The sequence below is a fragment of the Nonomuraea sp. NPDC051298 genome (assembly GCF_055586305.1).
Window position 1 is genome coordinate 1 of the sequence record NZ_JBVJIM010000036.1, and the last position, 54,790, is coordinate 54,790.

The following is a 54,790-nucleotide window of genomic DNA, read 5'->3' on the forward strand; positions in this document are numbered from 1 at the left end:
CGCGGCGTGGTGGGCTGGGCTGCTGTCAACCAGCCGAACGCGGCCTGACACCTGACCTCCAGTCAGGACGAGGAGCTGCAAGCTCGGGCCTTCAGTTTCAGGCCCGAGTCGTTGACTCGAGGACGTGCTCGGTGGCGCGCGCGTAGCGGGCGCGGATGGCGGGCACCGCCGCCCCCTCGTACGTCTCCACGTCGGCAGAACGCCACTCGGGCCGGGTCACCAGCGTCGCCGCCTGGTACGCGGCGCCGTCGGCGACGTACTCGGCGGGCGGCGGCACCGTGACCGGCCCGCCGAAGACGGTGGGCGCGATCCGCCGGACCGCCTCGGAGCGGGCCGCCCCACCGATCAGCAGCACCCGCTCCGGCCGCAGGGCCAGCGCGTCGAGCGCGTCGGCCAGGCCGCACAGCATGCCCTCGACGGCCGCCCGCGCCAGGTGGGCCGGGGTCGAGGTGGCCGGCGTCAGCCCGTGCACGGAACCGGTGGCCGTGGGCCGGTTGGGAGTGCGCTCACCCTCCAGGTACGGCACCAGCGTCAGCCCGTCGGCCCCCGCGGGCGCCCGCAGGGCCAGGGTGCTCAGCTCGTCGAGCCCCACCCCGGCGATGCGGGCGGCGGCGTCGAGGACCCGGGCGGCGTTGAGCGTGCACACCAGCGGCAGGAAGCGCCCCGTGGCGTCGGCGAAGCCCGCGACGGCGCCCGTGGGATCGGCAGTGGGCGCCTCCGCGACCGCGAACACCGTGCCGGACGTCCCCAGCGACACCACGACGTCACCGGACCTGGCGCCCACGCCCAGCGCGGCGGCCATGTTGTCGCCGGTGCCCGGCCCGATCAGCACCGGGCCCTCGGTGGCGGGCTCGGCGGGCCCGAGCACCCTGGGCAGCAGCGGAACCGCGCCGAAGGCCGCCTTGAGCAGGTCTGTACGGTATGCGCCGGTGGCCGGCGACCAGTAGCCGGTGCCGGAGGCGTCGCCCCGGTCGGTGGTCAGCAGGGACAGCGGCGGCAGCGGCGCGCTCTCCCAGGCCGCCACGTCGAAGGGGAGGCCGGAGCCGAGCGCGCCCGACAGCCGCCACGTGAGCCAGTCGTGCGGCAGGCACACGGCGGCCGTGCGGCGCGCGTTGCCTGGCTCGTGCTCGGCCAGCCAGCGCAGCTTGGTCACCGTGAACGAGGCGACCGGCACCAGCCCCACGCCCTCCGCCCACGCCCTGGGCCCGCCCAGCTCGGCGATCAGGTCGGTGGCGGCCTGGGCGGAGCGGGTGTCGTTCCACAGCAGGGCGTCGCGGACGACGGCTCCCGACTCGTCGAGGCAGACCATGCCGTGCTGCTGCCCGGCGACGCTGACGGCGGAGACGCCGTCGAGCCCGCCGGCCTCGTCGAGGGCCCGCAGCAGCGCGGTCCACCAGTGGGAGGGGTGCACCTCGGTGCCCGCCGGATGCGCGGCCCTGCCCTGCCGCACCAGCTCGCCCGTCCGCGCGTCACGAATGACGACCTTGCAACTCTGCGTGGAGGAATCGACCCCAGCGACCAGCGTCACCCGTGAACTCCTGACACGTGCTCCAGCGCGAGCTGGGGGGAATGGGGGAAACCGACCGTCCACGACCCACGTGTGGATCGATCGTCAGGGGTTGGCGCGCACATGGCTCGATGCTCCCCTGACGACCGGAGGTCCACAAGCGGTCGTTTCACAACCCCGAGGGGTCACGCCCCACGCTGATCTCCTCGGCGATCTTCCTGATCTCCGTCACCTCGAGGCCGGGAGCCTTGGGCAGGTGGCGCAGCAAAGCGTCCATCACCACGGGGACGGGCTGGCCGGCGAACCGCCCCGCGATCCCGTGAACAGCCCTGAACAGCGCCTCTTCGGTGTCGTGCATCGGCCTCTCCTCGGTCGGGTACCGGGGAGAACGCTACGGCCTGCGAACGACACTTTTCTCGCTACCCCTCCAACGTGTCCCTGACGTCCGCGCAAATCTCGGCCAACCACCGCACCCGCTCAGGAGTGAGGCGGAGGGCGTCCAGTCATCGGGTCACCGACTCAATTTAGTTAAACGCTCATATACTTAACCTCGAACTCTGCCGAAAGGGGCGAACCATGCCGGTCCAGCGGCTCAACCACGCGGTCCTCTACGTCCGCGACGTGGAGCGCAGTGTCGCCTTCTACCGGGAGGCCCTCGGGTTCGAGGTCGTCATGGGCATGCAGGGCGCCGCATTCCTGCAGGCCCCCGGCTCGTCGAACGACCACGACCTCGGCCTGTTCCAGATCGGCGAGCACGCGGCCCCCTCGCCCGCTGGGCGCACCTCCGTCGGGCTCTACCACCTGGCCTGGGAGGTCGACACCCTGGCGGAGCTGGAGCGTGTGCAGGCCAAGCTGGCCGAGCTGGGCGCGCTGGCGGGCTCGTCCGACCACAGCACGACGAAGGCGCTCTACGCCCGCGACCCCGACGGGCTGGAGTTCGAGGTGTCGTGGCTGGTGCCGGCCGCGCTGCTCACCGAGGAGATCATCGCCGGCCGCGCCACCATCCGCCCCCTCGACCTGAACGCCGACAAGCAGCGCTACGGCGCACAGACCCGAGGCGGCGTGGGCGTGTCGACCCCCGCCTGACGTACCGTGGAAGTGTCGGCCCTCCCCCTGTGGAGGGCCCCGGCTGACTTCCACAGACCGCACGGAGAACGGCCATGCCAAGCGATCCTGATCACGTGGTCGACGCGATCGACGGCGTCGTCGACGAGTGGGAGACGCTGAGCGCGGACGCCATGCGCTGGGCGCCTCCAGAGGCCAAGGACACCGACCTCATGACCGAGGTGAGCGAGATCTTCGGCCCGTTGGTCAACGCCTTCTCGCAGGCGCTGCGGCCGCTCAGCGATGCCTTCGAACGCGTCCTGGACTCCCTGGAGGACCCTGACGGCCCCCGCGACGACTGACCTGTCCCGGGGGCTCAGGTGGCCCGGCGGCGGCGGGTGCGGCGCGGGTACGCCTTGGCCGTCTCGGCCAGCCGGGCCGCGTGCTCGGCCTGCTTGCGCCAGTGCCCGTAGGCGTCGCCCCGCTGGGCCAGCCGGTCGAGTTCGCTCATCGTGGACAGCGGGATGAAGGCCGGCTCCGCGTCGCGCCACGGCGTGCCCGGCAGCGGCATGAACGTGTGGGTGTGGATGCGGGCGCCGAGGTCGGCCAGGTCGGCGGCGAGGCGGAGCGACTGCTCCTGATCCTCCTGCGACTCCCCCGGCATCCCGAAGATGAAGTCGACGTTGGGCCGGAAGCCGTGCTCGGCCGCGATCCTGACGGCATCGCGTACGGGTGAGGTGTCGTGCCCCCGCCCCGACGCGGCCAGCACCCGGTCCGACCCCGACTGCGCCCCGATGATCGGGTTGTCGTTGGCGACGTACCGTTTGAGCAGCCGCATCGCCTCGACCGTGACGTGCTCGGGGCGCACCTCGGAGGGAAAGCTGCCGAAGAAGATCCGCCCGTGCGGCGGCAGCTCCTCCTCGACCCCCGCCAGCAGCTCCTCCACCGCGTCGAGGTCGGGATCGGGGCCGGGCGAGCCGTACGAGAGCGAGGTGGGCGTGATGAACCGCACGTCACGCATCCCCCGGTCGGCCATCTCGCGCACGTGCGCGCGTACGCTCGCCACCGACCGGTGCCGGAACTGCCCGCCGAACATGAACGGCGTCTGGCAGAAGCGGCACGTGTACCGGCAGCCCCGGGTGATCTCGATCGGCCCGTTCCTGCCCGCGAAGGAGGGGAACGCGTCGAGCGGGAGCTGCGGCGCGGGCCTGGTGCGCAGGGCGACGCCGTCGGCGTCCTTGACCGCCAGCCCCGGCACGGAGGTGAGCGGCTCGTCCCGCCGCAGCGCCCGGACGAGGGAGATGATCGTGGACTCGCCCTCGCCGATGCCCGCCAGGTCCCAGCCCGCGTCGATGACCTGCTGGGGTTCGGCGGTGGCGTGCACGCCTCCGGCGATGTGCAGCCCGCGCCCGCCGCTGAGCGACCTGACCGCGGCCAGCTCGGCGGCCATGGCCTCGGCGTCGGGCGAGTAGAACGACCAGAGCGTCAGCACCCGGTCGGCGCCGGTGACCGCGATGTGCCCGGCGGTCTCCTCGGGGGTGGTGCCGAGCCGCAGCTCGTGCTCGACCCCCGCGGTCTCCAGGGCGGCGAGCAGCGCGTGCACGCCGTACGTCACCGCCTTGCGGTATCGGACCACCACACATACTGCCTGCGCCACGTCCGGCAGCGTAGCCCAGGCCGGAGCGTGCCCGAGCGGCCGAGCACGGGCGTGCGCCCGTCTTTTTCCCGAGTGCGCCGAAGGCGTTCCCCGCCTAGAATCCTCGGCATGACCTGGCGACATTGATCCATAACCAGGGGCCGGCGCGGGGCGCGCGGGCCTCCGAGGCGACGAGCACTCGGAGTCCCCGTTCGTCTCTCCCCTGGAAGGCCCCATGCTCATCGCATCGTTGTACGCCTACGCGTTCCTCGGTGAATTCATCCTGATCTACCCGGTGTACGCGCTGCTGTTCACCGATACCGGGCTCTCCGTCGCCGAGGCGTCGTCCCTGTTCGTCATCTGGTCGGTCACGGGCACGCTGCTGGAGATCCCCTCCGGCGCCTGGGCCGACACCGTGTCCCGACGGCTGCTGCTGTGCCTCGGCCCGCTGCTGGCCGCTCTTGGCTTCGCGTTGTGGGTGCTCTTCCCCTCCTACTGGGTCTTCGCGGCCGGGTTCGTGCTGTGGGGCGCGCAGGGCGCGCTGGTGTCCGGCGCCTACGAGGCGCTGGCGTACGAGGAGCTGGAACGGCGCGGCCAGGCCGGAAGATACGCGACGGTCATGGGCCGGGCGGGCTCTCTCGGTCTCGTCGCGAACGCGGCGGCGATCGGCCTGGCCGTGCCCGTCTTCGCGACCGGCGGCTATCCCGCGGTGGCCACGGCCAGCGTGCTGGCCTGCGTCCTGGGCGCGGCGACGGCCCTGACACTCCCCGAGCACCGGACGCCCACCGCCTCCGGCGATCGGCGTTACCTGTCGGTTCTGAAGGAGGGGGTCACACAGGCGCGCGCCGACCGGGGCGTCACCCACGCGGTGCTGCTGGTCGCGTTCGTGACGGCGATCTGGGGGGCGCTGGAGGAGTACGTCCCGTTCCTGGGGGCCGAGACGGGCGTGGCGCAGACGCTCATCCCGCTGCTCATCCTGCTCGTCTGGGTCGGCGCCACCGGGGGCGGCCTGCTGGCGGGGGCCGCCGAGCGCCTGCCCGCCCGCGCGTACGCCCTGATGCTGGGGCTGGCGGCGCTCGCCATGGCCGCGGGGGCGATCAGCGGTCACCCGGCCGGGTTCGTGCTGATCACCCTGGCCTTCGGGGCGTTCCAGTTGGCCGGGGTGCTGGCCGGCGCACGCCTCCAGGAACGCATCACCGGGCCGGCGCGGGCCACCGTGACCTCGGTCGCCGGGCTGGGCACCAACGTGGTGACGCTCGGGGTCTACGCCGCCTACGGGGCGGCCTCGCCGTACGCCTCGCACGGGGTGACGTTCGCGCTGCTGACGCTGCCGTACGTGCTGATCGCCCTGCTGACGGCCCGGACCCGGCCGTTGCGGCGGAGCACCGGCTGACTCCCGCCTCCGCCCATCAGCGCGTCCGCTTTTACGGCGGCCCATTACTCGTCCTGATTTAAGACCGAAAGGCACCCATAACACCGAAATAGAGCCCGATTGGTATCTAAGCAGGATCCCTACCAGCCGTTAACTTGACAGCACCCCCACCCGAGGAGTGCACATGTTGAGTAAACGCGCTGCGGTGGTAGGCGGCGTCATCCTCGCCGCCTGCCTGGCCACCCCCCTGAGCTCGGCGGCAGCAGCGGTTGACCCGGCACCTCAGTCCGCCTCCCCAGCACCCCCCTCCATGATCGACGCGATGGAGCGCGACCTCGGCCTCACCGAGGCCCAGGCCGTCGCCCGCCTGGCCAACGAGGAGCGCGCCGCGACCGTCGAGTCGAACCTGACCACCGCACTGGGCGGTTCGTTCGGCGGCGCCTGGCTGAACGCGGACGCGTCCAAGCTCTCGGTCGCCACCACGGACCCGGCGACCACCAAGGCCATCGAGGCGCAGGGCGCGCAGCCCGTGGTCGTGCCGCGTTCGCTGGCCCAGCTCAACGGCATCATGCAGCAGCTCGACCAGGCCCCGAAGAAGGCCAAGTCCGGCGCCGCCCTCTGGTACGCCGACGTGACCACCAACACCGTCTCCGTCCAGGCACCCACGGTCGAGGCCGCCGAGGCCCTCGTCGCGGCCGCCGGCGTCGACAGGAACGCGATCACCGTGGCGGCGACGGCCGAGCGGCCGACGACGTTCATCAACATCATCGGCGGGGCCGCGTACTACATCGGCTCCTCCCGGTGCAGCGTCGGCTTCTCCGTGACCAGGGGCAGCACTCCCGGCTTCGTCACCGCGGGCCACTGCGGCCGGGCCGGCTCCGGTACGACCAGCCCGACAGGCACCTTCCAGGGCTCGTCGTTCCCCGGTAACGACTACGCCTGGGTCGCCGCTCCCGGCAACACCGTCACGCCGTACGTGCGCGGCTCGGGCGGCGCGAACGTGACCGTACGCGGCTCCACGCAGGCCGCGGTCGGCTCGTCCATCTGCCGCTCCGGTTCGACCACCGGCTGGCGCTGCGGCACCATCCAGCAGCACAACGCCAGCGTCACCTACCCGCAGGGCACCGTCAGCGGCCTGACCAGGACGAGCGCGTGCGCGCAGCCGGGCGACTCCGGCGGCTCGTTCATCTCCGGCAGCCAGGCCCAGGGCGTGACCTCCGGCGGCTCGGGCAACTGCACCGTCGGCGGCACCACGTACCACCAGCCGGTCAACGAGATCCTGAGCGTGTACGGGCTCACGCTCACCACCGGCTGACCTTCCGCAGTGACGGCGCGGCGTGCCCTTTCCCCCGGGGCGCGCCGCGCTCGCTTTTGCCCCGGTCCGATGAGTTTTCGCCGGAGGGCGGGTCTGCACATCGACGAGAGAAAGGATTTCGCGATGAAACGACCCGTCCTGGGCAGCCTGCTGCTGTCCAGCACCGACCCCCGGCGGCTGCGCACCTGGTACGTCTCCGCGCTCGACCCGCAGGAGGACGCCGATGTCAACGGGTACCGGGTGCTCAAGTTCGGGGAGTTCTTCCTGTTCATCGACACGCGGGCGGACGTGGCCGACAAGAACCCGGAGCCCGGCAGGGTAATACTGAACTTCGACGTCGAGGACGCGCGGGCCGTCGCCACCCGGATGGACCAGGCGGGCACGCGGTGGCTGGCCCCGCTGGAGGACCGCGACGGCAGCCTGTTCGCGACCGCGATCGACCCGGACGGGAACTACGTACAGATCATTCAGCTCAGCGAGCGACACCGCGGGGGGATGTAGCGATGCTCGGCACGGCGAAGGCGTTCAGTGGGTTCTCGGTGAACGACACCGGGGCCGCGAAGCGGTTCTACGGCGAGACCCTGGGCATCCGGGTCACGGAGGAGCACGGGCTGCTGACGCTGCACCTCGGCGGCGGCACGGAGGTCCTGGCCTACCCCAAGGGCGACGGCCATGTCCCGGCCACCTTCACGATACTCAACTTCCCCGTGGAGGACATCGACCGGGCCGTGGACGACCTGGCGGCACGAGGGGTGCGCTTCCTGCGCTACGAGGGCTTCGAGCAGGACGAACGGGGCGTGGCCAGGGGCGAAGGCGGCCCGCCCATCGCCTGGTTCACCGACCCGTCGGGCAACATCCTCTCGGTCCTGCAGCCGTAGACGCGACCCGGCCCCTCTTCGTCGCGAACCTCGGAGAATCTTCGTCGCGAACCTCGGAGAAGAGGGGCCGATCAGCGCCCCTGTCACCGCCAGGTGCCGAACGGCCCGACGGGCCGATCCATGAACTTCTTGAGCTGCTCGACCCGGTCGACGCAGTCGGAGCAGACGTACGCCTCGACCGCTCTGGCGGCGGCCTCCGGCGTCGGCTCGCGAAGCATCCCCGACACCGTCACGCCCAGCGGCAGATTGGTCTCGGGGTCCATCATGACCGTCATGGTCGTCATGGCCTTCGCGGGCGTGAGGCCGAAGGTCCGCTGGCACAAGTGACATTTGTGGATGCTCGTGATCTGCTCATCCGCCATTTCGCCACCCGCCTTCCTCCCTCCACCGCACCGTACAACGTGCGACCGGCCATCAACGCCCGTGATCGGACGTGAACCGCACGGCCGCCACCCGTGCGGACACCTGACGGAACACGACGAGCGCCGGACGCGCCAGCAGATACGCCCCGGCGCCCAGCCCGAAGACCAGGTAGGCCAGTTGGGCCGCGTCCATGGTGGGCGGCTCGACGAACGGGTACCACAGCGCGCTGAACTCCGGGGTGTAGTAGCACAGCGGCGCCTCGTACCTGGGCCCGTCGACCAGGCAACCGGCCGACGTCGCCGCGCTGTCACCGAACACGGCCCCGCTCACCCCCACCCAGACCGACAGCGCGAGCGCCGCCAGGGTGAGCACGTTGGGAAGAAGGGACTCGTAGGGCCGGTGCATCCGGACCGCCAGCACCAGGCAGGCGGGAAGGGCGGCGAACAGAAGATAGCGCGGCCCCCAGAAATGCGCCCCCGTCCAGGCCCAGTAGTGCGCGTAAAGCAGGAGCAGCCCCACGGTGAAGGCCATCCACATGCCGTAGAGCGCGCCCAGATCGGCACCGGCGCGCAACTCCTTCAACCTCTCGCGCACCGGCAGGAAGAAGGCGGGCGCGAAGAAGACGAGCCCCTTTCCGAACGACAGCAGCAGCGACAGCAAACCGAAGAGCAGCGGATAGCTGAACCCTTCACCTCCCGAATACGGCATGACCGTGTAGTGGTCCTGGTTGCCGCTCTCGTATCCCGTGCGAAACGGACTGCCGCGCCGTATCCACGCCTCGGCCAGCACGACGGCGCCCGCCGCGAAGACCACCAGCAGACACCATGCCCGCCGGGTGTCCCACGCCCGCCGCAGAGCCAGCAACCCCAGGCCGACCAGCGCGGCAGGCGTATTGGCCACACCCGTGACGACCGCCGCCCACCCGCCGCGACGCCCGGTGACCACCGCGACGGTCCCGACCGCGACCAGAACGGCCGTGAACACCTCACCGTAGTAAAGGGTGACGTGCTTGGCGAACATCGAGGCGAAGACGAGCAACAACAGGAACGTACGCAGCACCTCGCGAGGCATCCTGTCGCGCAGCATCCAATAGAAGGCCAGCAGACCCAGCGCGAGAACCACGCCGTTGTAGTGCGCGACCCACGCCTCCCGCGCGCCCGCCAACTGACCGGCCAACCACATCGGGGCCGAAAACAACGGACCGATCAGCGAATACTTGCCGTCAGACACCTCACCGGTCGTCAACAACTCGGTGAGATTGAGATACCGAACCCCGCCGTCCCCCCACAACCCGTGCGGCCGAAGAACCGCGATCGCGAGCAGCCCCGCCACGATCAGCCCGATCTCTAATCGAGCGATTCCCTTTCCCATGTCCACCCACTCCTGTCGATCGAACGTTGATCGACAGTCCTACCGCAAAGAACCCCGTTCGCCCCAGAGCCCGCCGCTGGAAGGGGCGACCTCAAAGACGCCGTTCGCACCAGAACGATCCGCGCCGATCATTCGATCACTCGATTGTGCAGAGTGCGCCCTCGGCCAGCACGTGCGCCGCCTTGATGCCGTCGGGCACCCCCGGAGCCTCCAGCCACTCCGGCCTCAGGCGGCCCTCCCAGCCGATGATCTCGGAGGCGAGGGCCAGCGCCCGCTCGTCGCGCCCGTGTACGAGTTCCACGGCGAGCCTCAGATACGCCCCCTGCTGCGTGCCGTCGAGTTCGGCGGCCAACGCGGCGATCCGGTCGGCGGCTCGTACGCCGTGCCCGGGATGCTGCGCGGCGAGGACGGCGAGCACGAACCGGATCCCCGGCGGCTCGGCCTCCCACCGGTCCAGCAGCACCGGGACCTGGTCACCGACGGTCCTGAACACCTCCTCGGTCCACGCCCCCGTCCGGAGCGGCTCCTCCTCGTCCAGCGCGAGGTCCGCGAACGCGACCAGCTTGTCGTTGCGGCGGCCACCGGCGACCACCAGCCACAGGTAGAGCTCCCTGCGCCGCCGTGCGGGCACCACGTCGGCGACGATCAACTCGGTGAGAAACGGCAGCGCGGGGGCGGTGGCCTCGTAGCAGTCGCCCTGGTGGAGCAGGTTGTCGCCGAACAACTCGTCGAGGACCTCGTCCCACTCCTCCGTGCCGTCCGCCAGCTCACGCAGCAGGCCGGGGACGTCAGCGGCGGACCCGTGCGCGTGCCCCAACTCCCCCCACGGCACGTCGTCGAGACCGGCCGGTTCCACGGTCCCCGGGGTGGCGAGATCCGGTGTGAGCGCCGGCTGTCGCCGAGGTGGTGCGGGAACGACGGTGACCTCAGGAACCGGCGGACGCGCCTTCGTCCCCCTCACCTCGACAGGGGCCGTCCATCTGCGATGCTCGGCCGCCTGGCTGACGTCGAACTGGCTGCCGCCACTGGGCCGGCCACCGTACGTCCGCGCGATCGCCAAGGCTTCCCTGCGCACCGCCGCGATCTGCCGGTGTCCTACGGTGTCGACCGGGTAGGGCCCCGCGTCGAGCGCCATCACCAGCCAGCCACCGTCCGGATGCGGACGGGCCAGAACCCGGGGAAACCCATGGTCCGCGAGTCGCCCGGCGAGCGCCCGCGCCACCGCCTCGTCGGCCACGACGAAGTCGTGCGTACCCGCCATCGCGCTCCACCCGGCCATGCGCCCGTCTCCGCCCTGCCGCTTCTCCTGCTCCGCGTCCACCCTGCCAGATCAACCGCATCGCGATCCCGCTGGGACTGCCGGCAGACTCCCGCCATGACCACGGACACCCTCACCATCGACCGAACCGACGCCGAGCGGATGGGTCAGCCACGCATGTCGAGCGGCAGGTGCAGCGTGAGGTGCGCGGACAGGGCGCGCAGGAAGTCGGGGGCGTCGAAGATCGCGCCCGCGGAGGCGACGCCGGTGGTCCTGGTCCTGCCGGTGAGGACGCGGTCGACGGCCTCGACCGCGAGCGGCGCGCTGATGGCGTAGATGTCCTGGCCGGAGGCGGCGACACGGCGCTCGGTGTCGCCCGACCGCACCAGGACGTCGACCACGAAGGTCTGCTCGGAACGGCCCCGCTCGTCGACCGCGGTCGGCGCCGAGGGGTCGGGGGCGAACAGGTCCGCGGCCGCCTTGGCGGTCATGTAGGTGCGCACCTCAGGGACCGCCAGGTGGCTGGGAACGGTGACGACGTCGGCCATGGAGAACTCGCCGATGACGCTCTGCGGGCCCAGCGGAGCCGGGAAGGGCCACTCCAGCGTCGGCAGAGCGTCGTCGTGGTACTCCAGTTGCCCGCCGGAGTAGCGGACCCGGCGGCCGCCCCGCCGCTGGGAGGAGACCGTGCCCGAGGCGAGCGTCCCCGCGGTGGGGTGCCAACTGCTCAGGCCGTAGGCGACGTGTACCTCGTCGGCCGCCGTCCAGTCGCCCATGGCGGTGGTGACCAGCAGGTCGCCGAGGCCGCCGTAGAAGGCCATCGCAGGCACCACCGCGACGCCCGCGGCGGCGGCGCGCTCGGCGAAGTGCGCGAACGTGTCGACGTTCGCCTCGATCTCGGCCGCCACGTCCACGTACGGGATTCCGGCCCGCAGCGCCGCCTCGACCAGCGGGCCGGCGGTCGAGGCGAACGGCCCGGCGGTGTTGATCACGGCATCGGCGCCCTTCAGCGCGCGGTCGAGCGCGGCCGGGTCGTCGGCCGACACCTGCCACGTCTCGAGCCCCGGCTGGCCCTGCGCCAGCGCCGCCAGCTTGCCCTGGTCACGGCCGAGCAGCAGCGGAACGTACCCACGCTCACGCAGCTCCGCGACCACGAACCGCCCGGTGTGCCCATAGGCCCCGAACACCGCCACGTTCCGACCCGATCCCATAACCCTGCTCCCGCCCGCTCGAAGTGACCTTATGGGGGAAATCCTGTCCCGGGCGGCGCGACGGTACCAGCGTCCGGAACGACACGACCCGCACAATTCCCGACACGAAGCCCCGTCCCACACTCCGTCACCCACGGGTGCCGCACTTCGAACTGACCCTGGCCTACGAGGTCTTCGGCTCCACCCCCGACGCCCCGCGTACGACATCACGGTGTGCGGCACGCACGCCATCCGGGTCGCCCGGTCCCCGCCGAAGCCCGACCACCGGCTCGACATCTACTTCTGCCCCACCTCGCGAGGGGTTGAGCGCTCTCGCGCCCTTGCCCGCGACCAGGCCGCACCCGATCGATTGGCTTGTTGAGGCGACAGTCCACACGGTGGCATCATCGCTGCCTGGCGGACCTCTTAGCCGTATTCATCCACATCAAGCTCGGCTCCGGTCGAGATCAAGAACCGCACCACTCGGCCGTCCAAGTGCCAGCCCAGCAGTTGATGCTGCCCCGGTAGCTTCTCCAAGGCCGGGTCCAGCGAACGCAGGTCCTCCGCCTCGCCCTCCTCCTCGTCGAAGTAGCGAACGACCTGCAAAACAGCACATGAACCGCTGTGACCACGGTGCAACTCCTCCACAAGCCCGCCGATGGCCTCACTGCACGGCTCCAGCCGGTCGACCACACGAGAGATCATTTCATCGACGGTCAGCCCCGGGTCACGGCACGCGATCTTCCAGGCATGCACGGCCGGATGAGGCGGCTGCATGCTCCCGCTCCCTCGGACCATGACTTCGTCCGGCTCCAAGCCGATCCGCGCCGACATCTCCACGGCCGTGAGGGTTTCGCTTCTCATTTCGAAGTAGACGTACTGACGGACGCGCACACGACGACCCTAACGATCCACAGGCTGATCGCACTTGACACAGGAGCGTCAGGCCTCCACCTCAGCCCTCTACGGCGCTCGGGACTGTACGGCGATCACCCCAGAGCCGGAGCGGACCCGCCGGGGCAGGATTACTGCCTCGACCTGCAGAACGCCTCGCTGGGATACCGGCGGCACGAGGCGGTGCCTGCGACGCATCAGCAGCTCGGGAAGCTCGCCGATCCAGACGGAACCCACTCGTACGGCGGTGAACTGCAGCCCGAACTGCAACCAGGAGGCAACGACCGCCACACGTGAAGATGACCGAAGAGGTGGCCATGTTCGGAGGGTGTAGCTGAGATCAGCAGCCAAGCGAGTCAGTTCCTCCCCGGCTTCGAGGACGAAGACAGACCTGGCGGACCAAGCCGTGTCATCCAAGCCAAGTCCGGGAGCCCACAAAGTCACCCCCAGGGACACGTGACCGCGCCCATCATGCCGAGCATCAAGCGCAAGCTTGCGCTCCAAGGACGTCCAGGTACGGACACCGTTCCAACCTCGCCACTCGACCACGAGCCCCTCCATGAAGCGGGACAGGGTGCAAACCAGGTCGGCATGGAGTCCGTCGATCTCGGCGACCGTCGACGCAAACCATCGTCATGCAGCTCCGTCGCGACGGTGTACACGTAGCCGTCACCGTACGGATCCTGTGGAGGATGGACGACCCACCGCAGGTCGCCTGAGGCGTGCAGGACGAATGGTTCACGCATGATGGCTCACAGTATGCACATGCCGCGAACCGCAACCGACAGGCGCAAGCCGAGAGTGCCGGATTGGAAGCGGATCGTCCTTCGGCGAACCAAGGACGTGCTGACCTGTGCGTGATCGCCCGGCCCCTCTCAACTGTGGCCCGGCCATTCCGCGCATCTTCCGGATCTTGTTCTGGATGACGTCCAGGAGCGATGACCGTTTCGCGGTGGACGCTGACTCAGTAGCGGCGGTCAGGCCAGTGGGGGTCCTCCCAACGGGCGGGGCCGGCGAGGCCGAGCAGCCGTATCCGATGGAGCAGTTCTACGGGCGCGTTCCGGGCACGGAGCCGGGCAGGGGCGTTACGGATCAGCCAGGCCGTCAACTCGACACGCGTCTCTTCCTCGTCCTCCCAGGCATCCCAGGGGAGTTGGTCTCCCAGCAGGTCGTACTCCCAGTGCGCCACCGCTTTGGCCAGGTGCTGGTCGGCCACGCTGAACGTCTGCGCTTCCCAGACGTCCAGCCAGGGGCCGAGTGTGGCGGAAGCTTCGTTGCACAGTGCCAGGACTTCGTGCGCGGGCACAGCGGGATTCGGATCGATGAGAGTGTGGGCCCACCAGGCGTTCAGGAATTCCCGGACCGCTGCGACCTGCTCGTCAGGCCACTGCTGCCACTTGCCGCGAGCGAATGAACGTCCGACCTCCTCCATACCGAAGAGCGGCTCGACGAGGCCGTCGACGAGAGCCCTCGACAACTGGGGCAGAACACGGCGCAACACGGACGCGTGGTCGGTCCAGTCGGTGGGCTGCCAAGCGCGACGCAGGAGATCAAGGTCCAACTTCACGCCCGGCGCCTTCAACTGCGCGAGCTCTTCCGCGCTTCCCCAGTGGCACTCACAGTTGTGCTCATCAGAACGGGCGGTCATGCCATGGAAGGTGACAGACACACGGTTCAACGCGGCGTCGAGACGGAGTTGCGCAGACGACTGGTCGAGGTTCGTCATGGGGGTTCGCCTTCAAAGACTCCGGAGACTTGCGCCATCCGAAGATTGCCACCCTAGCAAACTCCGCGCTCCTGGGCTTACGGCAAAGGAAACAGCGGCGGCGTCGTCAGCTTGGGAACTGCAGGGATCTTGGCCGTAGAGGCATCGACGCGCGGCTGAGGCCGGTCGTGAGTGCCCGCAGTCGCCCCCCGTCGCCCCTCCCAACGGCACGGTAGTGGCATGATGATCAGACCCTTGACCTGCTGCTCCACCGCTGCTTTCCCTTCCCCCAGGCGCTGCTCCTCCATCGCGATGAAAGAGTCGTGGATGCCCCTGCCGGAGGCGTGGAGTTTCGTTACCTTGAGCTGTTTTCATCCTCGGCAGGCGCCTGCCGGGGACAGCAGGGCGTCCACATCCGGATCGTCCAGGAGATCCTCGGCCACACTCGCGTCACGACCACAGAGCGCAAAACCCACGTGGCCACGCTCCAGACGAAGGACGCCGGCAACCGCAACCCTGACGTCCACAGAGATCAAAGGGCCCTCTACCGAAGTTCGGTAGAGGGCCTTTCACCTGCGGAGGATCGGGGATTTGAACCCCGGATGGCCGGTAAGACCAAACCGCATTAGCAGTGCGGCGCCATAGACCTGACTAGGCGAATCCTCCCGGAGCCAGCGCGGCTCAGCACAGCGTACCGGCCTTCTGGCGAGGCGGCAAAGCGATTGCGTTCCCAGCCTTCACCAAGAGTTATCAACAGCCTGTGGGTAACTAGCTGTGGATGAAGCCCGCCCAGAGTTGGAGCGGGCTTCGGACCTGTGGATAACCCCGCAGTACGCCGGAGGGCCCCGTCGTACGGATGGCGAGATCGTTATGCGGCCGGGTTGGCCTCGCCCTCGATCTCGATCTTGACCTTCTTGCCCACCAGGACGCCGCCGGTCTCCAGCGCCTGGTTCCAGGTCAGGCCGAAGTCCTCGCGGTCGAACTCCGTGGTGATCGAGAAGCCCCAGACGACCTGGCCCCACGGGTTGGTGCCGGCGCCGCCGTACTCGACCGTGAGCTCGACCTCCTTGGTCACGTCGCGGATGGTGAGGTCGCCGACGACGGTGAACTCGTCGCCCGAGTGCCCCACTACGCGGGTGCTCTTGAAGGTGATCTGCGGGAACTTCTCGGCGGACAGGAAGTCGTCGCTGCGCAGGTGACCGTCGCGGTCAGGGGCGCCGGTGGTGATCGACTCGGTCTCGATCGTGAGCTGGGCACTGGACTCCAGCGGGTTCTCCGCGATCGTCACCGAGCCGTTGAACGTCTGGAAGCGACCGCGGACCTTGCTGACCATCATGTGCTTGACGACGAAACCGATGGTCGTGTGGGCGACGTCGAGGTTGTAGGCACCGGCGGCCGGGATGGTCAGGGACTCCCAGGTACGAGTGGTCATCGGGGTTCTCCTCAGTAAGGTTGCCATGCGGATGTCTGCGGCAACAAATTTCTACCTGAGGAATATTCCTCCCGTCAACTATCATCAGATAAGGTATGAATGTGATGAACTTTGACGACCCCCGGCTCACCGCCGTCGGGCTGCTGGCCGAGGTGCACTCCGGATTGATGGCCCGGCTGGCTCCTGTGCTGAACGACGCGGGGTTGTCGGAGATCGACTTCGAGACCGCCATCCGGTTGGCGCGTTCCCCTCACCAGCGGCTGCGGATGAGCGATCTCGCCGCCCAGATCGGGCTGTCCACGAGCGGGGTGACCAGGGTCGTCGATCGCCTCGAGCGCGAGGGGCTGGTCACGAGGGAGGCGTGCGCCACCGACCGGCGCGCGTCGTACGCCGCGCTCACCGCCGCCGGACGTGAGCGGCTGAAGAGCGTCCTGCCGCAGCACCTGCAGGACATCCAGGACAGCTTCACCGGGTTGCTGGCGGCCGACGAGTTGGAGGCGTTCCTCACCAGTCTGAGGAAGATCAGGAGCGTCGTACGGCCCTGCGCGACCGCCGGAGCCACCGAGACGCCGAACGGGCCGCTGAGCGAGCGGGCCGAGGTCAGCCGGGAAGTCCGGGAAGTCCCAGCGCCGTCCTGAGCTTGGCCATCGCCCGGGACACCGTGCTCTTCACCGTCCCCACGCTGATCCCGAGCGTCCTGGCGATCTCCGGCTCCGTCATGTCCTCGTAGTAACGCAGGACGATCGCCGTCCTCATACGCTCGGGCAACTCCCGCAGCGCCTGTTCCAGCGCCTCGTGAACCTCCGACACCACCGGCTCGCCACCGGCCGCCGCCTGCTCGGGCAGTTCGTCCGACGGGTACTCCTCCAGTCTGCGCCGCCGCCACTGCGAGATGTTGATGTTGACCATGGCCCGCCGCACGTATCCGTCCAGCGCCCTGCGGTCCTCGATGCGCTCCCACGCCAGGTACGTCTTCGTCAGCGCGCTCTGCAACAGGTCCTCCGCGTCCAGCGGATGCCCGGTGAGCTGGTGGGCGGTGCGCAGCAACGCGGGCCCGCGCGCCCTGACGTACTCGCGGAACTCGTCTTCCCATCCGGTGGTCTGCATCGTGGCCAGAATCGCAGGAAGATGCCCCTTTGCGCCTGAACCCCAATTCAGGTTTCGGCCCACCGAAGACAAAGGTCAGTCAAGGTCGGTGGCGGTTTGTACGACGCCGTAGGTGAAGGCACTTCCCCAGGGATGCGTATTTTGCTCTCCTACCGGCCTCCACGGTGTGACCGAACCTCCGACTCGTGTGAATCTGGTAACCGACGAGGGAGGGCGGATGGGCTATCCGAGGGTTGAGCGCCGCAGGGTGCTGGCCGCGGCCGCGCTCGGCCGAGAGGGAGGTGTTCCCGGCCCCGATCCCGGCGACGGGGGCCCGCTGCGGGCGGTCGCCGGCGAGGTGCTGGACGTCAGCCCGCACCTGATCATCATCGAGACCCCAGGAGGCGGCGAGGAACGCCTCGTGATCGCACCCTGGGCCACCGCCTGGCATGGCTCCGAGGTCACCCCCGCCGACGTGCCCACGGGCTCGATGGTGCTGATGCGGACCCTGCGCGAGGGACGCGTGGTCGAGCGCATCTGGGCCGACACCACCCGCATCACCGGGACGATCCTGTCCATAGAGGGCCGCAGAGACCTGACCGTCGAGCTCGACTGCGGCCCCCACCGCGGCCACCGTACGGCCGTCATCCCCTACCGGGCCTCCGGCCGCATCCAGGTGCGCCACCCCAAGTTCGAACCCGGCTACCTCTTCGACGCCATCGGCGTCCGGCAGGAGGGCGCGAGTCAGGCCCTGCTGCCCGCCACCTCGCAGCCCCCCTACCCGTCGCGGTCCGTGCCGCCTCCGCCCTCGGCGTACGCGGGCATCCAGTCACGCATCTCCGGCACCGCGACCTGGTCCGACACGTTCGACGAGGAGGAGCGCGGCGCGGCCTACCCCATGCTCGAACGCCCCGACACCGGCTGCCCCCAGACAGGCGTGTCGTGCGCCGGGCTGCCCTACCTCGCGATCGGGTCGTTGCTCCAGGTCAGAAACGTGTGCTCCAACCGTTCCGCCAACGTGCCGGTGGTGGCCTGCGGGTGCATGGCGGGGCGGTTCTGCGATCGTTGTGTCGAGTGCGACACCTCGCCGCGCGGGCGGGTCGCGGAGTTGTCGCCGTCCTCCTACGTGGAGCTGGGCGGCGAGCTGGTCAAAGGGTGCTTCAACGCGCAGATCGGATTGGGGTGATGCCCGTGCTGGAATCACAGCTCCCGCTCCTGATCGTCATCCTCGTGCTCGGCACGGTGGCGAAGGTGATCACTGTCAGCTCCGGGGGCGAGCCGGGGTCGCTGTCCAGGCTGGGGCCCGCGGTGCTGGTGCCCGGACGCCTGCAGGCTCCGGCGTTGCTGGTGTGCGCGGCCGGTGAGCTGGCGCTCGCCGTGGGCCTGCTGGTCACGACGCATCCGCTGTTCCGGTGGGGCACGGTCGCCTTCTTCGCGCTGTCCACGTACGTGCTGCTGGAGCTGCGCAGACGGCGGCCCGACGCGGGCTGCGGCTGCTTCGGCGAGGTGAGTTCGGCGCCGGTCGGGCTGCGTTCGATCGGCCGGACGGTGGCGCTGGCCGGGATGGCCGGGGTGTCGGTGTGGGCGCCGGTGACCGGCTGGACGGCCTTGGCCCACCCCACCTGGTACGCGGCCATCGGGTTGGCCGTGCTCGCGGCACTGTCGCCCGAGATCGAGGAGCTGATCGACCGCGCACGGTATCGCGCCCCCTGCGAGCAGCGCCGCGGCCCCGCCGAGTCGGTCACCCTGTCGCGGCTCCGGTCGAGCGGCACCTGGCGGGCCCACCAGGGCGAGCTGGCCGCGGACGAGCCGTACGACACGTGGCGCGAGCTGTGCTGGCGCTTCTTCGCCTTCCGCAACCACGACGAGGACGACGTGGTCTTCGCCGTCTACCTCAGCGGCAGGCGCCCGGTGGTGCGCATGGCGGTGGTCAGCGCGGAGGACAGCGGCTCTCTGCCGGAATATACGCCAGTATCGGCCTGACGCTAGAAAGCGGTAGATTCCGCTCGACAGGCACAGCGATATAGCTCTATTGGGCTGTCTAGCTTCCCCACTAGACAGCCCAATAGAGGTCTAGGGGCGCCACTCAGACCGGCTGAGCGCGCAGGAACTTCCCGAAGTGCGGCACCGTGAACGCGATCAGGCCGCGCTCGGCGCTGTAGATGAGCCCTTTCTTGATGAGACTGTCGCGGGCGGGCGAGAGGCTGGACGGCTTGCGCCCCAGGACGTCGGCGACCTCCGCGGTCGCGACCGGCTCGTCACCGATCTGCGCCATGGCGTGCATGTAGTCGCGCTCGGCCGGGGTGGCGCGCTCGTAGCGGCTGCCGAAGAACCCGACGGCCAGCTCCTCCTCCGCCTCCGGGGCGGAGACCTTGACGTCGTCGATGGTGATCGGGCTGCGCGGGGCGAGGTCCCAGGCGACCTTGCCGTACGCCTGCACGAAGTAGGGATAGCCGTCGGCCGCCTCGTAGAGGGCGTCGAGCGCCTCCCGGGTGAACTCCACCTCCTCCTCGCGGGCCGGCAGGATCAGCGCGAGGTCGGCCGCGTCTCGGTCGAGCTTGTCGATGCGCGCGTAGCGGAAGAGCCGTTCGGAATAGCTCTTGCTGGCCGACAGGACGCTCGGCAGGTGCGGCAGCCCCGCCCCCACCACGATCAGCGGCCCGCCCGACTGCGACAGCTCGTGGCAGGCGGCGCACAGCGCGGAGACGTCGGCGGGCTGCACGTCTTGCATCTCGTCGATGAACAGCGCGATGCCCACCGCCAGGTCGGTGGCCACGCTCGCGGCGTCGACGAACAACTCGGTGAGGTCGATCTCCAGGTCGCCGGAGTCGGCGCGCCCGCGGCTGGCGGGCACCTCGATGCCGGGCGACCAGTGCGAGGTGCCCTTGGCCGCGGACGGATCGCGCATGGCGAACGCCTTGAGCACCCCGAGGAACTCCTCGATGCGCTCGGGCGCCCGGTGGCGCGGGGCCAGCTCGCGGATGGCCATGTGCAGGGCGGCCGCCACCGGCCGCCTGATCGACTGGTCGGGCCGGGCCTCGATCTTGCCCGTGCCCCACAGCCGCTGCATGGCCATGGACTTGAACGTGTTGAGCAGGACGGTCTTGCCGACGCCCCGCAGGCCGGTGACGACCATGCTGCGCTCGGGACGGCCGCGGGCCACCCGCTCCAGCACGACCTCGAACTGTTGCAGCTCACGATCGCGCCCGGCGAGCTCCGGCGGACGCTGCCCGGCACCGGGAGCGTAGGGGTTTCGCACTGGGTCCACGCTCTCGGACTTTATTGCCGGATATAGCGGCCGTCTTAGATTTGGGAAGAAAGTGCTACGGCGTGTCCGAGCAGGGGCCGGCGCAAGCACCGTCATCGGACACACCCCCTCTCACCAGGCCGAACCTCTGTTCGATTGCGGTACACAGAACTGTAGCGCGGACTCGAACACCTATGCGATGGTTTCGAGTAAAGATCTTTGCAACTGCCCGCGGCCTCCTGCGCCTCCGGGAAAGCCGGCGTCCCGGACGACTCCGTACGGCGCGGCGCGCTCTCGGAGCCTTCGAGAATCGGAGCCTTCGGGGGTCGAAGCCTTCGGGAAGAAGTCGAACGCGCCAGGCCGGTCACCCAACTTGGCAGCCGTCGCGCCCGAGCAATAGCGTTCGGGCATGCGGACCTTCGCGAACGTTCAGGAGCTCAAGGCGGCCGTCGGCGAGAAGTTCGGCCCGACCGAGTGGCGCACGGTCACTCAGGACCAGGTCAACCTCTTCGCCGACGCCACCGACGATCACCAGTGGATCCACGTCGACACCGAGCGGGCCAAGGAAGGGCCGTTCGGCGGCACGATCGCCCACGGATACCTGACCCTGGCGTTGCTCCCGTCGTTCATGTTCTCCCTGCTCAAGGTCGAGGGCGTCGCGATGGGCGTCAACTTCGGCCTCAACAAGGTCCGCTTCCCCCGTCCCGTGCCGGTCGGCGCGCGCATCAGGGCCGTCGGCGAGCTCACCGACGTCAAGGGCACCCCCGCGGGCTATCTGTCCAGCCTGAAGATGACGGTCGAGATCGAGGGCGAGAAGCGCGCGGCCTGCGTCGCCGAGACCCTCAGCCTGTACGTTCCCGCCGAGTAGCCGCGGCCCGCGGGTCGGCCACGTCCCGACACCGCACCGCGGGTCCGCTCCCTCCCAACCCGAAAGTATGCGTTCGGCTCGTGAACCTGGACATCGTCGGGCAGGCGGCCGGACTGTTCGCCGTCACCAACATCGACGACATCGTGGTCCTGGCCCTGTTCTTCGCCCAGGGCGCCGGACGGCGCGGCACCGCCACCCGGATCGTGACCGGGCAGTACCTCGGGTTCATCGCGATCGTGGCCGTCGCGGCGGCGGGCGCGTTCGGCGCCACCTTCCTGCCCGCCCCGGTCATCCCCTACCTCGGCCTGCTTCCCCTCGCCCTGGGACTCAAGGCCGGCTGGCAGGCGTGGAAGAACCGCCGCGACGGCGGCGGGGACGACGACCCGTCCCGCGACCGCGCCAACGGACCCACGGCGTTGGAGGTGGCCGCGGTCACCTTCGCCAACGGCGGCGACAACATCGGCGTGTACGTGCCGGTCTTCGCCACCGCCGGTGCCGGCTCGACGAGTGTGCACGTCGTCGTGTTCCTGGCGCTGGTCGCCGTATGGTGCGCCGCCGGACGGTACTTCGCCACCCGCCCCGTCGTCGCCAAGGCCCTCAGCCGGTGGGGTCACGTCCTGCTGCCCCTGGTCCTGGTCGGCATCGGCCTGCTCATCCTCGTCGAGGGCGGCGCCTTCGGGCTCTGACGCCGCCTCCACTCCCCGAGACCCGGCCCTCTCGGGACGAACCCCCACGGAACCCCGCCACAGAGCCACGACCACAAGCCGCCCGAACAAACCAACAACCGACCGCCTACACGCCCTCAGAATAATAATCCGAATAGTAAATCGCCGCCTGCACCCGACTCTTCAATCCCAGTTTGTTCAGCACCCGGCTGACATGGGTCTTGGTCGTGGCCTCCGCCATGTCGAGCTCTCTCGCGATATCGGCATTGGACAACCCCCGCCCAATACATGCCAACACCTCCCGCTCCCGAGGCGTCAACCCTGCCGGATCCACCGCCGCCTCTTCCCGCCGCATCGGAACCTGCTCGGCGAACGCCGCGATCAGCCTCCGCGTAACCCCCGGCGAAATGAGCCCATCCCCCCGGGCCACCACCCGAACCGCCTCGACCAACGACTCCGCATCCGTATTCTTCAACAAGAACCCGGCGGCCCCGGCCCGCAACGCCCCGAACACATACTCGTCGACATCGAACGTGGTGAGAATCAGCACATCACAAACCCCGGCCAATTCACGCGTGGCGGAAATCCCATCGAGCCGCGGCATCCGTACGTCCATCAGCACGACGTCAGGCCGCAACTCGCGAGCCATGGCCACAGCCTGCTCACCGTCGCCGGCCTCACCCACGACCTCGATGTCGTCCACGCCGTCCAGGATCAACACGATCCCGACCCTGACCGCCGCATGGTCATCGGCCACCAGCACCCGAATGCCCACAGCCACCTCTCACGATTCGAGCAACGAATTCCCTGAACAGCACCCGATCAGCGCCAGGCGATCCCCCCATTACCGCGAACCGATGAAGGCCCCCACACGGCGGCCCTCTCCTCGTCCATAGGAAGCACCGCCGACACCCGCCAAAGCCCCGCACCCGCACCCGCACCACCATCCGCACCGTCACCAGATATGGCACCGGCGACCCCGCCACCGACCACACTCACCTCACCGCTCGCGCCATCGGCCCTTCCCCAGACCTCACCCGCCTCGCAACACCCGCCGACCAACGCGGCCCGCTCCCGCATGCCGATGAGCCCGGCCCCGGCACCCGGCAATCCGCTGTCCCGCTCCCCGCCAAGGGCGTTCTCCACATTCAGCAGAATCCGCTCCCCCTCATAAGCAACGACCACCGACACCGGCGACTGCCCATGCTTGAGCGCGTTCGTCAGCGACTCCTGCAAAATCCGGTAGCCCGCCATGTCCACGGACGCAGGCAACTCCCTGGCCTCGCCCTCGACCCGCATTTCGACGTCGATCCCCGCCTGCCTCACCCGTTCGACCAACGTCTCCGCGTCGGCCAGACGGGGCCGGGTGGCCTCGTTCTCACCGTCGTCGCCGTCCTGCCGTAGAAGCCCGATCATGGCCCGCATTTCGGCCATGCCCTTGACGCTGTTCTCCCGTACGGACTCCATGACCTTCCGAACCGTCTCGCGGTCGAGGTCCTTACGGGAAAGCGCGGCAGTGGACTGAATGGCGATGGCGCTGAAGTGATTGGCGATCATGTCGTGCAACTCGCGAGCCATCCGCGTACGCTCAGCCGTCACGGCGGCCTGCCGGTCGAGCTCCGCCAGGTGAGCCACCTGATCGGCCCGCGCCCGCTCGGCCGCCGCCCGGTCGCGCTGCTCCCGCAGGACCAGCGCGGTGGTCACCGGCGTGATGAACACCAACCCGGCCTGCACACCCATGACAGCCAGCAACCGCCAGTCTCTCGCCAGGAACCCGGCCACGGCTCCCGCGACGACCGCCAGCACCGCGGTGATGCCGAGCAGCACCCGGGCGAACCGCGCGGGCCCGTAAAGCGCGGCGGCGTACAGGTTGTCGGTGAACACCAGCACCGTCCCCAAGGACGGCCCCACGAACCCATCCAGCACGATCCCGGCCACCCCGAGCCCCAAAGAGGCGAGAGGAGCCCGCTGCCGCACCAACACCCCGACGCACGTAAGGGCCAAGGGGATGACCAGCACCCAGGTAGGCACACCGCGGTCGACGAACGCCCTACCCGCGATCAGCATCACACCCAAGGCGAAGGCCGCCCCGGCCCCCAACACCACTCGCGTCATTCCCCCATCCCACCACCTCCCGCCAACCTTTCCCTCCTGCGAAGGTCCGCCTGTGGATACACCCTTCGATGTATCCACAACCCGCCCACCACCGTGCCCGTGGGGGTGTGCGGCTGAGCTGCCACCCACGCCCCGCCCTAAAACCCCCACAAATCCCCGAAGCCACACGACCTACCGCCAAGCCACCCACAACCACCTCCACCCTCGAAACAGAGCAGCAAAACCCGACTCCCCCGGGAACCCCCATCGCCCTCGACAGACGAATCCAGCTCCGGCCTCCGCCAAAGAGCTTCCGCAATCACGCACTCCTTGCAACCATATGCTCACTGAACGTGGGACACCGGCCCGGAGCAAGGATCCCCTCCAGCTACTGCAAAGGTCGAAATCAGTGAACATAGAGACGGAGATTCGCAAGCTGAAGCTCCGTGTAGCAGTCCTTGAAGCAAACGCATGCTCGGGCATCGCGGCCCCGACTCCAAGCCGCCGACGCCGCCTGGCCACTCGCCGCCGACGCATGCGCTTCCCCGCTCAGAACTGCACACCCATGGAGGACATCCAAACCGCCATCACCCCGACAACGAGGGCGGCGACCGAAATAACAACCAAGATCAAAAACCTACAAACCGAGCTGAACCAAGACATCTCCGCCCTGAGCGACGAGATCGGCGGCTCCCGAAGGCACACGACCGACCAATTCATCAACCTCCAGTCACAAGCCCAGGACCAGCACGCCTCCATCCACCAACGACTCACCGAACTGACCGCCATGATCGAGCGCGCCCTCAAGCTACGAGACATGTGAGACGCGCCCCACCACTCAACCCGACACGCCCCAACCCCTCACCCTGGTAACCGCCACACCCGACCAGCCAACCCCCCTGCCCACCCACAACCAACGGCCCAGACCGAACCCACGACCTCAAGATTGCGATATCTGGTTCGAGCTACTCGCCAGAACCCGCTATGCTTGCTTACGCAGCGAGCGGCCGTAGCTCAATGGATAGAGCATCTGACTACGGATCAGAAGGTTGGGGTTTCGAGTACCTCCGGCCGCGCACCACGTCAAAGGCCCTTCGGGATGATCCCGGAGGGCCTTTTTCGTGGCCGTACAGCAGCGTTGCACAGCAACGCCCCGAAGTTAACCTTCTGATCCGTAGTCAGATGCTCATTCAACCGGTCGAACGCCTTGCGTGTCTCAGGACTCGGGATCTGGGTGTAGACGTCCATGGCCATCGAGATCTGCGAGTCGCGCAGGATGCGCATCGCCACACGCGGGTGGACGTCGAGGGCGGCCAGCAGCGAGGCGGGGTGTCGTGGACGCTGATACACGAAGCACCTGGCCGGCGGCAGTGGCTCTCGAAGGCGCGGTTGAAGGTGCGGTTGAAGGTGCGCGGCTCGATGGGCGTTCCCGTCCGAGTCGTGAACGTCAGGTCCGAGACCTTCCACCCGTCCCCGGCAGCCTTGCGTGCATCCTCTTGGACACGCAGGCGGTGCCTGAGCACCGAGACCCCCTACGACCCCGCTGTCCACCACGCCAGAAGCCGCACCCCTTCGGCTTCGTAGTCCGGTTGCGGCGCTTCCGGTCCTCGCCTCGCTGCGGTCCGGGGCCCCTTGCAATCGGACCTGCCACATTCTCACCGCTCACATGACTGCAACAACGCCCAGAGTCTTGCTTTCGCAGGCCAAATTTAACGCCCCACGTGCAGGCTGCGTCGTTCTGTAGCCTCTGAGAGATGTCCGTAGACTTGGTGGCAACCCTGCGCCAGCCGATCAACTCTGTCAGCACTGATGGCGACGGCTCGCACGATCTTGACTGAGCTGCTCGGCACGAGCGACCTACCGGTCTTTACCGTGCGCCAAAATTGGGTTGATCCCGGTCCCCGCCTGTCCGAGCGCCAGCTTGCCGCCGTCCACATCGGCGAGCACATCGACGGAACCGAGTACGGACATGCCGCCCCGAACCATTACGTGATCAACGTTGACGCGACCAGCGATGGTGCCTGGCTCATGGTGATGGACTTTTCAACTCGGGACGCACAGCACATCGAAGCCACCTTTACTCCGACCCGCACCTGCGTCGGCGTCGTCAGCGCAACAGCCCTCGCGCTGGCCGCAGCATCATGCAGCGGAGGCACGTTCGTCGACGACGAAATCAGGATGCTCCAGCCCTCCGAAGCCGACGCCCGCCGCGTGATTGACCGAACCCGGTTGCCCCACAGCGGCACCACCTTCGCACATTGCTGCGAGCGTTACATACATCAATTCGAGCACCTCAACGGCTGGCCAAGCGAGGTGAGCAGCCCTTGAGCCATCCATCCCTGGTCGCGTGCCGTCTCAAGAGTTCCGACCAGCGACAATGCTCCAAGCCGCGATCAGGGTGACTCAGGGAACGCCGCGGCTCTCCTCCGTCGGGCCTTGCCGCCGGGTGACCATGGCTGAGGTGCCAGCCTCGCCGACGGGAGCGTTCATGCTGGCCGATCTGTGAACGCTTACCTAGTTTTCGGCACACGTCGATGGACTTCGATTGAGGCGAGAGGCCACGCACCCTGTGCCAGTGGATTGTCCTTGTGGGCGACGTCGAACGGGGCTACGGACCTGTAGGACTTTCCGGGGACGCCTTCTTCGGGGACAGACGTGCCGGGAGAGCGGCTTACTGTTCCGTTCCCGCCTGACCCTCACGGCGACGGTCTGGGTCTGGGCCATGAGATCGTCGAGGGTTGCTTGGACGGCCGTGCGGTGTATGGCCCACTCTTCACGGAAGCGATCGCCGGCAGGACCTGCCCAGATGGTGCGGTCGCAGGTGGCGTCCACTGCTTTGAGGGTTCGTTCGATGTCGTCGGCGGCCTGGGCGATGAGGCGCATGTCCGCTTGGCACTCGCTCAGTCGGTCAGGCATGAGGTGTCTCCGGGTTCGCGACGGACAACAGCATCGAGGCGATGTGGTGCGTGAGTGTGGCGGGACTCACCGGCCTGGCCGTTATCCCGCTGGGCGCGTGGGGGCTGTCCACGACGACTGTCCAGATTGCCCGGTCTGTGGCGTACGTCATCATCATGGGTCCGGGTGGATCCTTCAGGAGGACCAGCTCGCCGACGACACGGGCGTTGTCGATCACGCCTGCGAGTGGGCCGACATGTTGCCGGTCGAGTGCCGAGGGGTCCAGGGAACTGCTTTGGCCGTCCCGGTCTGCCACGCCGTAGGGATCCAGTAGTGGCTGAACGAGCTCCGCCGCGTCCTGTATCTTGCCGGCCAGTGTGAACAGGTGCATGCCTCCTGCGGTGATGCGCTCCACCAGCAACAGGTTGGCTGCGTGGACGTGCACATAGCCATAGGCGGTGCCGGCGGCGCTCTGCTGCTTGACGGCAAGTGCACGATCAGCGGTACGGCGAAGGGTGAGGGCCAGATCGATCTCCATCTGGATGCGCATGTCGATCTGGACGCCTGGCGCCCCCGTAGAACGGCGTCCAAATCCTCGACGTTGAGGATCTCCACGGTTCCGCGGGAGACGAGCGAGCGGAGGGCCGTGGCCAGCGCCCATTCACGTTGCTGAGATTCCATGGCCGAGAGATGGGGCTTGGGGATGAACATCTCTTCTGGGTCGAGGACGGCCAACTCTTCGTCGGACAGTCGGGCCAGCGTCTGTGTCCCGCCCTCAGCTAACGCCTCACCTATCTGGGCGCGGAATTCGGCGAGGTCCATATCGAGGTGTGGTTTCACAGCGGGTCAGCCCCCGATCCGCGAAGGTCGGCGTTCCGGACGATCCGTAGGTCTGCTACGTCCAGATGGTCGACGTCGCTGCCGGAAAGGATCAGTACGGGGGAGATCAAGATGTAGAAGAAGCCCCAAAGCCAACGACGGATCGCCTGTCCGATGCGGGGTTTGTCGAGGTCGGATGTGCGGATGAGGCGGAGCCCGCTGATGAGCTTGCCGATGCTGCCACCGGCCGAGATCGTCAAGATCACGTGGTTGCAGAACGACACCAGCAGCAGCGTGCCGACGGCCGCCGCCCAATAGTTGACCGTCCGGCCGAGCACTTCGCCGCCGACGACCCCGGCCCCGAGGGCGAGCAAGCCGTCTGTCCAGATGGGAAGGATGCGTCGATTGCTGCTCGCCAGAGGAGAGATCTCGACGGGCGCCATGTTGCCTCCGCACTCAGACCAGATGACTCACCAGAACTTGAGCTTCTCGACCAAGCCCTTCGTGCCTTCCATGCCTTTCCCACTCCCGCCTTGATGTCATCACCCCAGGTGTCCCAAATCCAACTCCCCAAGAAGTCGGCGCCGGCCACACCGAGAGCGACCCACCCGGCCACACGGGCACGGCCGCGGCCACGGCGGCCGACGCGCCGAGTGAGGCGGCCGCCCCTGCGCCGCCCAGGACTGCTACGGCGCCGGTTGCCTGCACGACGCCCATACCGCGATCCACCCAGCCCTGGGCACCATCGTGCGTAGGCAGAACAGCTTCCTTGACCCCGGTGACGGCGGCCAGGGGCAGCGTGACACGGGCGAACGCTCCGGCGCCGGGGGGGTTCTTCACCAGCAGATCTGCGCCGGGGACTCGTAACCGCTGCAGAGCGGCGGAGATCGTCTGCTGCTACCTCCAGGGCTGCTTGTAGAGGTCCTGGATCTTTTGTGCCTTGAGCACTTCGGCGATCAGCTCGGAGAGCTTCCGATTGCCGGGGAGGGCGCCCATGTAACGGCGGATGTCATAGACGGCGCGTGCCCCGGCGACGTTCCGGCCCTGCGCCCATCGTTTCTGAAGTTGGACGGCGGCCTCCACGCCACTCATGATCGAGACTACCTTGAGCGGCTTGGTCGCATTCTTGACGTGCTCCTTGTGCTTCTCCCAGAGATCAAGGACGCCGGTCATGCCGGCGAACAGCAGAACGCCCTCCGGGTCCTTTTCAAGAAGTCCCGCGCGGCGTCTGATGTCCTTGGCTTGGTCTTCAGTCCACGAGGCGCGCGCGGGAAAGGAGGCGAGGCGGCCGGCATCACCGTTCCAACGCTCCAAAAGTCGCCGAATGACCGCGCCTTGGACCACTAGCGATCCGCCTACGACCTCGGCAGCCGCCGCCAGGTTCCGAGCTTGGTCCGGCTTCATCCCGACAAGACTCATCGCATTAAGCGTAGAGCCGAGAGCCGGGCCTATCCATCAATTCATGCATCCGGGCTACATCTGGCGGCAGATCGACATGGTCGAAGATGACACCGATGATGCGGCTCTCAGCCCGCCCATCTGGACACTTGTGCGGTTCGGCATTCAATGGGACGTGGGAGGTAGCGCGCGGCACCTGTGCCGGTTTGGCATACCGGTCGACATCTGCCCGATCACGAGCAAGGGCACCTGGTGGTCGTGGAGACCGCGTAGCACCACTGCGCACGCCTGGAAGACGTAGTCGTTTGTTCGTCAACCCCCAGTGACGTAGTCGCCTCGCCATTCGGGTCCGATCTTCAGCTTGTTGGCGGCCTGCGTCTTGTGCTGACCGCGTAGGACGGTGACGGTGCCGTCGTCGGGCTGACGATTCGTCCCCTCGATGCGCACGCCGTCTATGAACGACGCCGAGCCCTTGATGACGAGTTACGGCGCGGCAACGCCCGTTTGTTCACTGAGGTTCACCTCCGTTCACGGTCGCTTCTTCACTGGGTGGATTTCGCGCGATGTACTCGTCCACGGCCTTGGAGATGAGCCAGGACCGGGTTCGGTCCTGGCGTCTGCCGATCACGTCGAGTCCCGCCTTCTGCGCATCCGTCAGTCGAATACACCCTCTGATGCGTTCGCTGGGCAAGCCTTCGTCCCATTGCCAACAGGCCACACAAGCCACCAGACAACCCACAAGCCCCACAAGCCTCACCAGAACCTGAAAGGGTACGAATCTGAATGAATCACCAATCTTCCGGAAGCTCCTACGTGGGGCTATATCGAGACGTTATGGGAGCCTTGACCCGCATGGCAGGTCGTGGTTAAGTGCAGCAGTGTCATGAATCGCTATGAATCAGAACAACTCGGAAGACGAACCAGATGAACCGGCTCCACCGGATCGGGGACCCATGGACGACCTCGCGGCTGAAGCGGGGAGGCACCGCACCAGGCGGCAGCGGCTGGCGACAGAGCTCCGGCGCCTGCGCGACCTCGCCGGCCTGTCGGGGCGGGACCTCGCCCACCGCATCGGCATCAGCCAGTCCAAGGTCTCCCGGATCGAGTCCGGCAGCGTGATTCCCTCACTCCCCGAGGTCGCGGCCTGGGGCGATGCGGTGGAAGCGTCGGCACAGACTCGGGAGTTGCTCGCCGACCTGACGGAGGCCGCGTTCACCGAGATGCACACCTGGCGCGCGGCCCTGCAGCGGCAGACGCACCTCCAGGACGACATCCGTGAGCAGGAGGACCAGGCGCAACTGGTCCGGGTCTTCCAGCCGCTGATCGTTCCAGGGCTGCTGCAGACCGCCGAGTACGCCCGCCGCGTCTTCTCGCTGTTCGACCCGCCCTACGCGGAGGGCGACATGCCCATGGTCGTCGCGGCGCGGCTGCAACGTCAGCTCGCGCTGTACGACGAGAGCAGGAAGTTCGAGTTCATCGTCACGGAGGCGGCGCTGCGGTGCCGGCCGGGACCGGTGCGGCTGCTGCTGGCGCAACTCGACCGCGTCGCGACGCTGAGCACGCTGGAGAACGTCATGGTCGGGGTGATTCCCAAGGACGCGGAATCGACTGTGTGCCCCCCGAACGGATTCACGCTCTACGAAAGTGACAGCAGCACGGGAGACAGTTTCGTGGAAGTAGAAGTCACGCATATGAGGTTGATGGTGCGCGACGCCGAGGACGTGGCAACGTACCGACGGCAATGGTCACGGCTCGGCGAGATGGCTCTTTACGGCGATGCGGCGCGGGAGTTTCTCGCTCGGCTGGGCGCCGACATTCGTGCCATGGCCCGATGACCCGCCATGGACGTCCGACCGGCCTTGGGGCGCGCCCGACGGGGGCCCGCCTCAAGACCGGGGAGGGCGCCGCGGTCCGCGGGCCGCGGCGCCTCTCCTGGGAGCGGCCTTTTCTAGATTGAGTGAACCTGGAATCAGGCCAGGTCGAATTCTCCGGCGTACACGCCGGAGAGGAAGGCGTTCCACTCCGCGGCGCTGAAGCGGAGCACGGGCCCGCTCGGGTCCTTGGAGTCGCGTACGGCGACCCAATTACGGTCGATCGCCACCTCGACGCAACCGCCGCCGTGGTCGCTGAAGGTGGCCTTGTACCACGCGGTGCCCGGCGACTTGTTGCCCTTGGCCTCGTTCATTTTTTTCTCCTTTGTCTTCGGGAAGCCCTTGTGCGTCCCGCTGGATAAAGAGTCGAACAGCGCGTTACGAGGTCGGGTGAGCGAGTGAGTGGAAGGCCGGTCATAGGCCCGTCATAGGAATTCTCCAATTGTGGAGGGAATTGGCTATGCAGTTTCACCTGCTGAATGGCATGCAGGCGTGCGAAGGGGACCAGCCCGTACGTCTGGGGGATCGACAGCAGCGCCTGATGCTGGCCCTGCTGCTGCTCGCCGAAGGCAGGCCGGTCACCATCGAGCAGCTCATCGACAAGATCTGGGGCGACGACCCGATCAAAAGCGCCCGCCGGGTCCTCGCGCAGTACGCCAGCGGCCTGCGTCAACGGCTGGGGCAGCCGCTGCTGCCGCCGTACGAGATCGGTTATGTGGCGAAGGTCGGCAGGGAGCAGGTGGACGTGCACCGCTTCCGCGACCTCGTCGTGGAAGCGCGGCCGCTGCTGGGTGCGGACGACACGCAGGCCGCGCACCTGCTGCGCAAGGCCCTGCGGCAGTGGGGCGGCGGGCTGCTGCCGGGCGAGCCGCTCAACAGGCTGCCCGGCCCGGGAGCGGCCGGTGCGCGGGCTCGGCTGCTGGAAGAGCATCGGGCAGCGCTCCTGCAGTGTCTGGAGGCCGAGCTGCGGCTCGGGCGGCACACCCAGCTCGTGCCCGAGCTCCAGGACCTCGCCGAGGCGTGGCCGTTGGACGAGGACGTGACGCGGCTGCTGATGCTGGCGCTGCACCGGGCCGGCCGCTCCTCCGACGCGCTCGCCACGTACGACGACCTCCGCCGCACCCTGCATGACGAGTTCGGTAACGATCCCGGTGCTCCCGTCCAGGAGCTGCAGCAGCGGATCCTGCGCCAGGACTCCGCCCTCGCCCCGCCCGCTCATTCCTACGAAGTCAATCCTCCTGGAGCCACCATGCGGTCCTCAGCCGAGATCGGAAAAGACGCCGTCCGCCTTGTCACCGAGGCCGTCAGAGGGGGGTCCTGGATGAGCCAGCCCGTCGAGATGCTGGAGCTGGTCCGCGTTCACTTCGCCGGCGACACGGACGCGCAGCGCACACTCGCGCGGGTCGAGGCCGACCCCGCCGACTCGGTGGCCGTCGCGGCGCTCGGACGCGTGTTGGAGTCCTGCCTCGACCGGGACCAGGCGTTCCTGAAGGCCGCCCGGCTGCTGGTGGAGCAGGCCTCGCGGGCGAAGGCCGGCGGGCCGTCCATCTCCGCCGACCTGATCAAGAACGCCAGTGTCTACCACGCGCCCGTGCACTTCTCGGGCGACTTCAACATCTCGTAGGGACGGGTGACCGAATGAGCCAGCAGACCGACGAGCCGCCCGTCAAGAAGGAGAGCCCGGAGGCGGTGGGCGCGGAGCCGCCCCCACCGCCCGAGCAGGACAAGGACAAGGACAAGGACGATGGCGGGCCGCTCAGCGAGCAGGACGCGCTGCAGGCACTGCGCGGCAAGGGCGAGGACGAGGCGGAGCGGGCGGAGGCCGCGCGGGCGGCCGCCATCGCGGCCCGCGTCATGGAGCGGCTCAACGACGATTCGCACGGCATGCGCATCGGCACGCTGGCCCTGTTCAACGAGAAGGTCGACTTCGGCGGCGGGTTCAGCATCGGCGGCGGGGAGCGGCGTGCGGGACGGCCGACGACGAAGATCCGGCCCTCGCAGATGGCCCGCTGGACGGAGGGCTACGTGGCGGTGCCGGGCTTCGGCGGGGCCCTGCGAGTCCTCGCCGAGCACCGGCTGCTGATCCTGGCCTTGCCGCCCGGCGGCAGGAAGGCCACGAGCTGGAATCTGCTGGCCGCGGTGCTGCGGGACCAGCCGGGCGGCGCCTGCTACGAGGTGCGCGACGCCTCGGAGTTGCGCGAGGTGCGGTGGAAGCCGGAGCGCGACAGTGGCTACCTCGTCCATGACGGCGTTCCCACGGGACTGGACCCGTCCCTGATCGACGAGCAGTGGATCGAGGACATGACGGCCTGCCTGCACGAGCACGGGAGCTACCTGGTGCTGGTGACCGGGCCGCCCAGGGGTGCGCTGGTACAGGCCGGGGGTGGTTCCGCGCAGGTGCTGACCGACCTCGGCCGGCTGGACACGGTACGGCTCATCGAGCGGCGGGTCCACAGCCGCGACCCCGCGCCCGAGGAGTCGGCAGAGCTGCTCCGCCGGCTCGGCGAAGCGGGGGCGCTGGAGCTTCTGCGCGAGGACCACCGCCCACGCACGGCCCTGCGCCTGGGCGACGCGATCCGCGAGGGCGCGGACCTGGCGGCGTGCGTCCAGGAGCTGCGGGACCCGACCGGGCGCGTCCACGAGTGGTTCACGCGGCACCGGACGTCGGAGACCGTGAGCTTCGCGCTGGCGGCGGCGGTGCTGGACGGCGCCACCTACCTCACGGTGTCGGACGCCGCCGCGGCGCTCTACGAGCGGCTGGAGCTGCCTGTGGAAGCGCCTTTCGACCTGCGCTTCCGTGAGCACATCGCGACGGAGCACCCGTGGGTACGACTCGCGCTCGGCTCCGGCGAGACGCCCGGCGACGTGGCGCCGCGCGTACGGTACGACAATCCGCTGGTACGGCAGGCGGTGCTCGGCTTCGCCTGGACCTACTTGGACGGGCAGCGTTCGGCGCTGGTCAAGTGGATGCGCCAGCTCGTCACGCATGCCGACGTCGATGTGCGAGCGCGGGTGTCCGTGGCCGCCGGGGTGATCGCCTGGAGCGACTACTCGCACGCCCTGCACCGCTACCTCAAGTCGTGGGCCGAGCACCCGTCGCTCGTGGTGCGGCAGAGTGCGGCGACGGCGCTCGACGTGGCGGGCGGGCATCCCGACCTCACCGAGGCCGTGTGGGTGCTGCTGGAGGCGTGGGTCGCGGAGGCGGACACGGCCGAGCAGCGCCGGCGCGGCGTGACGGCGGCCGCGACGCTCGGCGGCAGCCTGGGCGTGGCGCAGCCGGAACGCGCGGTCAAGGCGCTACACGTGCTGCTGGACCGCGAGGACGACTGGGGCACGCTCCTGCCGGTCTGCAGCGCCCTGTTCCGCCTGGTCGAAGGCGGGTGCGCCGGTAAGGTGCTGGCGGGGCTGCTGGCCTGGTCGGAGCCGCGGGGCTCCGCGGAGTTCGTGGCGAAGACGCTGTCGGCCTTCACCTTCCTCGCGGCCCTTCCCGCTGAGAGCGCGGGTACGTCCGGCGTGCCGCTGCTACTGGCCGATGCCGAGCGGCACTGGCCCTCGTTGACCGAGCTCTGGGCCCGAGCCCTGGACCGCAAGCCCGCCCAGGACCAGGCACTCGAAACGCTGCGCGACTACCTGGACAAGCACGCGGGCCGCGACGACCTGGCCTACCGCGACGTGCGCCGCCTCGTGCTCGCCGTGGCCGGCCGCTCGGAGCGGCACCGCGAGCGGCTGCGCCACCACCTCGGCGGATGGGCCCGCGCGGCCCGCCGCCCGGACCACCCGGCCGCCCGCGTGCTCGCCGACCTCGCCCGTCCCTCATACGCCCACTCATACGGCAACGGAAGGAACTGACATGGAGGAGTACACCTACAACCCGATCGCGAAGAGCACGAGCCTGCCTCTCGTCCTGCCGCGCATGCCCCTGCGCCCGCCCGCGCCGGGATCGGCGCTGGTGCTGGCGCCGCGCAAGGGCGACCTGCTGACGATCAGGAACGGCGAGGCCATCCCGGACGCCTGGTACGGCACCTACCGGCACGCCTACCTGGTGGACACCACCGAGCACCGGCTCGTTCTGCGGATGCCGCTGCTCAGCCAGGACCCGGCCTTCGGCTTCCCGAGCCTGGTCCGGCTGAACTGCCGGGTCGCGGACCCCGCCGAGATCGTCGTACGCGGCATCGTGGACGTCAGCGCCGCCCTGTACCTGCCGCTGCAGCGCATGCTCCGCCAGGTCTCGCGCAACTACGACATCGGCGAGCTGCACCTGGCCGAGGACGCGCTGAGCGAGTCGGTCCGCGTCTTCACCGGGGACGCCGCGATCCGGCTGCGCAACATCACCGTCGAGCTGGTCGTGGACGCCGACGAGGTGCTGGCGAGCGGGCGCAGGTACCGGGAGATCGAGCGCGAGACCCGCCTCATCGAGATGCGCAGGGAGCGTCATCTGCGCATGTTGCGCAAGGACGGCGCGGAGGGGCTGGTCGCCGAGATCATGGAGCGGGAGGGCCCGCGGGCCGCGTACGACATCATCGCGGGCGCGGAGCGGGAGGAGCGCGGCGAACTGCTCGCCGCGTGGAACAAGATGATGGAGGGCTCGCACAGCGAGGAGCGCGAGTCGTGGGAGTTCCTGCAGGCCGAGCGGGCTTTGCGGGACCGGATCACCGGCGACTCCTCCGCGCCGTTCGGTGGGATCCGCTCCAGCCGCTTGCGCGGCTCGCTCGCTGCCGACGCGGAGCAGATTCCCCGCCGGACCCCCAGTCGAGTCCGGGGGCTGCCGCGGACGCGGATCGAGGACGAATGACAGCCGTGCTGATCGAAGGCGTGCTCGTCGGTCCGGGCGAGGGGACGGTCTGGCGGTACGACGGCGACGACCTTCTGGCACTCGGGGTGTGGACGGAGCGCTCACGCGGAGGCGGCGAGGATGCCGAGCCGCTGTTCGCGCACCGCGTACCCGCGGCTGAAGGGATCCTCGGCGTGTTCGACGGGCTGGGCGGTGCGGGCGCGGGCGCGGCGTGCGAGCTGAGCGACGGTACGACGCGCAGCGGGGCCTGGGTGGGCGCCCGCCTGGCCAGGCTCGGTGTCGCGTCGTGGTTCCTGAGCGGACATCCTCCTGAGTCGTTGCGTACGCGGCTGGTGGAGGTGCTGGGAGCCGTTCCGCCGCCGCGGCCAAGCAAGATCGTCAGCAGCATGCGGAGGTGGCTCCCGACGACGATGGCCGCCGTACGCTACCGGCTCACCGGCGACCAGGCGGAGTGCCGCGTCCTGTGGGCGGGCGACTCCCGGGCCTACGCCCTGAGCCCCGACCAGGGGCTGCAGGCGCTGACCAGGGACCACACCGACGAAACGGACAGCCTTGAGCAACTGGTATGCGATCCGCCGATGACGAACGTGATCTGCGCCGACCAGGAGTTCACGATCGACGCGCAGGTGCTGCTCCTGCCGCTGCCGAGCGTCCTCGTCTGCGCCACGGACGGCTTCCACGGGTACGTGGACACCCCCGCGCACTTCGAGTGCCACCTGCTGCGCACCATGCAGGAGTCGCGAGACACGCGCGAGTGGGCCGAGCGGCTGGCGCGGCACGTGTCGGGTTACACGGGCGACGACGCCTCGCTCAGCCTCGTGGCCCTGGGATACGAGGACTTCGACCGGCTCCGGTCGGGCTTCGCCCAGCGGGCCGGACAGGTCGAGGCGCGTTACGGGGCGGGTGACCGGCCGGCGGAGGAGGAGGCCGCCGGGCGGTGGCGGACGCGCACCTGGGACGAGTACCGGCCGGACTACGAACGGCTCATGCCGCCTCTGACGGAGCCGCTATGAGGGCGGGCGACGTCATCAGGGGGTACCGCGTGGTCAGCGAGCCGACCAACAGCGGCGGCGGACGCTGCATGTGGGCCTTCGCGCAGCGGCACGGAAGCGACTACTTCATCAAGCGGTTCCTGGATCCCAAACGCCCGAAGGAGGGCTCCACGGCGAGCGCCAGGAGCGTGCGGCTACGGCTGGAGGCGTGCGAGGAGTTCGAACGACGTCACCGGACCATCATGGGGCTCCTGCGGCCGGACGCCGTCGGCGGCGGCAACCTGGTGCTCGCCCTCGACTTCTTCCACGACGGCACCACGTACTACAAGGTCACCGAGCGGATCCACGCCGCCCGCACGCCACCGCCGCGCGCGCTCACACCAGTGCGGAAGGCCGTGCTGCTGAGGACGCTGGGGCTCAGCGTCGGGCTCCTGCACGGCATCGGCGTCGTGCACGGCGACCTGAAGCCGGGCAACGTGCTGGTCGGACAGAGCGGGGCCGGCGCGTACCACACCGCCAAGCTCATCGACTTCGACGACGCCTACGTGTCCGGCCGCCCGCCCGACCGGGAGGACATCGCGGGCGACCTGGTGTACGGGGCTCCCGAGTGGCGTCGTTATGTGCGCGGCGACGCGGACGTGCGACCCGAGTGGCTGACGACCCGGGCCGACGTCTTCTCGCTCGGGCTGATGGCGCATCACTACCTGACGGGTGCGCTACCGGGGTTCGGTGACCGGTACGCGTCGCCCGCCGACGCCCTCGACGACGGCGCCGAGTTGCGCGTCGACGAGCGGCTGAGCACCCCGATGCGAGGGCTCCTCGCGGCCATGACGGCGCGGTCGCCCGCAGTCCGTCCTGGCATCGAAACGTTCCTGGCGGTGCTGCGGGACCCGGCGACGTGCGAGGTGCGTACCCCCTACCTGACGTCGCCGGGATCAAGAGTGCGGATGAGCAGGCCAACGAAGGAGAGACAACCATGACGAGCGACCACGAGTATCGGGGCAACCTGCGGTACGCGGTGGACATCGTGCTCTGCGTCGACGTGACCGAGAGCATGGCCCCGGTGCTGGACACGGTCAAGAAGAGCGCCCTCACCTTTCACGAGCGGCTCAACCTCGTGATGGGCGGCAAGGGCAAGGAGATCAGCCGGCTGCGGCTCAAGGTGATCACGTTCAGGGACTTCGGCGATTTCGCCGAGGACGCGATCGAGGAGACGGAGTTCCTGGTGTTCCCGGAGCAGGCGGCCGACTTCGACCGGTTCGTCCGCGAACTGCGCGCGTCGGGCGGAGGCGACGTGCCGGAATCCGGGCTGGAGGCGCTCGCCCTCGCCATCAACGCCGACTGGGAACGCGGGCTGGATCGGCGGCGCCACGTCATCGTGGTGTTCACCGACGCCCCCGCCCACCCGCTGCACGCGCCGCAGGCCGTCACCGCGCACACGTACCCGCCGGGCCTTCCGCGCGACCTGGACGGGCTGTTCGAGCAGTGGGGGTACGCGAGGAGCCAGACGGCTGTCATGGAGAACGCGGCCAAGCGGCTCGTCCTCTTCGCGCCCGACGCCTACCCATGGACCGAGATCACCGAGGAGTGGAACATGACCCTGCACTTCCCCTCCGTCGCCGGCCAGGGACTTGCGGAGCTTGAGCTGGACGAGATCATCGACACGATAGCCAACAGTCTGTGAACGGTGTGACGACGACCTGGCGGTGCTCACTGTGCGACGTGTGGAATGCGACCGCCGACACCTCGTGCCAGTGCTGCGATACCGTACGCCGCACCGCCGCGGAACCGCCGCCGGCCCTGTTCTTCGCCCCACCACCCCGGCCGGTGATGCCTCCGCCGCCCCCACCACCTCGGCCGGTGATGCCTCCGCCGCCCCTGCCGCCCCCGATGCCGCTCCCGGTGCCGCCGCCTGACTACCGTTCGTCCGCCACCAGCAGCTTCACCGGGTGCCTGATCGCCGTACTCACCGTGGCCTTCCTCTGCACCCTCTTCCTGCTGCTCGCGCTGCTCGCCGGCGTCAGGGCGCGGGCGCCGGCGAGCGCACCGCGGTCCGACCCACCCATCATCACGACGCCGGCCGTCCAAACCGTCGCCTGCCCGGACCGGGTGGCCCTGCTCATCCCGGACAGCGGGGCCGACCTGGTGGCCGCCTACGACGCGGGCGACAAGCACATCGTCATCTGCCGCACCGCGACCGGAGAGCTGTACTACTACGGCCAGTACATCGGCCGGGAAAGCACGGGGCTGCTCATGCCCGCGCAGGAGACCGCGGCGGGTCTGCTGGCTCGCAACGGCTCTTACCTGTACGAGATACGAGGGGATGAGGTGGTGGTCAGCGTGGATGGCCGCGAGATCCTACGGGAGCTCCTCGTCGCCACGTCCCCGCGCTTTCCCTGAGGTGGGGCTGATGCCGCGGCGGGCGGTCGGCGGCTCAGGCCACGAGCTTCTGTTCGGGGAGTTCGGTCAGGGTGACCGTGCACAGGCCGCCGCGCTCCGCCCGTACGTCGGTCACCTTCAGTTGCGTGCCCGGCGCCAGGATGTACTCCTCCTCCCCCGTGAACGCCGAGAAGCTCCGGATGCCGACCGCGCGCACCGGGTGCACCTCGAAGAGGGTGCGCTTGCCGCGGCCGCCGAGGAACGCCTGGGCCACCCCGAGCTTCGACGTGCACGAGGACACGCCCCACCACGTCACCGTCCGGCCGAGCGGGTACTGGGTGCGCAGGTCCAGCGACACCCCGCGCCACAGCGGCTCCGTACGCGCGGGCAGGCGGGACACGGCCGAGAACAGCAGCCGCAGGTACGGCAGGTACGGGACGATCCGCGTACGGTCGGGGTTGCGCAGGGTCGCGTTGATCTGCCGGTAGAAGGCCGACTCGCAGGTGTAGAGGTAGAGGGCCGCGATCTCGTCGGCGGACAGCCCGTCGGAGCCGCCCACCTGCTTCTCACCGAACCGGTACGACTGCTCCAGGTGCCAGTCGAGCCCCGACATCAGCCCGGCGACCGGGGAGACGGCCTCGCGGAAGTCCATGAGCGGGGTGTCGAACACGCCGGTGATGGCCGGCAGTTCGAGCCCTTCGTCCTTGACGCCGGCGAGCCGTTCGAGGTAGAGCTTGTGCAGCTCCATGGTCGAGGTGATGAACGCCCCCATGCGGTCGGCCGTGCCGGTCTCGGCGGTGGCCTCGTTCCATCCCTTGGCGGGCAGCCAGTCGATCTCGTCGGCGCCGAGCGTCCTGAGTGCCTCGTTCACGTCGGCGAAGTGGGTGCCGTCGCAGAAGAGGTCGCCCTGTGCGGCGGGGTTGGCGTGGTCGATGTGCCGGACGTCCACGTCGGGGTACTTGCGCTGGATCCGGAGCACGACCTCCTTCAGGCTGCGCGCGTGCGCGCCCCACCACGCGAAGACCACGCCCCGGTCCTGCTCGTCCTCGGCGTCCTGCTTGGCTCTGAGGATCTCCTCGACGAGCCGTTCGACGACCGGCCGCCAGAACGCGGTGTGCTGCTCGGTGGGCTTCGCCCCGTCCGCGCTGGCGGTGAGTGCCGCGTTCAGGAGCAGTACGCCCTGGGTGAGCATCGCCTGGAACCACTCCGGCGGCTGCACGGTGTCGTGTTCCTTCAGCAGTGCGCGGATCGTGGCGATCGGCGTCTTCTTGGGGATGCCGTGCTTCCACATCGCCGCCGCCTTGATGATGCAGCGGATGGAGATCACCTTGCCGAACTTGCTGTCGGCCCAGTCGTGGAAGGTGTTGTCGAACATGGCGATGCCGGTGGCGCTCTCGGCCCGCGGGTAGGGGTTCTGTCCGAAGACGACCACCTTCCACTTGTGCGGCGGGTTGGGCTTGAGTGCCTGGAAGGTCAGCTCGCGGACGGGGACGACCTGCGGGCCGCGTCCGGGGCCGATGAACGTGGCCGCGTCCGGCTGCGCCTCGATCACCGGTTTCAGCAGCGGCAGCCATGGCTCGCCACCGCCGTTGAAGAGCTCGGCCAGGGCCAGCGGGTCGTTCGGGTCGGGCGCGGCGGGGGTGGTGTTGACGTCGCTCATCGTGGGCTCCGGGTTGGCGTCGCGTGCCGGTGTCGGCATGAGGGATCAAGGGGTGAAATGACGGCATTGTGCCGCGTGTTGATCTCGGACGCGAGTTCGCCAGAGATCAGTTTGTCGGTACGGAACGGTAGGTTCGGGTCCGCTGGAAACGCCCACCCCCGACTCCGGAGTACGTCATGACCGTCAAGAAATCGCCACTCAAGGTGGTCCTGGTCGACACCAACGACAAGGTCGTGCACGAGTGGCTGGCCGCGTTCTCCGACACCCCCGAGGTGGAGATCCACAAGGGGTCGATCCTCGGACAGCAGGTGGACGCCTGGGTCAGCCCCACCAACTCCCGTGGGCTCATGAACGGCGGGGTCGACGCGGCCATCAAGCGGCACCTCGGCGCGGGGATCCAGCTACGCGTCCAGCGGGCGATCCGCGACCAGTTCGGCGGGTCGCTGCCGGTGGGCAGCGCGGTGTGCGTACGGTCCGGGGCGACCAACCCGAAATACCTGATCTCGACGCCGACGATGGTCGAGTCGGCGGAAAACGTCAGCCAGACGCTCAACGTGGCGCTGGCCTGCGCCGCCGCGTTCCAGGCCATTCACGTGCACAACGAGCTGGAGCCCGGCGCCATCGAGTCGGTGGCGCTGGTCGGCATGGGCGCGGCGACCGGCCGGGTGCCGGCCCGGGTCTGCGCCAACCTGATGTGGACGGGCTACACCCTGTTCCACGACCACCGCTTCGACGACTACGACGAGCTGCGCACGACGATCCGCGAGCAGCTCGACGACATCGACAACCGGCCCCAGGACGAGCGGGTGCGCATCACGCCGCCCGCCCGTCGGCCCCGCGGTTGACCCGCGATCAGCCCTGCGTCACGACCCCGGCCGGGCACCCCGGAGTCAGTGGCCCTTCCTCCTGAAGTGGTGGGTGACCATGTAGTCGGTCACCTGCCGGCCGATCTTGGCGCCTGCCACGTCGGCCGTCCGCGTGTGGATGCCGCCCCACACACGGGCGTTCACGACCTCGTCGATCGCCTCGGAGAAGCTGCGGAAGTGCCGGGTGGTGCCCGAGTCGGCGCTGTAGCCGCTGAAGGGGAGGTCGTCGCGCCCGAAGAAGTGCTGCAACGCCGACATGCTGGCCCCGGTGAAGCAGGTGTGCCCGGAGGTGTAGTCGGGGTGCGGCGGGGTGACGAGCAGCGGCATCCAGCCGGGGTCGGCCGCGGTCTCCGGGTTGCCGTCGGTGTCGGCGAGTTGGATGGCGCTGACCGGGCGCCAGAAGCTCCACGCGGCCTTCTCGTTGTAGCAGGCGATCGTGGCGTCGGCCTCGGCCATGCCCACCATCACGAACATCCGCGCGGTGCGCAGCGTGTTCAGGCGCTGGGTGGTCACGAGCTGGCGCTTGATCTCCCACTCGGCCAGGTGCCGGTCGTGCCACCAGATCGCGGCCTGGGTCTGGTCGGCGGTCCTGACCGTGCTGTTCGCCGCGCCGACCGTCTTGACCTCGTTGAAGTCGCGGGCGTAGCGCTTGCTGGTGAGCGCCGGCGGGCCTGAGGTGCGGAACATGGACGCGCTGGGGATCAGGAACGGCTTGAGGCTCGCCACCCAGGCCCCGTCGGAGGCGTACGCGGGCGGCGTCGGACGCCACTGACCTGGCCGGGTGCCCACGGGCCAGGTCTGGTCGCCGAAGGCCCCGTCGTTCTCCCTGGCGGCGATCATCGCGTCGGACGTCCGGGAGCCGACGGCGATGCCGCGCTGCTTGCTCCGCCCGTCGGGGATCGCGGTCAGCGCCTCGTCGTACTGCGCCGTCAGCCTCGGCTCCTGGCCGGGGAAGAGCGACCTCAGCACGCGGTAGGCGGCGGTGGCGACAGCCGCGTCCGTCGACTCGCTCCCGTCGGCGGCCGGTGCGACGAGGTACGGCTGGTAGGGGGCTCCGGCGATCGCGTTCACCGCGTCGTAGACGGCTCCGTGCACCATGGCGAAGCTGCGGGCCTGCACCTGTGGCTGCTGGCGGGCGACGTCCCAGATGGCGGTCTCGGCGTTCCTGTCCCAGACGATGACGGGGTTGGCGGAGGACGTGCGGGAATCCGACGCGTACGCGATCGACGAGCCGATCCCTGGCCACGACCCGGCGACCACGAGGGACAGGCAGATGGACAACCGCGCGATCTTGCGTCGAGGTCCCGCAGGAACAGGTGACACCGAGAGAGGTAATAGAGGCATGTGAGCAAACTAACCCGCCCGTCCGCCCCCGTCACGGGATGACGGCGGGGTGGACACGCGCCGCCCCGTCTGTCACCATTTCCGCATGATCATGCGAAGGGAGGGCGCCTCCGCCCTCGTACGGTGAGCGATCACGTGCAGCGGGAAGCTGCCGCGATCCGAGCACAATGGCTGGGCCGAGCGCTCTCGACGCTGCCCGCCGACCATCCGGCCGCAGAGGCCGCAATCTCCGATCTCTACCGCCTGATCGGGCTGCCACCACCGCGTTTTCACTGGGTCGCGTCGCCGTTGGCGGCGCTGGAGACCGTTCCCCCGGGAATGCGGGCCTGCGAGAACGTCGGACGGGTGGACGACTGGCCGCTGCCCGCCCGGTTCGCCACCAGCCAGAACCGCCTCTACGGCAGCATCGACGCCAAGGTGCGGCTGGCGCAGCTACCGATCGACCGGCTCATCCGCCGGGAAGTGCTGTTCTCGCTCCAGGGCTCCGTCAGCCGCTGTCTTCTCCCGCCGGTCCGGCGGGCCCACACGTGGGGCTTCCGCTGGCCCAAGTGGTACGACGTCCTGGACGTCTCCCGGACCGCCTACCGCGCCGCCCTGCGTGACGTCGCCGGTGTGGTGCTCGACGACGAGCAACGACGGCAGTTCGGCCTGTGGACGGCCGTGGCCGCGTCCTGCCACTGGTGGTGGCCGGGAGAGCACGTGTGCGTCGTCTCCGAGCGGCCCGTGGCCCTGCACACGGAGGTGGTTGGGAACAACGGGAACAACGGCGAGGTACGGCTGCACCACCCGACCTCCCCCGCCGTGCGGTACGCGGACGGGTGGGCCGAGTACGCCTGGCACGGGACCACGGTGCCGTCCTGGGCGATCGACCAGCCCACCGTCCAGCGCATCGCGGACGAGGTCAACGTCGAGGTCAGGCGGTGCGCGATCGAGCGCCTGGGCTGGGAGGCGTACATCGAGCAGGCCGGTCTGTGGCTGGTCGGCGCCGCACCCGACCCCGGCAACCCCGGCTGCGAGCTGCGCCTCTACGACCTGCCCGAGGGCCAGCGGGTGCTCCTCGCGGTGAACGGGTCCGTCGAGCGCGACGGCCACCGCCGCCGGTACGGGCTGACCGTGCCCGGCCACCTCGACGATCCGCTCGCCGCCGCCAGCTGGACGTACGGGCTGTCCGGCGAGCAGTACTCCCTACTCCTCCGCAGAACCTGAGGTGATCACCATGACCATGACGCTCGACTCCCTTTCCCTGCGAACCGGACTGTCCGTGCTCGACCACCTCGACCGGTCGGTACGCATCCCCGTCGTCGACGGCCTCCAGGCCCAGGGCGACCTGATCGTCATCCCGCTCCCCGTCGTCGCCGAGGACGTGCGCCTCTGGGACGAGCCGCGCTGGCAGGACGTGCCTCCCGAGGGCGTCGAACTGCTGCGCGGCCCGGCCGGCGGCCACCCGCACACGCTCGTCGCCGAGCCGGGGAGCTGCCGCTGGAGCACGCACGTACGGGACGCGCACGGGCTGGCCATCGGCGTGTTCGCCGCGTCGGCCCCCGTCTACCTGCTGCATCCGGAGCACGGGGGCTCGGGGTGCGCGCCGGGCACGTACGTGGTCCGGCGGCAGCGCGAGCGCGACGGGCTGATGGCCCGGCTCGTCGCCGACTGAGAACCCCGGGCCGCCGCCGTACTCCCCCGGCGGCGGCGGCCCCTCGGGTCAGCCCTCCCGGGTCACCCCAGGTACACCTCGGCCAGCAGTTCGGCCGAGCGCATCCACGCCTTCCTGTCCACCGCCGAGAACGCCACGATCAGCTCGTCGGCCCCCGCGTGCTCGGCGAACCGGTCGACGTACGCCTTCACCTCACCCCGGTCGCCGACGGCCGAGTATTTGGCCATCTGCACGATCTGCTGCCCGGCCGGCGACTCGAGGATCATGTCGGCCTCCTCGGTCGTGAACGACCGCCCCCGCCCGAGGAACCGGCTCACCCTGAGCCGCTTGGAGTCCAGGAACTGCTCCTCGGCCTCCTCCGTGGTCTCGGCCGCGATCACGTTGAGCGCGGCGATCACGTACGGCCGGTCGAGCTGGGCCGACGGCTGGAAGTCCCGCCGGTAGAGCGCGACGGCCTCCTCCAGCGCGGTGGGCGCGAAGTGCGAGGCGAACGCGTACGGGAGCCCGAGCATGGCGGCGAGCTGCGCCCCGAACAGGGAGGACCCGAGGATGTACAGCGGCACGTTCGTGCCCTTGCCCGGCGTGGCGTGCACGCCGGGGATGCGGGTCTCGCCCGACAGGTAGCCCTGCAGCTCCAACACGTCCTGCGGGAACGAGTCCGCCGAGGAGGGCGTGCGGCGCAGGGCCCGCATCGTCTGCTGGTCGCTGCCGGGGGCCCGGCCGAGCCCGAGGTCGATGCGGCCGGGGTGGAGCGTCTCCAGCGTGCCGAACTGCTCGGCGATGGTCAGCGGGGAGTGGTTGGGCAGCATGACGCCGCCCGCTCCGAGGCGGATCGTCCGGGTGTGGGCGGCCACGTGAGCGATGAGGACGCTGGTGGCGGAGGAGGCGATGCTGTCCATGTTGTGGTGCTCGGCGTACCAGACGCGCCGGTATCCCAGCTCTTCCGCCCGCTGGGCGAGGGCGACGCTGGCGGTGAAGCTGTCGGCCGCCGTCTCGCCCTCGCCGATGTGCGCCAGATCAAGGATGGACAGCGGCAGAGCCATGAGTACGCGCCTTTCGCAGAGCGGGTCGACCTGGCTGTGGACAACGCCCGCGAATCTCGCGTTATTTCATCGCCGGTCTCACCGCCGGTTACCCGGCCGGGCCCCCGCGGGTGCGCCGCGAGGGCCAGGGAGGCGTGTGCCCCGAGGGCTCAGGAGGCGGTGCAGGTGAGGGCGGGCGGAGTGCCGTTCTGACCGGTCTGGCCGGCCAGGAAGCCGAACGTGGTGCTCGCGCCCGCGGCCAGGGCGCCGTTCCAGGTGAGGTTGGTGACGGTGACGGCGCCGGTGGTGCCGGACAGGGTGCCGTTCCAGAGCTGGGAGATCGTCTGCCCGCTCGGGAGCGTCCAGCCGACCTTCCACCCGCTCGTCGCGGACGTGCCGGTGTTCGTCACGGTGACCTCGGCCTGGAAGCCGTTGTTCCACTGGCTCGTCACCTTGTACGCGGCCGTGCAACCCCTCGGCCCCGCCGTGGGCGTCACGGTGGGTGTGACAGTGGGTGTTCCGGTGGGCGGCGGGGCGGCCACGGCCAGGTCGTACGCCCGTTGCGGCACGAACTGCCCCGCCCCCGCGATGCACCCGTCGGCCTCGCCCGGCGGCTTGACCCAGAGGTAGGCGTCGATCGCGGAATCGCCCGTGTTCGTGGTGCTCCAGATGCCGGTGGCGCGGCCGGCCGGGTCGCACCACTCGCTGCCGGCCGGGCCGTTGCCGTTGCGGCTGGTGTCGATGACCGCCTTCAGCCGGGACACCCCGGTCGCCGCGATGACGCTCTTCGCGTACGACACCAGCCCCGGCGTCGAACGGTAGTTGGAGGTGTTGACCGCGATGCCGTCGGCGCTGTTGGCCACGTCCGCGCCGGTCAGCCGGGAGGCCGACTCCGACGCGCTCAGCCAGCCGTCGTGCCCGATGTCGAAGTACACCTTGACCTGCGACGACGTCCCCTTGAGCCGTTTGCCGGCGTAGGCCATGGACGCCTTCACCTGGGCCTGCTCGGAGGCGTTCATGCAGTTCGTCATGATCGCCAGCGCGTCCGGTTCGAGGACGACGGTGGCGGGCCGGCCGCCGAGCCCGGCCGCGATCTCGTCGATCCAGGCGCGGTAGGCGGTGTGGTCGGGGGCGCCGCCGGCGCTGGGGCCGCCGCAGTCGCGGTTCGGCATGGCGTACACGGCCATGATCGGGATCTTGCCGGCCGCGGCGGCGGCGCCGACGTACGCGTCCACCTGGCCGCGCACGGTCGCGGGGTTGTAGGTGGCGAACCAGCGCCCCTGCGGCACGGCGGCGATCCGGTCCCTGATCACGGAGGTACGGCTGTCGTTGGGGTTGGCGGCCACCCATTTGGCGGCGTTGGTCTGCGGATCCACGTAGAAAGCGGAGTCCGCGGCCTGGGCGGTGGCGGAGGTGACGACGGCCGCCCCCGCCACGGCCAGGGCGGCCGTCGTGAGGAGCACCGCCGACACGGGCCTGCTGCGAGACATGGAACTCACTCCGTCCGTTGCGTGGGAGCGCTCCCACCGGCACCCAGGATCGTAGGCGGGCGGCCAGGACCAGACCAAGCCCCCGGCCCGATGCCTACGGCGTCACCGCAGGTCGGACAGGCTCGCGGGGGTGAAACTTTCAGCCAGGCACGCCTCGAACACGACGGTCAGCCGATCGACGTCGGCGGCCGTGGGAGCCTCGGGGCCGACCCGGCGGCGCATGGCGCCGACGCCGAGGAAGACGGCCACGGCCATGCGGGCCCGCGCGTGCGCGTCGGGGCCGGCGAGCCTGGCCTCTAGCGGGTTGAGCACCGCCGCGATCAGCCGCTCCCTGGCCACCGCCTGCACCTCCGGGTGGCCAGCGGAACGTTCGAGCGTGCGCAGGATCGGGCTGTCGGGCGGGTGCTGCATGCGCTCGGCCGCGTATTCGGCCAGCCGCCTGGGCAGCCCCTCCGTCCCGCCCTCGAACAGGGCGCTGATGGTCGGCTCGCCCTGCAGGACCGCGCCGAACAGCCCGGCCTTCGACCCGAAGTAGCGGCCGACCAGCGCGATGTTCGCCTCCGCCGCCGCCGCGATCATGCGGACCGTCACCCGCTCGTATCCCTGCTCTCCGAACAGGGTGCGCGCCGCGCTCAGGATCCGCTCCCGGGTGGCCTCACGGTCTCGCGGCCTGGCCTCAGTCACCTGGGGACTCATGCCCGCACTCTACTCAACGAACACCCCACTTGCCGCGCGGCTAGTAAACATGCGTATACTCAATTTGCGTCAAAATCCGGGTCAATCTGCAACAAGGGGATGGGGTGTCGTCTTGGTAGCCCAGGCGCCGGCCGCATCCCCCGCGAAGCGGCACTACTCCCACCGCGAAATCCTCGAGGTCATGTCCGGGCTCATGCTCGCGATGCTCACGTCGATGATCTCGACCTCTGTGGTGGGCACCGCGCTGCCGACGATCGTGGGGGAGCTAGGCGGTCAGGACCAGTACTCATGGGTCGCGAGCGCGACCATGCTGACGATGACGGTGTCCACGCCGTTGTGGGGCAAGCTGTCCGACCTGTTCGGGCGCAAGCTGCTCTTCCAGACCGCCCTGGGACTGTTCGTCGCGGCCTCGGTGGTGGCCGGCCTGTCCCAGAACATGGGGCAGCTCATCGCGGCGCGGGCCATCCAGGGCCTTGGTGTGGGCGGCTTGTCGGCTCTCGCGCAGGTGATCCTGGGGGACATCGTCTCCCCGCGCGAGCGCGGCCGCTACTCCGGCTACATGGGAGCGGTCTTCGGGATCTCCACCGTCGCGGGGCCGCTGCTCGGCGGGTTCATCGTGGACGCCGACTGGCTGGGCTGGCGGTGGTGCTTCTACGTGGTCGTGCCGTTCGCCCTGGTCTCGTTCGTCGTGATCCAGAAGGTGCTGAAGCTGCCGAAGGTCAAGCGCAGCACCTCGATCGACATCTGGGGCGCCACGACGATCACCGCCAGCGCGAGCGCGCTCATGCTGCTGCTGACCTTGGGCGGCACCGAGTTCGAGTGGAACTCGGTCTGGACCTACCTCCTGGCCGCGCTGGCCCTGCTCATGCTGGCGCTGGCGGTGCTGTCGGAACGGACCGCGCGTAACCCGATCCTGCCGCCGCGGCTGTTCCGCAACCGTACGTTCGTGCTCACCAGCCTCGCCTCGCTGTTCGTCGGCATGGCGATGTTCGGCGCGATGATCTACCTGCCGCAGTACCTGCAGATCGTCAAGGGACTCAGCCCGACCAACTCGGGGCTGATGACGCTGCCCATGGTGGTGGCGTTGTTCCTGGCCGGGGTGATCTCCGGGAAGATCGTCACCCAGACCGGCCGGTGGAAGGTCTTCCCGGTGGCGGGCCTGCTCATCGTGGCCGCCGGGCTGTTCCTGCTGTCCAGGCTGCACGTGGACTCCAGCGAGTGGCTCATCGCGTTCGACGTGGCGGTGCTGGGCATCGGGCTGGGCCTGTCCATGCAGATGCTCATCCTGGCCGCCCAGAACGGCTCCGAGCCGCGTGACATGGCCTCGACCACGTCGGGCGTCTCGTTCTTCCGGTCGCTGGGCGGCGCCGTCGGCGTGGCCGCGTTCGGCGCGATCCTGACGAACCGGCTCAAGGACGAGATGGCCCAGATGCTCCAGGCCGCGCACATCAGCGTGCCCGGCGGCTCGGACGTCAAGCTCGGCAGCCCCGCCGCCATCCAGCAACTGCCCGAGCCGATCAAGAACATCGTGCTGGAGGCGTTCACCCGCGGTCTGGAGACCGTGTTCCTGGTGGGCGTGCCCATCGCGCTGCTGGGCTTCGTGGCCACGCTCTTCCTCAAGGAGCTGCCGCTGCGCGGTGCGACCACGCCGGCGGCCCCGGCGGCCCAGCCGCTCAGCAAGGACGACCTCGTCCTGGCCGGACTGCTGCTGGAACTCGTCTCGCAGCGCATCGAGCGGGCGAACGGCGAACGCTCCGCCCTGCTCAGCGCCGTCGCCAGGATGGCGCCACCGGACGAACGCACCGAGCGCGAACGGGCCCGCTCGGTCGTGCACGACGTGCTGCGGCCCACCTCGCGTGCCCTCATCGCGCAGGCGACGCCACCACAGAAAGACCTCGTAACAGGAGGAGTCTCGCAATGATTCGCAAGTTCGTGAGCGCCGTCGCCGCGGCCCTGGGCGTCCTGGCCGGGCTGTGGCTGATGATCGCGCCCTTCGCCCTCGGCACCCAGCCGGAGGACGCCGACTGGACGAACACCACCCTCTCCGAGTTCTTCACCGGTCTGGGCGTGACGGTCGTGGCGCTCGTGGGCGTGATCGCGTTCGTGCTGGCCATCCGGGACGACCTGGTGGAGCGGGGACTGGTGGTGCCCAAGCCGCGTCAGACCGAGCCGGAGCCCGAGCCCGTGCCGGCCGCGCCCCAGGCGTCCTCCGCCGAACTGGCCAGCCTGCTGGCACCGCTCGTCGAGGCCCTGCGCGAGGACCTCACCAGCCGCTCACGTCCCGGTGGCGAACACCGGCAGAACGGCATGGCTTCCCTGGTAGGAGTGGAGGAGAACCGATGAAGGCCAAAGTGGGCGTCTCGGCCCTGGTCCTGTTGTTCCTCGGCGGCCTGTGGCTGGTCGCGGCGCCGTTCGCGGTCGGCTACCAGCCGCGGGGCGCGGCGTACGTGGACGCGACGGTCAACGACCTGTGGCTCGGCGGCACGGTCGCCGCGCTCTCGTTCGTCTCCCTCGTCGTCTACGCGGCCGACGCCCTGCGCGAACTGGCCCAACGCGGCAAGCACGCCGACGCCTGACGCGAGCATGCCGTGTTCGGCAGTGGCGCAGACCCGCAGTGGGAGCCGGTGGCAGGCCGGCTCCCCGCCGGGCAGTTCGAGATCGGCAAGGACGGCGCCGGCCTGCTCGTCGTGGGCTTCGACGGCTCGGACCCGAGTCGCAACGCGCTCGCGTACGCGACCGGGCTCGCCCGCCGGGACGACGCCGCCCTGCTCATCGCCTTCGTGGAGTCGCTCAACACCGCCGCGCTGTGGTTCTTCGCCGGGTCGCCGATCATCCCCGACTCGGGGAACGACCTGGCCGAGGACCTCAGGGACGAGCTGCGCGGCTCAGGGGTCCCCTGGCAGTTCGTGAGCCTGCGCGGGGACGCGGCCCGCGAGCTGGAGACGCTGGCCAGCTCTTACATGGCCGACGCCATCGTGGTGGGCCGCTCGCGGTCCACGTGGCGGGCATCGGTGGCGGCGAAGCTGGCGAAACGGGCCCGCCGGACCGTGCTGATAGTGCCCTGACCTGGCCAGACGTCGCATATGGTGGCTAGATGAAACGTGCTGCCGCCATGGCGTTCGTGGTGCTCGCGTCCGTTTCGTGCGCGGGGAAGCCGGTGGCCTCGCCCGCGCCCGGCAACGCCTCGCCCCGAAGCCATGAGACTCCGGAATCGTCCGCATCCGCGCAGGCCACGGCGTCGCCGAGCCCGGCCGCGCCGCCCGAGTTCAGCTCGAAGGTCTCGCGGGTCTCCCGCGACCAACTGCCGTACTCGTGGCGTCCCGGCTGCCCGGTCCCGTACCAGGATCTTCGGCTGGTCACGCTGACGTACTGGGGGTTCGACGACAAGCCGCACACCGGTGAGCTGGTCGTGCGCAAGACGGTCACCGACGACATCGAGACGGTCTTCAAGAAGCTGTACGACTGGCGCTGGCCCATCAAGCAGATGAAGCTGGTGGACGCGTACAAGGGCGACGACTACGACTCGATCGACGTCGACAACACCTCGGCCTTCAACTGCCGCCCGGCAACCGGGTCAAGCAATTGGTCGAAGCACGCCTATGGGGAAGCAATAGACATCAATCCCCGCGAGAACCCATATGTCACTGCAAACGGCGGCACAGCACACCAGAATGCCAAGAAGTTCACCAAGCGCCCAATCGACGGTAAAGGTGTGATTAATCCCGGCGACAGGGTCGTCAGGGCCTTCGCGCAGGTCGGCTGGGAATGGGGCGGCTACTGGTCGGGCACCAAGGACTACCAGCATTTCTCCAAGGGCGGAGGGTAAGACCTGGGGAAACACTCATCCTGAGTCCTCGTGGGCCGCCTGTGGGCCGTCAGCCGCAGAACTGGGCCGCCGCAGCGCGGCATCGATCGCCTTCCGCATCCGCTGCTCGGACTTCGGCATGAGGTGTGCGTACGTGCGCAGCAGCAGCGCCCCGCCGTCGGCGTGCCCGAGCCACTCGGATACCGCCTTCGGGCTCTCCCCGTCCGTGAGCAGCACGCTCGCGAAGTAGTGCCTGAGCGCATGCAAGCCGTTCTCGCGGTAGCGGCTGCCGCGCTTCTCGCCGGCCGCGAGCTTCGGCACGATGCCGACTCTGGTGAGGCGCGCGTTCCACACCTCTCGGAAGCTGACCGGGTGCACCGGGCCTCCCAGGGTGTTGGTGAAGAACAGGCGAACCTTGACCGGATCGCCGTCGACGTCCCCCCACGGCAGCGTCACCTCGACAAGCGGGAACAACCGCATGTGCTCGGCCAGGGCGACCTTGACCCTTTCGGGCAGCGGCACCTCGCGCGTCTTCTCGCCCTTGGGTAGGTCGAAGATGAGCGTTCCGTTCAGGAGCTTGAGCTGCCGGTTGACCGCCACGACGCCACGGAGCCATTCGACGTCGTCGGGGCCAAGCCCGAAGATCTCACCCTGGCGTAAGCCGAGGCCGGCGCCGACGTCCACGACCGCCTGATACCGGGCCGGCAAATCGTCCGCCATGTCCAGCACCTGATCGGCCGTCCAGACAACGAGCTTCTTCTGCACGACCTTGGGCAGCTTCACCACGGGTGACCTGAGCGGGTTCTTGACGATCAGCTCGTCTTCGATGGCGATCGAGAACACCAGGCCGACATGGGCCATGATGACCTCGATGTACGAGGGCGCCAGCTTGGCCGCCTCCAGACGCTTCACGAGCTGCTGGATCGCGCTCGGCCGCCGTGACAGCCAGCCGATCTCTTTCCCACCGATGACCGGATACACGTGCTTGGCCAGCCGCTCACGCATCTTCCGCCGCGAGCCCGGGTCAAGCGTGCGGTTCTCGATGACCTCCTCGGCCTGCTTCTGGAAGGTGATACGGCCAGCGTCCGGATCGATGTACGTGCCCCGCAGGAGGTCAGCCTCGACCTCCTTCTTGCGGTTGTCAGCGTCCACCTTCTTGGCGAAGGACTCGTTCTTCTCGCGGCCGTCCGGCCCGTCGTACCGCAGACGCCACCGCGACCCCTTGCCATACCGGACCGGCTCGCGCTCGAGCACGGGCTTGCCCTTGTCGTCGAACAGCACCTTGCCGTCCGGGCCGCGAGCTTTGCGCATCCATCGGTCTTCAACGTGCGCCACGCTTTTCCTCCTTAGGACGGCAGGCTTGGTGGATCTGGCTCCTCAGGATCTTCGGACTTATGTTCAGGAAACAGCGCATCCTGTGTGGCCTCAAAAAGGGGGAGATGCTCCCCGCCGGGACCTGTCCCGCTCCATCTGCGCCCTCTTCGTTGCGGCCTGTGTTCCTCGAAGTTGAAATAGGCGTCCTGCATCGTCCGCTGAAAGGCGTTGACGATCTCTATATAAGCGTCCCTATCGGCAATGCCCACAGCAGGCTCGCTTTCGCCCTCCGCCCCCCGGACGAGGAAGGCTACAAAGGAAACCCTCTTTCCCGACGGTGTGACGGTCGCCAGTATTTCCGAGTCCACCACCTCGCCGTCTTCGAGCACTTGCTGTGCCCTCATGGGGAGTCTGTGGAACACAGACCAAGCCGAGCCGAAGTCAACAGCGACCTGGCGATCTGCCTCTGTCATGCTAACAAGCTTGGCTACATGCCTATACACCTGCAAGAGAAGCTCATCAGGCGGTGGTACATCTTCTCCTTCGAGGGCTTCCGGGACGGCAGGTAGCAAGTTCCCACCCTCCTGTTGTTCGTCGACACGTTCGCTCGGGTTGAATGTATCCTCACGAGACCAGCCGAGATCTTCAAAGAAGTCGAGCACTGCAACGTCTTTCACGGACTGTGTGTCGAGATGCGGAACAATGGGCACTGTAAGGTCCGCGATTGCCTCTGAAAGTGTTTGCTCGTAGCTCAGCCGATTTTCGGCGTTGAACCGTCGTAGAGCATCCATAAAGTACACATACACGTCCGCAACGTCGCGGGCTACTTCTGGTTCAGATGATCTGATTTCCTCGATGATCTCAATTATTCGTCCGGTCACCGTGGAATCGACGACGAAATATTTCCGTGCCCTCTTCGAGGCGCTTCGTACTCTCGTCCAGGTATCAAGGCCAAGAGCGGCGGTGAGGTTCTCACTCACACGCTCGTCCGGCTTCTCCACCTCGTCGCGCTCGATGTTCGAGACGGTGTTCCGCGAGACTCGGGCTACCCATGCCACGACAGCCTGGGAGACTCGAAGCTCTTCGCGACGAGTGCGGATGAGGGCGCCGAAGGTCTGTTCTGACAGCATCTGAGTCGGCTCGCCCTTCTCTAACGGGTGTGGTAACACTGCCCACCATAAACCATCGTGCACAAACGTTGTCAACGAACTGCACATCATTGGGCACTACCTCAAGCGAGTCATGCGGACGGGCCATCCGCATCAGACATCCACATCCGTCACGGCCGTTCGCTGCTGGCGAGTCGCCCGAGAGGGTGATGGTCGTCACATCCGGTCGACCTGATCTGTGCGCGAACAGTTGATGTGCACTTATGTGCACGTACATACCGGGCCGATACGGGTGTGGTTGGTGGCAACTGGGCGGAGCGTGGTAAGTTGTAAGCGTCGTCGCCGAACACTCGTTCGGCGACCGGGCCGAACAGGTTCGTCGAAATGATGATGGGCCTGGCGGGGAAGGTGGAAGCTCCCCGCGCCAGGCCCGTTTTTGCACTTTTACTCCTGCAGTCGTCGCTACCAACGTCAACACATCAGGAGGTGCCGTATGAACGGTACCAGCACGACCCGCTCAGGCGGTAAGCCCCCCACACCTAAGGTCAAGCTGTCTTCGCAGGTCGCAGGGCAGATCGCGGACCGTTCCAAGGACAGACTGCTCACCTTCGAGGAAGTCTGCGAGATCACCCGCACGAGCCCGGCTACATGGCGGTGGAAGCGTCACCGGGGTGAGGCCCCTTTTCTGTGGCGTTCGAACCGCCGGCTCGTGTCGTGGGAGTCTGAGCTGTTCGCGTACCTGGATGCGCAGCGCCTCGC

General features: G+C 68.8%; 58 protein-coding genes and 2 tRNA genes (1 of these 60 cut by a window edge). 31 read left to right on the top strand and 29 right to left on the bottom strand.

The window, feature by feature from the left end:
- Positions 1–97: 97 nt before the first annotated feature.
- Together ACZ6S0_RS48755 and ACZ6S0_RS48760 are read right to left on the bottom strand one after the other, a co-directional pair.
- A complete protein-coding gene (locus ACZ6S0_RS48755; RefSeq protein WP_465927227.1) occupies positions 98–1,528 on the bottom strand; it encodes a xylulokinase in 1,431 nt (476 codons plus the stop codon).
- A 148-nt stretch (positions 1,529–1,676) separates the two neighbouring features.
- A complete protein-coding gene (locus tag ACZ6S0_RS48760) occupies positions 1,677–1,865 on the bottom strand; it encodes a hypothetical protein (protein ID WP_138690643.1) in 189 nt (62 codons plus the stop codon).
- A gap of 218 nt (positions 1,866–2,083) precedes the next feature.
- Between ACZ6S0_RS48760 and ACZ6S0_RS48765 the strand changes: the two genes are divergently transcribed.
- Both ACZ6S0_RS48765 and ACZ6S0_RS48770 read left to right on the top strand, forming a co-directional pair.
- Entirely contained in the window at positions 2,084–2,593 is a 510-nt protein-coding gene (locus ACZ6S0_RS48765; RefSeq protein WP_465927229.1) for a VOC family protein, read from the top strand.
- Positions 2,594–2,667: 74 nt separating this feature from the next.
- Positions 2,668–2,913, top strand: a complete 246-nt coding sequence (locus tag ACZ6S0_RS48770; protein WP_465927231.1) for a hypothetical protein — start codon at positions 2,668–2,670, stop codon at positions 2,911–2,913.
- 14 nt (positions 2,914–2,927) lie between these two features.
- Here the strand turns inward: ACZ6S0_RS48770 and ACZ6S0_RS48775 are convergent, their stop codons facing one another.
- On the bottom strand, positions 2,928–4,208 hold the full coding sequence (locus tag ACZ6S0_RS48775) for a TIGR04013 family B12-binding domain/radical SAM domain-containing protein (RefSeq protein ID WP_465927233.1): 1,281 nt from the start codon (positions 4,206–4,208) through the stop codon (positions 2,928–2,930).
- Positions 4,209–4,422: 214 nt separating this feature from the next.
- On the opposite strand from ACZ6S0_RS48775, the gene ACZ6S0_RS48780 reads away from it, so the two are divergent.
- From ACZ6S0_RS48780 to ACZ6S0_RS48795, 4 genes are all read left to right on the top strand, one after another.
- Positions 4,423–5,580, top strand: coding sequence for an MFS transporter (locus ACZ6S0_RS48780; RefSeq protein WP_465927235.1), 1,158 nt, complete (start codon positions 4,423–4,425; stop codon positions 5,578–5,580).
- Positions 5,581–5,881: 301 nt separating this feature from the next.
- A complete protein-coding gene (locus ACZ6S0_RS48785) occupies positions 5,882–6,874 on the top strand; it encodes a S1 family peptidase (RefSeq protein WP_465927237.1) in 993 nt (330 codons plus the stop codon).
- Positions 6,875–6,997: 123 nt separating this feature from the next.
- The gene (locus ACZ6S0_RS48790; RefSeq protein ID WP_465927239.1) at positions 6,998–7,375 is read left to right on the top strand and encodes a VOC family protein; all 378 of its coding nucleotides are present in this window, start codon (positions 6,998–7,000) and stop codon (positions 7,373–7,375) included.
- Between the two features lie 2 nt (positions 7,376–7,377).
- Entirely contained in the window at positions 7,378–7,752 is a 375-nt protein-coding gene (locus tag ACZ6S0_RS48795) for a VOC family protein (RefSeq protein ID WP_465927241.1), read from the top strand.
- 83 nt (positions 7,753–7,835) lie between these two features.
- Here the strand turns inward: ACZ6S0_RS48795 and ACZ6S0_RS48800 are convergent, their stop codons facing one another.
- The 9 genes from ACZ6S0_RS48800 to ACZ6S0_RS48840 all read right to left on the bottom strand — a co-directional run bounded on the left by ACZ6S0_RS48800 (position 7,836) and on the right by ACZ6S0_RS48840 (position 15,965).
- Positions 7,836–8,114 (bottom strand): hypothetical protein, encoded by a 279-nt coding sequence (locus ACZ6S0_RS48800; protein ID WP_465927243.1) that lies wholly within the window; start codon positions 8,112–8,114, stop codon positions 7,836–7,838.
- A 52-nt stretch (positions 8,115–8,166) separates the two neighbouring features.
- On the bottom strand, positions 8,167–9,486 hold the full coding sequence (locus tag ACZ6S0_RS48805) for a hypothetical protein (protein ID WP_465927245.1): 1,320 nt from the start codon (positions 9,484–9,486) through the stop codon (positions 8,167–8,169).
- Positions 9,487–9,622: 136 nt separating this feature from the next.
- On the bottom strand, positions 9,623–10,807 hold the full coding sequence (locus tag ACZ6S0_RS48810) for a hypothetical protein (RefSeq protein ID WP_465927247.1): 1,185 nt from the start codon (positions 10,805–10,807) through the stop codon (positions 9,623–9,625).
- Positions 10,808–10,911: 104 nt separating this feature from the next.
- Positions 10,912–11,955, bottom strand: a complete 1,044-nt coding sequence (locus ACZ6S0_RS48815) for a saccharopine dehydrogenase NADP-binding domain-containing protein (protein WP_465927249.1) — start codon at positions 11,953–11,955, stop codon at positions 10,912–10,914.
- A gap of 405 nt (positions 11,956–12,360) precedes the next feature.
- A complete protein-coding gene (locus ACZ6S0_RS48820) occupies positions 12,361–12,828 on the bottom strand; it encodes a DUF4279 domain-containing protein (RefSeq protein ID WP_465927251.1) in 468 nt (155 codons plus the stop codon).
- A gap of 69 nt (positions 12,829–12,897) precedes the next feature.
- Positions 12,898–13,434, bottom strand: a complete 537-nt coding sequence (locus tag ACZ6S0_RS48825; protein ID WP_465927386.1) for a DUF6228 family protein — start codon at positions 13,432–13,434, stop codon at positions 12,898–12,900.
- A 358-nt stretch (positions 13,435–13,792) separates the two neighbouring features.
- A complete protein-coding gene (locus ACZ6S0_RS48830) occupies positions 13,793–14,554 on the bottom strand; it encodes a hypothetical protein (protein ID WP_465927253.1) in 762 nt (253 codons plus the stop codon).
- A gap of 555 nt (positions 14,555–15,109) precedes the next feature.
- A tRNA-Ser gene (locus ACZ6S0_RS48835) sits at positions 15,110–15,199 on the bottom strand.
- 202 nt (positions 15,200–15,401) lie between these two features.
- On the bottom strand, positions 15,402–15,965 hold the full coding sequence (locus tag ACZ6S0_RS48840) for a YceI family protein (protein WP_465927255.1): 564 nt from the start codon (positions 15,963–15,965) through the stop codon (positions 15,402–15,404).
- A 104-nt stretch (positions 15,966–16,069) separates the two neighbouring features.
- On the opposite strand from ACZ6S0_RS48840, the gene ACZ6S0_RS48845 reads away from it, so the two are divergent.
- Entirely contained in the window at positions 16,070–16,603 is a 534-nt protein-coding gene (locus ACZ6S0_RS48845) for a MarR family winged helix-turn-helix transcriptional regulator (RefSeq protein ID WP_465927257.1), read from the top strand.
- Here the strand turns inward: ACZ6S0_RS48845 and ACZ6S0_RS48850 are convergent.
- Positions 16,566–17,072, bottom strand: coding sequence for a SigE family RNA polymerase sigma factor (locus ACZ6S0_RS48850; protein ID WP_465927259.1), 507 nt, complete (start codon positions 17,070–17,072; stop codon positions 16,566–16,568). The genes ACZ6S0_RS48845 and ACZ6S0_RS48850 overlap by 38 nt on opposite strands.
- Positions 17,073–17,289: 217 nt before the next feature.
- On the opposite strand from ACZ6S0_RS48850, the gene ACZ6S0_RS48855 reads away from it, so the two are divergent.
- On the top strand, positions 17,290–18,237 hold the full coding sequence (locus ACZ6S0_RS48855; RefSeq protein ID WP_465927261.1) for a hypothetical protein: 948 nt from the start codon (positions 17,290–17,292) through the stop codon (positions 18,235–18,237).
- Positions 18,237–19,034 carry a MauE/DoxX family redox-associated membrane protein gene (locus tag ACZ6S0_RS48860; RefSeq protein WP_465927263.1) on the top strand — a complete coding sequence of 266 codons (798 nt, stop codon included), beginning with the start codon at positions 18,237–18,239 and terminating at the stop codon, positions 19,032–19,034. Before ACZ6S0_RS48855 ends, ACZ6S0_RS48860 begins: the two co-directional genes overlap by 1 nt.
- 103 nt (positions 19,035–19,137) lie before the next feature.
- On the opposite strand, the gene ACZ6S0_RS48865 is transcribed toward ACZ6S0_RS48860, so the two are convergent.
- Complete coding sequence (locus ACZ6S0_RS48865; RefSeq protein ID WP_344884779.1) at positions 19,138–20,319, bottom strand: ATP-binding protein; 1,182 nt, start codon at positions 20,317–20,319, stop codon at positions 19,138–19,140.
- A gap of 388 nt (positions 20,320–20,707) precedes the next feature.
- On the opposite strand from ACZ6S0_RS48865, the gene ACZ6S0_RS48870 reads away from it, so the two are divergent.
- Positions 20,708–21,166, top strand: coding sequence for a MaoC family dehydratase (locus ACZ6S0_RS48870; RefSeq protein WP_344884776.1), 459 nt, complete (start codon positions 20,708–20,710; stop codon positions 21,164–21,166).
- Between the two features lie 80 nt (positions 21,167–21,246).
- The gene (locus ACZ6S0_RS48875; RefSeq protein WP_465927266.1) at positions 21,247–21,852 is read left to right on the top strand and encodes a cadmium resistance transporter; all 606 of its coding nucleotides are present in this window, start codon (positions 21,247–21,249) and stop codon (positions 21,850–21,852) included.
- 106 nt (positions 21,853–21,958) lie between these two features.
- On the opposite strand, the gene ACZ6S0_RS48880 is transcribed toward ACZ6S0_RS48875, so the two are convergent.
- Positions 21,959–22,606 carry a response regulator gene (locus tag ACZ6S0_RS48880; protein WP_465927268.1) on the bottom strand — a complete coding sequence of 216 codons (648 nt, stop codon included), beginning with the start codon at positions 22,604–22,606 and terminating at the stop codon, positions 21,959–21,961.
- A 47-nt stretch (positions 22,607–22,653) separates the two neighbouring features.
- Positions 22,654–23,946, bottom strand: coding sequence for a sensor histidine kinase (locus ACZ6S0_RS48885; protein WP_465927270.1), 1,293 nt, complete (start codon positions 23,944–23,946; stop codon positions 22,654–22,656).
- A gap of 388 nt (positions 23,947–24,334) precedes the next feature.
- Here ACZ6S0_RS48885 and ACZ6S0_RS48890 point away from each other — a divergent pair, with 388 nt between their 5' ends.
- Entirely contained in the window at positions 24,335–24,748 is a 414-nt protein-coding gene (locus tag ACZ6S0_RS48890) for a hypothetical protein (RefSeq protein WP_465927272.1), read from the top strand.
- A gap of 180 nt (positions 24,749–24,928) precedes the next feature.
- Positions 24,929–25,001 (top strand) — tRNA-Arg (locus ACZ6S0_RS48895).
- Between the two features lie 7 nt (positions 25,002–25,008).
- Here the strand turns inward: ACZ6S0_RS48895 and ACZ6S0_RS48900 are convergent.
- Complete coding sequence (locus ACZ6S0_RS48900) at positions 25,009–25,275, bottom strand: hypothetical protein (protein WP_465927274.1); 267 nt, start codon at positions 25,273–25,275, stop codon at positions 25,009–25,011.
- Positions 25,276–25,755: 480 nt separating this feature from the next.
- Between ACZ6S0_RS48900 and ACZ6S0_RS48905 the strand changes: the two genes are divergently transcribed.
- A complete protein-coding gene (locus ACZ6S0_RS48905; RefSeq protein ID WP_465927276.1) occupies positions 25,756–26,253 on the top strand; it encodes a hypothetical protein in 498 nt (165 codons plus the stop codon).
- 580 nt (positions 26,254–26,833) lie between these two features.
- On the opposite strand, the gene ACZ6S0_RS48910 is transcribed toward ACZ6S0_RS48905, so the two are convergent.
- From ACZ6S0_RS48910 to ACZ6S0_RS48925, 4 genes are all read right to left on the bottom strand, one after another.
- Complete coding sequence (locus ACZ6S0_RS48910) at positions 26,834–27,370, bottom strand: hypothetical protein (RefSeq protein ID WP_465927278.1); 537 nt, start codon at positions 27,368–27,370, stop codon at positions 26,834–26,836.
- A gap of 286 nt (positions 27,371–27,656) precedes the next feature.
- On the bottom strand, positions 27,657–28,082 hold the full coding sequence (locus tag ACZ6S0_RS48915) for an RDD family protein (protein WP_465927281.1): 426 nt from the start codon (positions 28,080–28,082) through the stop codon (positions 27,657–27,659).
- Positions 28,083–28,536: 454 nt separating this feature from the next.
- Complete coding sequence (locus ACZ6S0_RS48920; protein ID WP_465927283.1) at positions 28,537–29,058, bottom strand: hypothetical protein; 522 nt, start codon at positions 29,056–29,058, stop codon at positions 28,537–28,539.
- 291 nt (positions 29,059–29,349) lie between these two features.
- Complete coding sequence (locus ACZ6S0_RS48925) at positions 29,350–29,484, bottom strand: hypothetical protein (RefSeq protein ID WP_465927285.1); 135 nt, start codon at positions 29,482–29,484, stop codon at positions 29,350–29,352.
- A gap of 506 nt (positions 29,485–29,990) precedes the next feature.
- On the opposite strand from ACZ6S0_RS48925, the gene ACZ6S0_RS48930 reads away from it, so the two are divergent.
- Complete coding sequence (locus ACZ6S0_RS48930; protein ID WP_465927287.1) at positions 29,991–30,872, top strand: helix-turn-helix domain-containing protein; 882 nt, start codon at positions 29,991–29,993, stop codon at positions 30,870–30,872.
- A gap of 134 nt (positions 30,873–31,006) precedes the next feature.
- On the opposite strand, the gene ACZ6S0_RS48935 is transcribed toward ACZ6S0_RS48930, so the two are convergent.
- Positions 31,007–31,222 carry a DUF397 domain-containing protein gene (locus tag ACZ6S0_RS48935; protein WP_465927289.1) on the bottom strand — a complete coding sequence of 72 codons (216 nt, stop codon included), beginning with the start codon at positions 31,220–31,222 and terminating at the stop codon, positions 31,007–31,009.
- Between the two features lie 146 nt (positions 31,223–31,368).
- Between ACZ6S0_RS48935 and ACZ6S0_RS48940 the strand changes: the two genes are divergently transcribed.
- The 7 genes from ACZ6S0_RS48940 to ACZ6S0_RS48970 all read left to right on the top strand — a co-directional run bounded on the left by ACZ6S0_RS48940 (position 31,369) and on the right by ACZ6S0_RS48970 (position 39,092).
- Positions 31,369–32,532, top strand: coding sequence for an AfsR/SARP family transcriptional regulator (locus ACZ6S0_RS48940; protein WP_465927291.1), 1,164 nt, complete (start codon positions 31,369–31,371; stop codon positions 32,530–32,532).
- Between the two features lie 14 nt (positions 32,533–32,546).
- A complete protein-coding gene (locus ACZ6S0_RS48945; protein ID WP_465927293.1) occupies positions 32,547–34,757 on the top strand; it encodes a hypothetical protein in 2,211 nt (736 codons plus the stop codon).
- Position 34,758: 1 nt separating this feature from the next.
- Positions 34,759–35,700 (top strand): hypothetical protein, encoded by a 942-nt coding sequence (locus ACZ6S0_RS48950; protein WP_465927295.1) that lies wholly within the window; start codon positions 34,759–34,761, stop codon positions 35,698–35,700.
- Positions 35,697–36,713 (top strand): hypothetical protein, encoded by a 1,017-nt coding sequence (locus ACZ6S0_RS48955; protein ID WP_465927297.1) that lies wholly within the window; start codon positions 35,697–35,699, stop codon positions 36,711–36,713. The genes ACZ6S0_RS48950 and ACZ6S0_RS48955 overlap by 4 nt, the downstream gene beginning before the upstream one ends.
- Positions 36,710–37,672, top strand: coding sequence for a protein kinase domain-containing protein (locus ACZ6S0_RS48960; protein WP_465927299.1), 963 nt, complete (start codon positions 36,710–36,712; stop codon positions 37,670–37,672). The genes ACZ6S0_RS48955 and ACZ6S0_RS48960 overlap by 4 nt, the downstream gene beginning before the upstream one ends.
- On the top strand, positions 37,669–38,376 hold the full coding sequence (locus ACZ6S0_RS48965) for a vWA domain-containing protein (RefSeq protein WP_465927301.1): 708 nt from the start codon (positions 37,669–37,671) through the stop codon (positions 38,374–38,376). The genes ACZ6S0_RS48960 and ACZ6S0_RS48965 overlap by 4 nt, the downstream gene beginning before the upstream one ends.
- A 179-nt stretch (positions 38,377–38,555) precedes the next feature.
- Positions 38,556–39,092 carry a hypothetical protein gene (locus ACZ6S0_RS48970; RefSeq protein ID WP_465927303.1) on the top strand — a complete coding sequence of 179 codons (537 nt, stop codon included), beginning with the start codon at positions 38,556–38,558 and terminating at the stop codon, positions 39,090–39,092.
- A gap of 34 nt (positions 39,093–39,126) precedes the next feature.
- On the opposite strand, the gene ACZ6S0_RS48975 is transcribed toward ACZ6S0_RS48970, so the two are convergent.
- Positions 39,127–40,770 carry an ADP-ribosyltransferase domain-containing protein gene (locus ACZ6S0_RS48975; protein WP_465927305.1) on the bottom strand — a complete coding sequence of 548 codons (1,644 nt, stop codon included), beginning with the start codon at positions 40,768–40,770 and terminating at the stop codon, positions 39,127–39,129.
- A gap of 137 nt (positions 40,771–40,907) precedes the next feature.
- Between ACZ6S0_RS48975 and ACZ6S0_RS48980 the strand changes: the two genes are divergently transcribed.
- The gene (locus ACZ6S0_RS48980; protein ID WP_465927308.1) at positions 40,908–41,576 is read left to right on the top strand and encodes a macro domain-containing protein; all 669 of its coding nucleotides are present in this window, start codon (positions 40,908–40,910) and stop codon (positions 41,574–41,576) included.
- 45 nt (positions 41,577–41,621) lie between these two features.
- Here ACZ6S0_RS48980 and ACZ6S0_RS48985 read toward each other — a convergent pair whose 3' ends face one another.
- The gene (locus ACZ6S0_RS48985; protein WP_465927310.1) at positions 41,622–42,878 is read right to left on the bottom strand and encodes a vanadium-dependent haloperoxidase; all 1,257 of its coding nucleotides are present in this window, start codon (positions 42,876–42,878) and stop codon (positions 41,622–41,624) included.
- A gap of 198 nt (positions 42,879–43,076) precedes the next feature.
- Between ACZ6S0_RS48985 and ACZ6S0_RS48990 the strand changes: the two genes are divergently transcribed.
- Positions 43,077–44,147: a DUF6745 domain-containing protein gene (locus tag ACZ6S0_RS48990; protein ID WP_465927312.1), complete on the top strand. Its 1,071-nt coding sequence runs from the start codon at positions 43,077–43,079 to the stop codon at positions 44,145–44,147.
- Between the two features lie 10 nt (positions 44,148–44,157).
- Complete coding sequence (locus ACZ6S0_RS48995; protein ID WP_465927314.1) at positions 44,158–44,595, top strand: hypothetical protein; 438 nt, start codon at positions 44,158–44,160, stop codon at positions 44,593–44,595.
- Positions 44,596–44,657: 62 nt separating this feature from the next.
- Here the strand turns inward: ACZ6S0_RS48995 and ACZ6S0_RS49000 are convergent, their stop codons facing one another.
- The 3 genes from ACZ6S0_RS49000 to ACZ6S0_RS49010 form a co-directional block, all read right to left on the bottom strand.
- Positions 44,658–45,638 (bottom strand): LLM class flavin-dependent oxidoreductase, encoded by a 981-nt coding sequence (locus tag ACZ6S0_RS49000; RefSeq protein WP_344897199.1) that lies wholly within the window; start codon positions 45,636–45,638, stop codon positions 44,658–44,660.
- A gap of 149 nt (positions 45,639–45,787) precedes the next feature.
- Complete coding sequence (locus ACZ6S0_RS49005; RefSeq protein WP_465927317.1) at positions 45,788–47,107, bottom strand: glycoside hydrolase family 6 protein; 1,320 nt, start codon at positions 47,105–47,107, stop codon at positions 45,788–45,790.
- 102 nt (positions 47,108–47,209) lie between these two features.
- Entirely contained in the window at positions 47,210–47,803 is a 594-nt protein-coding gene (locus ACZ6S0_RS49010) for a TetR/AcrR family transcriptional regulator (RefSeq protein ID WP_465927319.1), read from the bottom strand.
- A gap of 112 nt (positions 47,804–47,915) precedes the next feature.
- Between ACZ6S0_RS49010 and ACZ6S0_RS49015 the strand changes: the two genes are divergently transcribed.
- Genes ACZ6S0_RS49015 through ACZ6S0_RS49035 form a run of 5 tightly spaced genes read left to right on the top strand, consistent with a single transcriptional unit; the run spans position 47,916 to position 51,629 of the window.
- Entirely contained in the window at positions 47,916–49,724 is a 1,809-nt protein-coding gene (locus ACZ6S0_RS49015; protein WP_465927321.1) for an MDR family MFS transporter, read from the top strand.
- A complete protein-coding gene (locus ACZ6S0_RS49020; RefSeq protein ID WP_344897187.1) occupies positions 49,721–50,146 on the top strand; it encodes a hypothetical protein in 426 nt (141 codons plus the stop codon). Before ACZ6S0_RS49015 ends, ACZ6S0_RS49020 begins: the two co-directional genes overlap by 4 nt.
- Positions 50,143–50,379, top strand: a complete 237-nt coding sequence (locus tag ACZ6S0_RS49025) for a hypothetical protein (RefSeq protein WP_465927323.1) — start codon at positions 50,143–50,145, stop codon at positions 50,377–50,379. Before ACZ6S0_RS49020 ends, ACZ6S0_RS49025 begins: the two co-directional genes overlap by 4 nt.
- A gap of 48 nt (positions 50,380–50,427) precedes the next feature.
- A complete protein-coding gene (locus ACZ6S0_RS49030) occupies positions 50,428–50,868 on the top strand; it encodes a universal stress protein (RefSeq protein ID WP_465927325.1) in 441 nt (146 codons plus the stop codon).
- Positions 50,869–50,897: 29 nt separating this feature from the next.
- Entirely contained in the window at positions 50,898–51,629 is a 732-nt protein-coding gene (locus ACZ6S0_RS49035) for a M15 family metallopeptidase (protein ID WP_465927327.1), read from the top strand.
- Between the two features lie 15 nt (positions 51,630–51,644).
- Here ACZ6S0_RS49035 and ACZ6S0_RS49040 read toward each other — a convergent pair whose 3' ends face one another.
- Both ACZ6S0_RS49040 and ACZ6S0_RS49045 read right to left on the bottom strand, forming a co-directional pair.
- Positions 51,645–52,943 (bottom strand): site-specific integrase, encoded by a 1,299-nt coding sequence (locus tag ACZ6S0_RS49040; RefSeq protein ID WP_465927329.1) that lies wholly within the window; start codon positions 52,941–52,943, stop codon positions 51,645–51,647.
- Positions 52,944–52,954: 11 nt separating this feature from the next.
- Positions 52,955–54,052 (bottom strand): helix-turn-helix domain-containing protein, encoded by a 1,098-nt coding sequence (locus tag ACZ6S0_RS49045; protein ID WP_465927331.1) that lies wholly within the window; start codon positions 54,050–54,052, stop codon positions 52,955–52,957.
- A 472-nt stretch (positions 54,053–54,524) separates the two neighbouring features.
- On the opposite strand from ACZ6S0_RS49045, the gene ACZ6S0_RS49050 reads away from it, so the two are divergent.
- Positions 54,525–54,790, top strand: partial view of a helix-turn-helix domain-containing protein gene (locus ACZ6S0_RS49050; protein ID WP_465927333.1) — the 5' portion only. 19 nt of this gene lie beyond the right edge of the window; 266 of the gene's 285 nt are visible here — the first part of the coding sequence; it begins with the start codon at positions 54,525–54,527; the stop codon falls past the right edge of the window.

Bases quoted from the DNA above. Each gene is read 5' to 3' on its own strand.
- ACZ6S0_RS49035 (WP_465927327.1), top strand. From the start codon at position 50,898: ATGAAACGTGCTGCCGCCATGGCGTTCGTGGTGCTCGCGTCCGTTTCG.
- ACZ6S0_RS48975 (WP_465927305.1), bottom strand. From the start codon at position 40,770: ATGCCGACACCGGCACGCGACGCCAACCCGGAGCCCACGATGAGCGAC.
- ACZ6S0_RS48850 (WP_465927259.1), bottom strand. From the start codon at position 17,072: ATGCAGACCACCGGATGGGAAGACGAGTTCCGCGAGTACGTCAGGGCG.
- ACZ6S0_RS48830 (WP_465927253.1), bottom strand. From the start codon at position 14,554: ATGACGAACCTCGACCAGTCGTCTGCGCAACTCCGTCTCGACGCCGCG.
- ACZ6S0_RS48980 (WP_465927308.1), top strand. From the start codon at position 40,908: ATGACCGTCAAGAAATCGCCACTCAAGGTGGTCCTGGTCGACACCAAC.
- ACZ6S0_RS48760 (WP_138690643.1), bottom strand. From the start codon at position 1,865: ATGCACGACACCGAAGAGGCGCTGTTCAGGGCTGTTCACGGGATCGCG.
- ACZ6S0_RS48780 (WP_465927235.1), top strand. From the start codon at position 4,423: ATGCTCATCGCATCGTTGTACGCCTACGCGTTCCTCGGTGAATTCATC.
- ACZ6S0_RS48915 (WP_465927281.1), bottom strand. From the start codon at position 28,082: ATGGCGCCCGTCGAGATCTCTCCTCTGGCGAGCAGCAATCGACGCATC.
- ACZ6S0_RS48960 (WP_465927299.1), top strand. From the start codon at position 36,710: ATGAGGGCGGGCGACGTCATCAGGGGGTACCGCGTGGTCAGCGAGCCG.
- ACZ6S0_RS48940 (WP_465927291.1), top strand. From the start codon at position 31,369: ATGCAGTTTCACCTGCTGAATGGCATGCAGGCGTGCGAAGGGGACCAG.
- ACZ6S0_RS48970 (WP_465927303.1), top strand. From the start codon at position 38,556: ATGCCTCCGCCGCCCCTGCCGCCCCCGATGCCGCTCCCGGTGCCGCCG.
- ACZ6S0_RS49025 (WP_465927323.1), top strand. From the start codon at position 50,143: ATGAAGGCCAAAGTGGGCGTCTCGGCCCTGGTCCTGTTGTTCCTCGGC.
- ACZ6S0_RS49000 (WP_344897199.1), bottom strand. From the start codon at position 45,638: ATGGCTCTGCCGCTGTCCATCCTTGATCTGGCGCACATCGGCGAGGGC.
- ACZ6S0_RS48815 (WP_465927249.1), bottom strand. From the start codon at position 11,955: ATGGGATCGGGTCGGAACGTGGCGGTGTTCGGGGCCTATGGGCACACC.
- ACZ6S0_RS48765 (WP_465927229.1), top strand. From the start codon at position 2,084: ATGCCGGTCCAGCGGCTCAACCACGCGGTCCTCTACGTCCGCGACGTG.
- ACZ6S0_RS48785 (WP_465927237.1), top strand. From the start codon at position 5,882: ATGGAGCGCGACCTCGGCCTCACCGAGGCCCAGGCCGTCGCCCGCCTG.
- ACZ6S0_RS49005 (WP_465927317.1), bottom strand. From the start codon at position 47,107: ATGTCTCGCAGCAGGCCCGTGTCGGCGGTGCTCCTCACGACGGCCGCC.
- ACZ6S0_RS48795 (WP_465927241.1), top strand. From the start codon at position 7,378: ATGCTCGGCACGGCGAAGGCGTTCAGTGGGTTCTCGGTGAACGACACC.
- ACZ6S0_RS48935 (WP_465927289.1), bottom strand. From the start codon at position 31,222: ATGAACGAGGCCAAGGGCAACAAGTCGCCGGGCACCGCGTGGTACAAG.
- ACZ6S0_RS48770 (WP_465927231.1), top strand. From the start codon at position 2,668: ATGCCAAGCGATCCTGATCACGTGGTCGACGCGATCGACGGCGTCGTC.
- ACZ6S0_RS48800 (WP_465927243.1), bottom strand. From the start codon at position 8,114: ATGGCGGATGAGCAGATCACGAGCATCCACAAATGTCACTTGTGCCAG.
- ACZ6S0_RS48860 (WP_465927263.1), top strand. From the start codon at position 18,237: ATGCCCGTGCTGGAATCACAGCTCCCGCTCCTGATCGTCATCCTCGTG.
- ACZ6S0_RS48870 (WP_344884776.1), top strand. From the start codon at position 20,708: ATGCGGACCTTCGCGAACGTTCAGGAGCTCAAGGCGGCCGTCGGCGAG.
- ACZ6S0_RS48945 (WP_465927293.1), top strand. From the start codon at position 32,547: ATGAGCCAGCAGACCGACGAGCCGCCCGTCAAGAAGGAGAGCCCGGAG.
- ACZ6S0_RS49010 (WP_465927319.1), bottom strand. From the start codon at position 47,803: ATGAGTCCCCAGGTGACTGAGGCCAGGCCGCGAGACCGTGAGGCCACC.
- ACZ6S0_RS48790 (WP_465927239.1), top strand. From the start codon at position 6,998: ATGAAACGACCCGTCCTGGGCAGCCTGCTGCTGTCCAGCACCGACCCC.
- ACZ6S0_RS48955 (WP_465927297.1), top strand. From the start codon at position 35,697: ATGACAGCCGTGCTGATCGAAGGCGTGCTCGTCGGTCCGGGCGAGGGG.
- ACZ6S0_RS48845 (WP_465927257.1), top strand. From the start codon at position 16,070: ATGAACTTTGACGACCCCCGGCTCACCGCCGTCGGGCTGCTGGCCGAG.
- ACZ6S0_RS48910 (WP_465927278.1), bottom strand. From the start codon at position 27,370: ATGCGCATCCAGATGGAGATCGATCTGGCCCTCACCCTTCGCCGTACC.
- ACZ6S0_RS48840 (WP_465927255.1), bottom strand. From the start codon at position 15,965: ATGACCACTCGTACCTGGGAGTCCCTGACCATCCCGGCCGCCGGTGCC.
- ACZ6S0_RS48855 (WP_465927261.1), top strand. From the start codon at position 17,290: ATGGGCTATCCGAGGGTTGAGCGCCGCAGGGTGCTGGCCGCGGCCGCG.
- ACZ6S0_RS48920 (WP_465927283.1), bottom strand. From the start codon at position 29,058: ATGAGTCTTGTCGGGATGAAGCCGGACCAAGCTCGGAACCTGGCGGCG.
- ACZ6S0_RS49020 (WP_344897187.1), top strand. From the start codon at position 49,721: ATGATTCGCAAGTTCGTGAGCGCCGTCGCCGCGGCCCTGGGCGTCCTG.
- ACZ6S0_RS48950 (WP_465927295.1), top strand. From the start codon at position 34,759: ATGGAGGAGTACACCTACAACCCGATCGCGAAGAGCACGAGCCTGCCT.
- ACZ6S0_RS48805 (WP_465927245.1), bottom strand. From the start codon at position 9,486: ATGGGAAAGGGAATCGCTCGATTAGAGATCGGGCTGATCGTGGCGGGG.
- ACZ6S0_RS49045 (WP_465927331.1), bottom strand. From the start codon at position 54,052: ATGCTGTCAGAACAGACCTTCGGCGCCCTCATCCGCACTCGTCGCGAA.
- ACZ6S0_RS48965 (WP_465927301.1), top strand. From the start codon at position 37,669: ATGACGAGCGACCACGAGTATCGGGGCAACCTGCGGTACGCGGTGGAC.
- ACZ6S0_RS48995 (WP_465927314.1), top strand. From the start codon at position 44,158: ATGACCATGACGCTCGACTCCCTTTCCCTGCGAACCGGACTGTCCGTG.
- ACZ6S0_RS48930 (WP_465927287.1), top strand. From the start codon at position 29,991: ATGGACGACCTCGCGGCTGAAGCGGGGAGGCACCGCACCAGGCGGCAG.
- ACZ6S0_RS48885 (WP_465927270.1), bottom strand. From the start codon at position 23,946: ATGACGCGAGTGGTGTTGGGGGCCGGGGCGGCCTTCGCCTTGGGTGTG.